Source organism: Streptomyces sp. NPDC037410 (genome assembly GCF_055602235.1).
The window spans coordinates 321718-376053 of record NZ_JBVJWR010000005.1; the positions used below are offsets into that span (position 1 = coordinate 321718).

A 54336-nucleotide genomic window follows, 5' to 3' on the forward strand; every position below is an offset into this window, starting at 1 on the left:
AGGGCGGCACCCGGACCGGGTGCCGCCCTCCGCCGCGTACGCGTACGGTCCGCGCTCAGTCCGCCGCCGGGACCGGCTCCGGCTCCGCGGTCTCGGCCCGCTGCGCCGCCGCCTTCTTGGCGCGGTTCTTGACGACGAGCATCGAGGCGATGCCGATCAGGACGGCGAGGACGAGACCCAGCCACGAGAAGCGCTTGAGCCAGGCCTCGGCGACGACGCCGACCGTGTAGATGACGGCCGTGGTGCCGCCGGCCCACAGGACGCCGCCCAGGACGTTGGCGATGAGGAACTTCCAGTACGGCATCTTCAGCACGCCGGCGAGCGGCCCCGCGAAGATGCGGAGGAGGGCGATGAAGCGGCCGAAGAAGACCGCCCACATGCCCCACTTCTGGAAGGAGTTCTCGGCGAGCCCGATGTTGGCCTCGCTGAAGTGCTTGGGGAACTTCCCGCCCAGCCAGGCGAGCAGCGGCCGTCCGCCCTTGCGGCCGATCGCGTAGCCGATCGAGTCGCCCACGATCGCGCCGGCGGTGGCACAGGCGCCGAGGACGTACGGATTGATCTCGCCGTTCTGCGAGGCGAGCAGCGCCGAGCTCACGAGCACGATCTCGCCGGGCAGCGGGATGCCCAGGCTCTCCAGCCCGATCACCGCCGCCACAAGAATGTAGACGGCGATCGCGGGGATCGTCTCCAGCCACTCCTGCACGTGCAACGCGGTACCTCCCGTGACGACCGACCGGTGTGCACCGCGTCGGGCACACCTGGGCAGCGTACCGGCTCGGGCCTGCCCGACCTCGACGCGCCGGGGTGAGGGCATTGTCACCCGCCCGGCAGGCAACCCGGAGGCGACCCGTCCGGTCGGGCGCCGGGCGCGTGCGGCGTGCGCACGGTGGCCCCCGCTCTGGCAGGGGCCACCGTGCGCACGCCGCGACCGACTACGCCTTGTCGTGGGGGCGCAGGGTCCAGAGGACGGTCATCTCGCCGGTCACGGCGCCGTCCTCGCGGGTGATGTCGATCCGCACCGGGAACTCCGGCCGCTGTCCGGCGTCGAGGTCGGCGACGACCTCGACGGCGGGCCGACCGAGGGTGGCGGTGGCCGTGACGACGCCCTTGGCCAGCTTCTTGTAGCCGATCTCGGCCTTGACGGCGAGCGGGACCGCGCGGCCCAGCTGGTCGCCGAAGGCGGCGAGCACGATGGCGCCGCTGGCGGACTCGGCCAGGGTGAACATCGCTCCGGCGTGCGGGCCGCCGAGGTGGTTGTGGTAGGCGGGCTGGTCCGGGAGGCGCACGACGGCACGCTCGGCGGTGGTCTCCAGGAACTCCAGGTTCAGGGTTCCGGCCATGGGGACCGTGGCGGCGAGCATCTCGCCGACGGACATCTGGTCTGCGCTCATGGACGCGATGTTACCCACGAGTAGCAGCCTTGGCCATCCCCTGGCCGCCCACCGGTCCGGGGGCGGGCGTGGTCGGCCGGCCCGCGCACCTCTATGGTTACTGGCCATGTGGCCAGGACAGCAGCCGCCCGGGGGCGAGCAGAACCCGCAGGACCAGAGTCAGAACCCCTACCAGCAGTCGGGGTACCAGCAGCCGAACCCGTATCAGCAGCCGCCGGCCCAGCCCGGGTACGCGCAGCAGCCGCCGGCCCAGCCCGGCTACCCGCAGCAGCCGCCGACGCAGCCCGGCTACCCGCAGCAGCCGCCCGCGCAGCCCGGCTATCCGCAGCAGGGGTACGGGCAGCAGCCGGGTTACCCCCAGCCGTACCAGCAGCCGACCGTGCCGCAGCAGTACGCGGTGCCGGGCCCCGGACAGCCCGGCGGGCCCGACGGCGGCAAGAAGAAGCAGACGACGATCGTCGCGATCGTCGCCGCCACCGCCGTGGTCGTCGCGGCCGGAGTCACCGCCTTCCTCGTGCTCGGCAAGGACGACGACAAGAAGAACACCGCCGAGGACCCCAAGCCGTCCGCCTCCGCCTCCGCTGCCCCCTCCTCGGCGCCCGCGCCGAGCCAGTCGTCCGGGATCGCCAACCCGCGCGACGGAGCGGCGCAGCAGCCGACGATCCCCGGCTGGAAGGTCGTCTACAACCCGAAGTACGGCACCCTCTTCGACGTACCGCCGGAGTGGGAGGTGCTGAAGCCGGGCTCGATCACGTACTTCGAGGACGAGAAGAAGCACGACGGCAGCCCGCTGGTCACGATGTCGGGGCCCACGCAGCTCAAGGGCAAGTGGTGCACGTACGACGTCGACAAGAACGGCACCGAGGAGACCTGGGGCCTGGCCACCTCGGGCACCAAGGGCGGCCAGGGCGCCAAGGACACCGCGTCCCTCGCCCGCAGCGAGGCCGGCACGTGGGTGTGGGGCGGCTACGCGCAGCACATGCCGCAGAGCACCATCAAGATCACCAAGTCCGTGCCGTTCACGACGGCGTCCGGCCTCACGGGCAGCCTGGCGACCGCCACGGCGCCCGGCGTGAAGAAGCGCAACAAGTGCGAGACGGACGGCAAGTCCATCGCCTTCTCCTTCAAGAACGCCGCCGGCGACTTCTCGACCTGGGTGCTCTACGGGGCCGACGGGGTCAAGGACGAGCTGCCCGACGCGACGATCCGGAAGATCCTCTCCACGGTCCGGCTCGCCCCCTCCGAGTCCTGACCGCCCGACCGCCGGGGCCGGCCACCGTGCCGGCCCCGGCGGTCGGTCCCGCGCGGTCGGTCCCGCGCGGTCGGCCTTCGCACAGTCGGCCTTCGCGTAGTCGGCCTTCGCGTAGTCGGCCTTCGCACAGTCGGGCCCGCGCACGTCGGGCCCGCGCACGTCGGGCCCGCGCGGTGACGGGTCGTCCGATATCCGGTTGGCAGTACGGGTGGCTGCCAGGGATAGTCCCGGGGTGACGTCTCCCGCCGCCTCCCCCCGCCAGGCCCCGTCCCGCTCGCGCCGCCCCGAGTGGGCCGGCCGCAACTACCTCCTGCTCACCGCCGCCACGATCGTGACCAACCTCGGCACGCACGGCGCGCTCATCGCCACGACCTGGGCGGTCTTCGACTCCGGGGGCGACGCGGGCGACGTCGGTCTGGTGGCCATGGCGCGGTTCGCGCCGCTGGTCCTGTTCCTGCTCATCGGCGGTGCGGTGGCCGACCGGCTCCCCCGGCACCGGGTGATGGTCGCGGCCAACGCCCTCAACTGCGTCTCGCAGGCCGCGTTCGCCGTCCTCGTGCTCTCCGGCGAGGCCCGCATCTGGCAGATGATGGTGCTCACCGCGCTCTGCGGCACCGGCCAGGCCTTCTTCAACCCCGCGGCCGAGGGCATGCTGATGTCCAGCGTCAGCGGGGAGCAGGCGAGCCGCGCCTTCGCCGTCTTCCGGATGGCGATGCACGGCGCCGCCATCGGCGGGGCGGCGCTCGGCGGCGCGCTCGTCGCCTTCGTCGGACCGGGCTGGGTCCTCGCGATCGACGCGGTCGCCTTCGCCGTAGCGGGCGGCCTGCGCGCCTTCCTCGACGTCGGCGGCATCCCGGACCGCGCCCCCGGCGGCGGGCTCTTCGCGGATCTGCGGGAGGGCTGGCAGGAGTTCGTCGGGCGGCCCTGGCTGTGGTCGATCGTCGCCCAGTTCTCCGTGGTGGTGGGGCTGATCGGCGCGGTCGAGTCGGTGTACGGACCGCTGGTCGCCCGGGACACGCTGGGCGGCTCGCGCCCCTGGGGCATCGCGCTCGCCGCGTACGGCGCGGGGACGGTCGCGGGCGCCGTCCTGATGACCCGGTGGAAACCGCGCCGGATGCTGTTCGTCGGGACCCTGTGCGTCTTCCCGATCGCGCTGCCCTCGGCCGCGCTCGCCGTGCCGCTGGACGCGGCGGGCCTGACGGCGGCGATGTTCGTCAGCGGGGTGGCGATCGAGGTGTTCGGCGTCTCCTGGATGACGACGATGCACCAGGAGATCCCGGAGGAGAAGCTGTCCCGGGTCTCCGCGTACGACTGGTTCGGCTCGACCGCGCTGCTTCCGCTGTCCACGGCCCTCGCGGGCCCGGCGGAGAGCGCGTTCGGCCGGAGCGAGGCGCTGTGGGGCGCGGCGGTACTGATGACCGTCGTCACCGCGCTCGTCCTCCTCGTGCCGGACGTACGGAACCTGACGCGGCGCCCGCACGGCAAGGAGGTCGCGGGTGCGACGGCCCCGGAAGCCCCCGCCGCCTCACCCGATGCCGAAGGCGCCCTCCGGGGGAACGGGTGACGGGACGGCCCCGGCGTCGAGGACCGGTTCCGCGCCTCCGGTGAAGCGGACGAGCGTGTCGCCGTGCTCCACGCGCGCGGGGAAGGCGTCGGCCGCCGCGCGCCGCGCGAGGTGGGCGATGTCGATCTCCCGGCCGGAGGCGACGAGGACCGCGTTCCCGAAGCGGCGGCCGCGCAGCACGGCCGGCTCGGCGACGAGCGCGAGCTCGGGGAAGACGGCGGCGAAGGTGGCGAGCTGGGACCGCAGGAACGGGAAGGGCGCCCCGTCGGCGAGGTTGGCGGCGTAGAGACCGCCGGGCCGCAGCACGCGCCGGACCTCGCGCGCGTACTCGACGGACGTGAGGTGCGCGGGCACGCGCGAGCCGCCGAAGACGTCGCCCACGATCAGATCGGCCGAGGCGTCCGGCGCGGCCTCCAGCCAGGCGCGGGCGTCCGCCCCGTGCACCGTCGTCCCCGAGCCCTCGGGCAGCGGCAGGTGCTCCTCGACCAGGGCGAGGAGACCGAGGTCGGCCTCGACGACGTCCTGACGCGAGCCGGGCCGGGTGACCGCGACGTACCGGGGCAGCGAGAGCGCCCCGCCGCCCAGGTGCAGGACGTCGAGGGGCGCGCCGGGCTCGGCTGCGCCGTCGACGACATGGGCGAGGCGACGCGCGTACTCGAACTCCAGGTACGCCGGATCGTCCAGGTCGACGTACGACTGGGGGGCGCCGTCGACCGTCAGGAGCCAGGCGCGCTCCCGGTCCACATCGGGCATGAGGCGCGCGGTGCCCTGGTCGACCTCGCGGATGACGGGGATGTGCTCGTTCACGCTCTCATTGTCGCCCGGCTCGTCAGGCGACTTGGCACCCGGTTCATCGCCCGGCTCGTCACCCGGCTTACCGCCCGGCTCGTCACCGGGCTCATCGCCTGGTTTCACCCGGTTCGTCACCCGCCCCACACGGCGGCGACCGCCGCGGCGTGGGAGGCGGCCTGGGCGCGGCCCGCGCGGGCCGCGGCGGCACGGTGGGCGGGGTCGAGGGCGTTGCGGCCGATGGCCTTGCGGGAGGCCTCGTCGGGGGTGATCACCTCGACGCGCGCCCCGGCGGCGGCGAGGTCGGCGCCCTGCCGGGCCGGGGAGAGCACGACCTTGCTGCCCCGGGCACTGGGGGCGATGACGACGATCCGGTCGTGTCCGGCGGCGAGGTGGGCGTTGGCCGTGGAGTGGATGCCGCCGTCGATCCAGCGGCGCCCGCCGATCGTCGCCGGGGGCCAGATGCCGGGGATGGCGCAGCTCGCGGTGACGGCGTCGGCCAGCGGGACGCCGCTGTCCTCGTCGTACGCGGTGAGCTCGCCGCTCCCGGCGTCGACCGCGGTGATGAGCAGCGGCCGGGCGGGCCAGCCGGTGCTGCGGCCGAGCCGCCGGGCGACGGTCGCGCGCCGGTCCGCCTCGGTGACGGTGGGGGCGGCGAGGGCGAGCCTGCCGAGCCTGCGGCCGTACTCCTCGGGGGTGCGGGAGCGGAGGACGGCGACGGCGTACCGGAGGATCATCGGGAGCCCGAGCCGTGCCGCGGGCTCGGTGGCCTCGCCGTCGAGCTGCTGCTCGTACAGGGCGTCGATCCCGCCACGGCCGGAGGAGAGCTGTGCCGCGACGACCGACCCCGCGGAGCTGCCGACGATCAGATCGGCGCCGGTCAGATCGGTCCCGCCGTCGAGGAGCCCCCGCAGCACCCCGATCTCCCACCCCGCTCCGACGAGCCCACCGGCCCCGAGCACCAGCGCCGTCCGCTTCCCCGTCCGCTTCTCGATCTGCGTCATGTGCCGAGTCTGGCGCAGCAGTTGACCGCGCCGACGGCCGGGGTCGAGTCAGAGGTTCTTGAGGGCCTCGCGGACGGAGAGCGGGGAGAGGCGGGAGCCGTGGGCGGCGACGAAGGCGCGGACCTCGGCCGGTGCCGTCTTGCCGTACTCGCGCAGGCTCCAGCCGATGGCCTTGCGGATGAAGAAGTCGGGGTGGGCCGAGCGGCGCAGACAGTAGGCGAAGAGCCGGTCGGCGTCGGTGGCGTCCTTGAAGCGGAGCTGGTGGAGGAGGGCGGTGCGGGCGACCCACAGGTCCTCGTCGTCGATCCACGCGTCCATGGCGGAGGCGAGGGCGGGATCGGCCGCCACCAGGCCGCCGACGACGTGGGCGGCGAGGTGGTCGACGGTGTCCCACCAGGAGACGGTGGTGACGAGCCGGCGGGCGACCGGCAGGAAGTCCGAGGAGCAGCGCTTCACGTGCCGGCGCAGGTAGTCGACGGCGAAGTAGTGGTACTCGCGCTCGGGCAGCGCGAAGCAGCGCAGGGCGATCGCGGCGCAGTCGGTCTCGTCGGGGCGCGGGGTGCCGTCGAGGACCGTGCGGGACAGTGCCCGCCGCTCGGGGGTCCGTACGCCGAGGAAGGGGGCGACGCCTTTCATGTACGCGACCATCTCCTGCGCCCGGAAGGGGTTCGCCGCAGCCGGGTAGACCGTGGTGAGCCGGTCGAGGACGGTGTCGGCGAGGGCGCTCGCGGGTGGTGCGGTGTCGGTCATGGTGCCTCTCCGTCTCCGTGTGCCGCGGGGCTCTGGCTCGATGTGCCGCGGGGCTCTGGCTCGATGTGCCGCGGGGCGCGCCCGGTCGGACATGACGCACATTACGGCGCTCCTACGGAGGGGTCCGTTACGCTCCCCGAATGCTCGCTCCCGTCCCCCGGCCGCCGGGCTCCCTCGCCGTCCGCTGCTCCCGGGCCCTGCTCTCCCCCCGCTCGCGGCTGTCGCTGCTCGCTCTGCTGCTGCTCACCGCGGGTAGCCTGGTGGTGCTGTACGAGCCGCAGCGGATGATCTCCTCGGGCTGGCCGTCGCAGACGGGCGGCGCCGGGCCGGTGCTGCTGTTCGGTCTCGCGTACGGGGTGTGCGCGGCGGCGTTCGTACCGCGTCCGGTGCTCAATCTGGCGGCGGGCGCGCTCTTCGGTTCCGCGGCCGGTCTGACGGGGGCGCTCGCGGGGACGGTGCTCGGGGCGGGGATCGCGTTCACCCTCGGCCGGGTCCTGGGGCAGGACGCGCTGCGGCCGCTGGTGCGGGGCCGCTGGCTGACGGCGGCGGACGGGCAGCTGAGCCGGCACGGGTTCCGTTCGATGCTGGCGATCCGGCTGTTCCCCGGGGTGCCGTTCGCGGCGGCCAACTACTGCGCGGCCGTCTCCCGGATGCGGTACGTGCCGTTCCTCCTGGCGACGGCGCTCGGCTCCCTGCCGAACACGGCGGCGTACGTGGTGGCGGGCGCCCAGGCCGGTTCGCCGGGCTCGCCGGCGTTCCTCTTCTCGGCGGGGTTCATCGTCCTGTCGGGCCTCGGCGCGGCGGTGGTGGCCTGGCGCAAGCGGCACGGCCTGCGGGCCGCCCTCCCGGCCCCCGAGCCGGAGCGGGAGCCGGTCCTCAAGTAGCGGCCACGGGCCTCACCATGGGCTTGTCATCTTGTACCTGTACGCTGCGCTCGACCTTCTGACCGCACACGTACAAACGGGACGGCCCTAGCCCCATGAGTTGGTTCGAATCGTTCATCCTCGGACTCGTCCAGGGGTTGACGGAGTTCCTTCCCATCTCCTCCAGCGCGCACCTGCGTCTCACCGCGGCCTTCGCCGGCTGGGAGGATCCGGGCGCGGCCTTCACCGCGATCACCCAGATAGGCACGGAGACCGCCGTCCTGATCTACTTCCGCAAGGACATCGGCCGGATCATCTCCGCCTGGTTCCGCTCCCTCGCGGACAAGTCGATGCGCTCCGACCACGACGCCCAGATGGGTTGGCTGGTGATCGTCGGCTCCATCCCGATCGGCGTCCTCGGCGTGACGCTCAAGGACCAGATCGAAGGGCCGTTCCGCGATCTGCGGCTGACGGCCACCACGCTGATCGTCATGGGCATCGTCCTCGGCATCGCCGACCGGCTCGCCGCCCGTGACGAGCTGGGCGGCCGGCACCGGGCCCCGCGCGAGCGCAAGACGCTCAAGGACCTCGGGGTGAAGGACGGCCTGATCTTCGGCGTCTGCCAGGCGATGGCCCTGATTCCGGGCGTCTCCCGCTCGGGCGCGACGATCTCCGGCGGTCTGCTCATGGGCTACACCCGCGAGGCCGCCGCCCGCTACTCCTTCCTGCTCGCCATCCCGGCCGTGATCGCCTCCGGCGGGATGGAGCTGAAGGACGCGGCCTCGGACGGCAGCGTCTCCTGGGGCCCCACGATCTTCGCCACGGTCATCGCCTTCGCCGTCGGCTACGCGGTGATCGCCTGGTTCATGAAGTTCATCACCACGAAGTCCTTCATGCCGTTCGTCTACTACCGGATCGCGCTTGGCATCCTGCTGTTCATCCTGGTCGGCGCGGACGTCCTGAGCCCGCACGCCGGCGAGTCCGCGGGCTGAGGCGCTCAGCCCCGGTAGGGCACCCTCGCGATCTCCTCGATGCCGCCCGGGGCGCCGCGTCCGCTCCTCGCACGCGGTGACCTGCGCCTCCTTCGGCCCTTCACACGTTTCGGCCCCGCACGCCCGTTCGCTCCTCGCACGCTTTGGCGCGCACGACCCTTGGCCCCTGGCGTCCGCTGGTCGACACTGAGCCGATGACGCAGCGCGTGGACCTCGCGACCGTGATGGACCGATTCGCCCTCGACGACCTGATCACCGGCTACGCGGCGGCCGTCGACGAGGGCGACTGGAGCGCGTACCGGGGACTCTTCGCCCCGGACGGCAGGGCCGACTACCGCGGCTCGGGCGGGATCGAGGGCCCGGCCGAGGAGGTCGCGGAGTGGCTCGCCGCGACGCTGCCCCTCTTTCCCGTACGCCAGCACCTCATCGTGAACCGGCGGGTGCGGTTCCTGGATCCGGGCGGCTTTCCGGATACCGGGGACCGGGCGGACATCGGCGCCGACTACGTCAATCCGATGCGGTTCGCCTCCGGCGAGGAGTTCGTCTGCGGCGGGCGCTACACCTTCGCGGCGCGCCGCACCGCCGACGGCTGGCGGCTCGCCTCGGTCGTGGTCGACGAACGCTGGCGCCGCCACAGCTGACCCCCGGACTCCGGGACGAGAGCGTTCGGCCCCGGGGGTGTCCGGGGCGTGGACACTTGAGGCATCGAGGGGAGGCACGTCATGCGTGGTCCGTTCGTGAGCCGCCACGGCGGCCGGGCCCGGGGCTCGGGCCGGACCGACGACCAGGGCGAGGTCGCGGCCCGTGGTCAGCGGGGTGACGACCGGGCCGGGGGCCTCGGCCGTGAGGGCGATCGCGAGCGGGGTGAACGTCGGAGCCCGGACCGCGCGGACGCGCCGGGAGGCCGTCAATGGCGCGGGGCAGCCCGGTCCCTGCTCGCCGTCGGCTGCGGCGCGCTGCCCGTGCTCGCGTTCCCGGCTCCCGGGGTCTGGTGGTGGGCCTACCTGGCGCTCGTGCCGTGGCTGCTGCTGATCCGTACGGCGCCGGGGGCCCGCCGGGCCGGTCTCGACGGCTGGTTCGGCGGCTTCGGATTCATGCTGGCGATGCACCACTGGCTGCTGCCGAGCCTGCATGTGTTCCTGCTCCCGCTCGCCGCGCTGCTCGGTCTGCTGTGGCTGCCCTGGGGGTGGCTCGTCAGGGCGCTGCTCGGCGGGACCCCGTCGCCCGTGCGGGCGGCCGTGGCACTGCTCGCGGTGCCCTCGGGCTGGCTGCTGATCGAGACGGCCCGGTCCTGGGAAGGGCTCGGCGGTCCGTGGGGGCTGCTCGGGGCGAGTCAGTGGCAGGTCCCGGCGGCGCTGCGGCTCGCCTCGGTCGGCGGCGTCTGGCTGGTGAGTCTCCTGGTGGTGGCGGTGAACACGGCCGTGGTCCTGCTGGTGGCGGCACCCGGGCCGCGCTTCCTCGGGGTGGCGGCACCCGGGCCGCGCTTCCTCGGGGTGGCGGGGCTCGCCGCCTGCGCCCTGGCGGTGGGGACGGCGGCCTGGGCGGTACCGGTCCCCCGCGAGAGCGGGACGGTGCGGGTCGGCCTCGTGCAGCCGGGGGTGTTCGACGGCCCCGACGGGCCCGGACTGCGCCTGGCACGGGCCGAGTCGCTGACCCGCTCCCTCGCCGGGCAGCGGCTCGACCTGGTCGTGTGGGGCGAGAGCGGGGTGGGTGCCGACCCGGCGGGTGACCCGGCGCTCGCGGCCCGGCTCGCCGCGCTGTCGCGGGCGGTGGGCGCGCCGCTCCTGGTGAACGTGGACGCGCGGGGCGCGGATCGTCCCGGCATCTACAAGAGCGCGGTCCTGGTCGGCCCGGCGGGGCTCACGGGCGACCGCTACGACAAGATGCGGCTCGTCCCCTTCGGCGAGTACGTCCCCGCGCGCCGGCTCCTGGGCTGGGTGACGTCCGTCGGCCGCGCCGCGACGGAGGACCGGCGGCGCGGCTCCGAGCCGGTCGTGATGACCCTGCCGGCCCGCGAGGCGGGCGCGCCCCCGTTGCGGGTCGGGCCGCTGATCTGCTTCGAGTCCGCCTTTCCCGACATGAGCCGCGGGCTGGCCCGTGACGGGGCCGGCCTGCTGGTCGTGCAGTCGTCGACCAGCACGTTCCAGGACACCTGGGCGCCCGCCCAGCACGCCTCGCTCGCGGCTCTGCGCGCGGCGGAGACGGGCCGTCCCGTCGTCCACGCGACGCTCACCGGGGTCACCGCCGCGTACGGTCCCGACGGGCGCCGGGTCGGGCCGGTGCTCGGCACCGACGCGCGGGCCGCCGTGGTGCGCGAGCTGCCGCTCTCGGACACCACGACGGCCTACGTGCGGTGGGGGGACTGGCCGTTGTACGGCGCGCTCGCGGTGGTGGGCGGGGTGTGCGCCGCCGGGGGCCGGCGCGCGTTCACGACGCCTGGGCGAGCGCCTCGCGGACGACCCGCTCGCACAGCTCGTGGGTGAGCAGGGCGTCCCGGGCGCTGAGCACCCGGCCCTCCCGTACCGAGTCGAGGAAGGCGTGGACGGCCTGCTCGATGCCGCGCTGCCGGGCCACGGGCACCCAGTCCCCGCGGCGGCGCACGGTCGGCTGCCCCTTGTGGTCGACGATCTCGGCGAGGTTGAGGACCTGGCGCTTGGTGTCCTGTCCCGACACCTCCAGGACCTCCTCGGTGGAGCCGTTCATCCGGTTCATCATGCCGATGGCGGTGAAGCCGTCGCCGGAGAGCTGGAGCACCACGTGGTGCATGAGCCCTTCGCGGATCCGGGCGCGCACGTCGATGTGCTCGACCTCGCCGGGCACCAGGAAGCGCAGGGTGTCGACGACGTGGATGAAGTCGTCGAGGACGAAGGTGCGGGGGTCCTCGGGCAGGCCGATGCGGTTCTTCTGGAGGAGGATCAGCTCGCGCGGGTGGTCGAGGCACTGGTTGTAGCTGGGGGCGAGGCGGCGGTTGAAGCCGACGGCGAGGCTGACCGAGCGCTTCTCGGCGAGCTCCACGATCCGCTCGGAGTCGGCGTACTCGTACGCGAGGGGCTTGTCGACGTACGTGGGGATTCCGGCTTCGAGGAGGCGGCCGGCGATCTCGGCGTGGACGGCGGTGGAGGCGTGGACGAAGGCCGCGTCGAGCCCGGCGGAGAGCAGTGAGTCGAGGTCGCGGTGGCGCCGCTCGGCGGGCAGGTGCAGGGTGTCGGCCACCCGTTCCAGGGTCGCCGGGGTGCGGGTCTGGAGGTGGAGCTCGACCCCGGGGAGGGTGCCGAGGACGGGAAGGTAGGCCTTCTGCGCGATGTCGCCGAGTCCGATGCAGCCAACCTTCACGGGGTCTCCTTTGTCTTCCAGGGGCCCGAAGGGCCCTTCGCGCCGGTCAGCTTACGCGGGACGGATCATGTGCCGAGGGTGCCGGGTCGACCGGCGGGTGCCAGTCGCAGATGCCGTCGAAGCCGCGCAGGGCGAGGCCGGGTCCGAAGCGGGAGACGGCGCCGACGGCCGCGGTGCGCAGGGCGACGGCGGGGCGGGCGGAGAGCATGGTGAGCGCTCCGGTGCGGGCGGCCCTGCGGACGATGGCGGTGGTGCGCGGCAGCCGGTCGGCGGTGTAGGCGGCGAGCGCGCGGCCCGGTACGAAGCCGGGGGTGCTGCGGGCGTGGTGGGCGAGGACGACGGCGTCCTCGACGGCCTGGTTCCCGCCCTGGCCGAGGCTCGGCATCATCGCGTGCGCGGCGTCGCCGAGGAGGGCCACCCTGCCCCGGTGGAAGGCGGGCAGCGGGTCGGGCAGGTGGTGGACGTCGTGCCGGAGGATCCGGTCGGGGTCGACGCCGGCGAGGATCTCGGGGACGGGGTGGTGCCAGTCGCCGAAGAGCCGGAGCAGTTCGGACTTCTCGTCGTCGGGCGCGTGGGCGCCGGCGGGGGCCACGGCCATGGCGTACGCGTAGACCCGGCCGTCCTTGAGGGGCTGACTGCCCCACAGCCGGCCGGCGCCCCAGGTCTCGTGCGGGGCGAAGGGGCGCGCGGGGGCGGGGACGACGACGCGCCAGCTGGTGCTGCCGGAGTAGCGGGGGCCGGGGTGCTCGGGGAAGAGCGTCCCGCGGATCGCCGAGCGGATGCCGTCGGCGGCGACGACGAGCTCGGCCTCGATGTCGGTGCGGGTGGCGGTCCCGGCCTCCGCGACGGTGAGACGGGCGGGGCGGTGGTCGTCGCCGGGGTCGGTGACGGTGGCGGTCACGCCGGTGCGGACGGCGCCCTCGGGGAGGGCCGAGGTGAGGATGTCGACGAGGGTGGCGCGGTGGAGGAGGACGAGGGGTCCGCCGAAGCGTGCGGCCGCGGCCTTGGCGTCGGTACGGGCGAGCCAGCGGCCGCCGGGGGTGCGCATGCCGCCGTCGCCCTGCCAGGCGGAGAGCTCGCGGACGCGGTCGCCGAGGCCGATGACGTCGAGGGCGCGCTGGGCGTTGGGTGCGAGGGCGATGCCGGCGCCGACGGGGGCGAGGTCGGCGGCGCGTTCGAGGAGGGTGACCTGCCAGCCGCGCCGGTTCAGGGCGACGGCGGCGGTGAGCCCGCCGATGCCGGCTCCGACGACGACGGCACGGTGCTGCTGTTCCATGGCTGCTCCTCGGTTCGGGACGGGTGCGGCACGGAAGGGTCACTACAGGTGTAGTAGCCCTTCACAGCGCGACCGTACTACAGCTGTAGTCGCTTCGGTAGTAGGTTGTGCCCATGACCCGAGCCACCGCCGGGGCCCCGGCCCCGGAGTCCCCCGTCTCCCGCGCCGAGCGGATCGGCGACGCCGCCCTCGCCCTCCTCGTCGAGCGCGGGATGCGGGGCCTGACCCACCGCGCCGTCGACGAGCGGGCCGGACTGCCGCAGGGCTCGACGTCCAACCACGCCCGCACCCGCCAGGCCCTCCTGGAGACCGCCGTGCGGCGCCAGGTCCAGCGGGAGGCCGAGGTCCTCACCCCGGACGAGCTGCCGGGCCCGGACAGCGGCGGCGAGGCGCTCGTCGACGCGCTCGCCCTCTCCCTGCACCGCTACCTCACCGACCACCGCTCGCTGCTGGTCTCCCGCTACGAGCTGGCCCTCGAGGCCACCCGCCGGCCCGAGCTCCGGAGCTTCTTCGACGCGGCCGGCTCCACCTTCCACACCCCGCTCATCGCGATGATGGCGGCGGCCGGCTCGGCGGAGCCCGAGCGGCACGCGCTGTCCCTGATCGCCTGGAGCGAGGGGCTGATGTTCTCCTGCGCGGCGGGCTCCTTCCACGCGAGCGTGCCGAGCCGCGCCGAACTGCGCACCGGTTTCGACGAGTTGCTGCGCGGCATGCTGGTCGACCTGGGCTGAAACGGTCTCAGGACACCGGCGAAACCCGTGGCGCCGCCCGCGCCCGTGCGGGACGATGCCGCCCATGACCACCGAACGCACCGAATCCACCCCGCGGGTCGACCCGGCCACCACCACGGGCGAGCGCGAAGCCCTGGAACAGTGGCTCGACTTCCACCGCGTGACCCTCGCGATGAAGTGCGAGGGGCTCGACGACGCCCAGCTGCGCACCCCCTCCGCCCCGCCGTCGGACCTCAACCTGCTCGGCCTCGTCCGTCACATGGCCGAGGTCGAGCGCGGCTGGTTCCGCCGTGTCCTGGCCGGCGAGAAGGCGGAGTGGATCTACTCGACGGTGGAGGACCACGACCGGGACATCCACGTCACCGACGAGGACACCTACGAGGAGGCCCACGCCACCTGGCAGGCCGAGATCGCCCACGCGCGCACCCTGGCCGCCGGCCGTGACCTCGACGACCTGGGCCTGGGCGAGTACCGCACCGGCGAGACCTTCAACCTCCGGTGGATCTACCTCCACATGATCGAGGAGTACGCCCGCCACAACGGCCACGCGGACCTCATCCGCGAGCGGATCGACGGCGCGACCGGAGACTGACGCACACCACGGCACCGACCGGTCAAGACCGGGCCCCACACGGCTCACCCGTGCGGGGCATTCCCCGCCGGTAGGGGCGCGAAGATCGCGTACGGACCAGCAGAGTGGCGCGGGTGCATGGAACCCGAACAACAGTGAAGATCCTGGTCGGGGCGGCGGTCGCCGCCCTGGCGGGCTGCGTCTCGGTGGACGCCCCGCCGACGGCGCCCGCCCCCGCTCCCGTCCCCGCGGCCGACACCGCCCCCGCCCAGGACGTGGCACCGCAGATCGTCGAGGGCCCGGCCCGCGAGGCCCTCGAAGCGGCGCTCCCCGCTCCCCCGCCGTCCCCCGCGCCCCGCGCGACGCCTCCGGCCGAACGGCACCGGCAGGTGGTGACACCTCCCCGCCGGGAGGCCCCGCACCACGACTCCGTACCGCAGCGGCACGAGCGTCCGCGCCCGGCGGCCCGCCCCGGTCTTCCCGTACTGCCGGAGCTCACGGGGCGGCTGCCGGGGAAGCCGCCGGCCTCCCGGGACGAGGTCTGCGAACTGGGCGAGCGGTACGGGAGCTGGGCCCCCGGCAGCGATCAGTCCAGGATCTGCCACGGCACGTACGGCCGGTGAGCCTCCCCGCAGGACGCGGCACGTACGGCCGGTGAGCCTCCCCTTGAGGGCGCGCCGCCGTCACGCGCCCCCGAGGCGGAACTCCAGGCGGTCGATCGCGGCCCGCACCCCGTTCCCGTAGCCGTCGTCGTCGAGATGGTCCGAGGCCGCGCGGGCCCGGTCGAGATGGACCCGCGCGGCGTCGGGCCGCTGGAGCTTGACGTAGTCGGCGGCCAGGTTCAGGTGGAGCGAGGGGTAGAGGGCTCGCAGGGCGGCCGCCGAGTCGTGTGCGGCGAGCCGCTCCTCGGCCAGGCCCTCGGCCGCGCTCAGCGCCCGCAGGTCCCAGGCCAGCTCGGTGTCCGGATCGTCCTGGGCGTCCGCCATGTAGTGCGCGAGGGTGCAGCGGTGCAGGGGGTCGCCGTCCGGGCCGATCTGCTGCCAGAGCAGCCCGAAGCGGTTGCGGGCCTCCTCCCGGTCGCCGCCGTGCAGCAGCATCAGGGCCTGCCCGATCCTGGTCATGACCCCGTCGTCCGACACCTGCTGCTGCTCGGTCACCGCGACCTCCACCCGCTCTCCCTCTGGGAGTGACGACGCTAGCCGCACCCGGCCCGGATCGGGCCGAGGCTCAGCCGAGGTCCGGGATGCGCCAGTCGATCGGCTCGTGTCCCTGGGCCGCGACGGCCGCGTCGATCTGGGTGAAGGGCTTCGAGCCGAAGAACTTCTTCGCCGAGAGCGGCGAGGGGTGCGCGCCCTTCACCACGACGTGCCGCTCCTCGTCGATGAGCGGCAGCTTCTTCTGCGCGTAGTTGCCCCACAGGACGAAGACGGCGGGGTCGGGGCGGGAGGCGACGGCGGTGATCACCGCGTCCGTGAACTTCTCCCAGCCCTTGTTCTTGTGCGAGTTCGCCTCGCCGGACCGGACGGTCAGGACGGCGTTGAGCAGGAGGACGCCCTGCTCGGCCCACGGCATCAGATAGCCGTTGTCCGGAACGGGGTGGCCGAGCTCCTCCTGCATCTCCTTGTAGATGTTCCGCAGGGACGGCGGGGTCTTCACGCCGGGGCGGACGGAGAAGCAGAGGCCGTGCCCCTGGCCTTCGCCGTGGTAGGGGTCCTGACCGAGGATCAGGACCTTCACCTGGTCGTACGGGGTGGCGTCGAGGGCGGCGAAGACCTCGTCCTTCGGCGGGAAGACCGGTCCCCTGGCGCGCTCCTCCTCGACGAACTCGGTGAGCTGGGCGAAGTACGGCTTCTGCAGCTCCTCGCCGAGGACACCCCGCCAGGACTCGGGCAGCATGCTGGTGTCGGTCACGGTCAACAACCTCCGGTGGACGTTCCTGTTACTCCGTCCGAAAACCTACCGGGGGCCACTGACAGTGGCCCCCGCAGACCCGCTACCAGCTGGCCCGGCGGCTCAGCTCCCACATCTGCATGACCGTCTGGGGGTCGAGGGCGCGCTCGCCGCCACCGATGTCCTCACCGGCCGCGATGTACAGCTTGCCCTGCCACAGGGGCAGCAGCCGGACGTCCTGGACCATGATCTCCTGGGCCTCCACGAACTCGTCCGTGACGGTCCCGCGGTCGCTGTCGCGGCGGGACTTCGGGAGCAGCTCGTTGGTGATCCGGGGGCTCTCGTAGGGCGTGCCGAGGACGTTCTCCTTGCCCACGAAGGGGGCGACGAAGTTGTCCGGGTCCGGGAAGTCGGGGAACCAGCCGCGGCCGAAGACCGGGTACTCGCCGTCCTGGTAGCCCGCCTGGAACTCCTTCCAGGGCTTGCCGTGCAGGGTGACCTTGAACAGGCCGGACGCCTCCAGCTGCCGCTTGAGCTCGGCGAACTCGGCGGCCGTCGAGGAACCGTACCGGTCGGTGGTGTACCAGAAGTCCAGCTCGACGGGCTCGGTGATGCCGGCGTTGCGGAGGATCTTCTTCGCCTTCTCCTCGCTGGGCGAGCCGAAGCGGTCGAAGAACTTGGTGGTGTGACCCGCGATTCCCTTGGGCACCATGGAGTACAGGGGCTCGGCGGTGCCCTGGTAGACCTTGCTGACCAGTTCGTCGCGGTCGACGAGCTGGGCGATGGCCTTGCGGACGGGGAGCTTGGCGACGGACTCGTTCTGGGTGTTGAAGACCAGGTAGCGGATGTCGGCGCCGGTCGACTCGACGATCTGGAGGCCCTTGTTCTCCGGCTTGTCCTCCTGGAGGGCGACGACCTCGGCGGCGGTGAGGCCGCGGTAGGTGGCGTCGATCTCCTTCTTCCGGAGGGCGGCGACCATGGCCTCGGAGTCGTCGAAGTACTTGATCGTGACGCCGCCGTTCTTGCGGTCGGCGAAGCCCTTGTAGGAGGGGTTCTTCGTCAGCTCCGCCGCCTTGCGCTCGGTGTACGAGTCGAGGACGTACGGGCCCGAGCCCATGACCTTGCCGTCCGTGCGGAGCTTGTCGGCCGGGTACTCGGCCGGGTCCACCAGCGACATCGCGGGGGTGGCGAGGACGAAGGGGAAGGTGGCGTCCGACTTGTTCAGCCGGAAGACGACGGTGCGGTCGCCCTCGGTCTCGATCTTGCCGAGCGAGCCGAGCATGCCGTTCGGGCCACCCTTGGCGTCGATCGTGCGGATGCGCTCGATCGAGTACTGCACGGCCTGGGCGTCCAGTTTGTGCCCGTTGGAGAAGGTGAGGCCCTCCACCAGCTTGCACTCGAAGACCCGGCTGGAGGTGTCCGTGAACTTGCAGTCGGCGGCGTCCGACTGCGGGGTGGTGCTGCCCGTCGGGAAGGCCACCAGGGTCTGGAAGACATTCCGGAAGAGCTCCCAGGAATTGTCCCAGGCAGCGGCCGGATCAAGCGTGGAGGGGGAGCTCGTCGTGCCGACGACGATTCTCTGATCCCCGGCGGATTCACTGTCCGAGAGGACACTGCATCCGGTTACCAGGGATATGGACACAAGGGCTGCAGCGGCCTGCAGACTGGTCCGGTTGAACACGTGCACGCTCCTCGTTCAGCCAGGGGTCGGCCGACGATACCGCAGCACCCCGCCAGGTCAATGTTCGACCCTGACGGGGCACTTGAGGCATTCGACGTATAACCGGGGTCAATCCGGACAGGAGATTCCGGAAAGTGTCCGGATATCGGTCACCCGACTCCGGCGTTCAGGAAAATGCCGCCGTCGACGACGAGCGTCTGGCCGGTGATCCACTCCGACTGCGACGAGGTCAGGAAGGCCGCCGCGCCGCCGATGTCCTCGGGCTCGCCGAGCCGGCCGAGCGGATAGGAGGCCGCCGCCTCCGCTTCCCGGCCCTCGTAGAGCGCCCGCGCGAATTTCGTCCGCACGACGGCCGGAGCGATCGCGTTGACCCGCACGACCGGCGCGAATTCATGCGCCAGCTGAAGGGTCAGATTGATCATCGCGGCTTTGCTCACGCCGTACGCGCCGACGAAAGGCGACGCGGAGACGCCGGCGATCGAGGCGATGTTCACGATCGCCCCGCCGTGCTCCTTCTGCCAGGCGTGCCAGGTCCGCTGCGCGAAGCCGAGCGCGGAGATCACGTTCGTCTCGAAGACCTTGCGGGCCACCCCGAGGTCCAGGTCCGCGATGGGCCCGAAGACCGGGTTCGTCCCGGCGTTGTTGATGAGGAAGTCCAGACGGCCGAAGCCGTCCATCGCCGCCTCGACGGCCGCGGCCTGGTGGGCCTCGTCGTGCGCCTTGCCGGGGACGCCGATCACCCGGTCGGCCCCGAGCCGCTCGACGGCCTCCTTGAGGGCCTCCTCGCCGCGCCCGGTGATCACGACCCGGTCGCCGCGGGCGACGAGGGCCTCTGCGACGCCGTAGCCGATGCCCCGGCTGGCGCCGGTGACGAGGGCGACCTTGCCGGACAGCTCCGGCCGTTCCTGTGCGGTCATGTCCGTCTCTTCTCTGTGCCGATGCCGTCGGGTCAGTTGAGCGGGCCGCCGGCCACGTACATGACCTGGCCGGAGATGAAGCCGGCGTCGTCGCCCGTGAAGAACGCGATCGCGTGGGCGACGTCCTCGGGGCGGCCGACCCGCTGCACCGGGATCATCGAGGCGGCGGCCGCCTGGAAGTCCTCGAAGCCCATGCCGACGCGCTCGGCGGTCTGCGCGGTCATCTCGGTGACGATGAAGCCCGGGGCGACGGCGTTGGCGGTGACGCCGAACTTGCCGAGCTCCTTGGCGAGGGTCTTCGTGAAGCCCTGGAGACCGGCCTTGACGGCGGAGTAGTTGGCCTGGCCGCGGTTGCCGAGCGCCGAGGAGGAGGAGAGCGAGACGATCCGGCCGAAGCCCGCGTCCACCATGTGCTTCTGGACGGCCTTCGCCATCAGGAAGGCGCCCTTGAGGTGGACGTTCATGACGATGTCCCAGTCGGACTCGGACATCTTGAAGAGCAGGTTGTCGCGGAGCACGCCCGCGTTGTTGACGAGGATCGTCGGCGCGCCGAGCTCGGCGGCGACGCGCGCGACGGCGGCCTCCACCTGCGCGCCGTCGGAGACGTCGCAGCCGACCGCGAGCGCGGTGCCGCCCGCGGCGGTGATCTTCTCGACGGTGTCCTTGCAGGCCGCCTCGTCGAGGTCGAGTACGGCGACGGCGCGGCCCTCGGCCGCCAGGCGGAGCGCGGTGGCCGCTCCGATGCCCCGTGCGGCACCCGTGACGATGGCTACGCGCTGCTCGGTGGTGGACATGCTTGGTTCTCCTCGCCCTTGGATCGTCCCTGGTCGGCCGAGTCCGTGAGCCGCTCCTGCGTCCCGCACATGAGCGACCGCTTAGTATCGACCGCAGAACGAGACGCTAGAAGCCCTGGCACCCGGTGTCAACGGCCCACCGGGTGCACCAGGTCACGTGCCGTGACCCTCCGGGACGAGCTACCGGACGAGCAGGTCGAGCAGGCGCTCCACCTCGGCCTCGGGGTCGGTGGTCAGGCCCGTGTGGACGGGCCCCGGCTGCACGACCGTGGAGCGCGGCGCGATCAGCCAGCGGAAGCGCCGGCCCGGCTCGTCGCGCGCGGCCTGACCGGCCGCGTCGCCGCCCAGGCAGACCCCCTCGACGGCGCGCAGCGCGGCCCGTACGCCGGTCACGTCGGCCGCCGGGTCGAGCACCGCCAGCTTGGCCTCGTCCAGATGCGTACGGGCGGCCACGAAGGACCGGGCGCGGCAGTAGACGACCACTCCCGCGTTGAAGCACTCGCCCCGCTCCACCCGGGGGACGACGCGCAGCAGCGCGTACTCGAAGACATCGCGGTCGGTCACGTCGTGCTGTCCTTCTCGGTGGAGTGCTTCCGGGGCGCGAGGCGCTCGGCGAGCCAGCCGGGCGGCTGCTGCGGCCGGCTCTCGCTGCGCGGCCCGAGCGTGATCCGCTCGTGGATGGTCGCGGCGCGCGGCAGCAGCGCCGAGACGTACGCGGCGCGGACCTCGTCCGTGCTGTCGAAGCCCGGCTCGTCGACGAGCCACTCGTCGGGGACGTCGGCGGCGACCTCCTCCAGGAGCTCGCGGGTGACGAGCGGCGCGAGCTCGGCGGCCGCGGCGGCGACGTCCGGGCCGAAGGGCGCGAGCGCGTGGTCGGAGGCGTCGTACGGCTTCGCGGCGGAGGCCTGGGCGCCCGGCCAGTTGTGGTGCCAGATCATGGTGGCGCCGTGGTCGATGAGCCACAGGTCGCCGTGCCAGACGAGCATGTTCGGATTGCGCCAGGACCGGTCGACGTTGTTGATCACCGCGTCGAACCAGACGACCCGGCCGGCCTCCCGGGGGTCGACCTCGTACGCGAGCGGGTCGAAGCCCAGCGAGCCGGGCAGGAAGTCCATGCCCAGGTTGAGCCCGCCGCTCGCCTTGAGCAGCTCCTGCACCTCCTGGTCGGGCTCGGAGAGCCCGATGACGGGGTCGAGCTGGAGGGTGACGAGCTCCGGCACCCGCAGGCCGAGCCTGCGGGCGAGCTGCCCGCAGACGACCTCGGCGACCAGGGTCTTGCGCCCCTGTCCGGCGCCGGTGAATTTCATGACGTACGTGCCGAGATCGTCGGCCTCGACGATCCCGGGGAGCGAGCCGCCCTCACGCAAAGGCGTGACATAGCGGGTCGCTGTCACTTCGGTAAGCATTCGCCCAGGCTATCCGTCCCGGCCCCCTGGCGATCAGCGGAAGGGCTCTACGCTCCACGAGCGGGCGGACCGTGCGTGGTGAGCCCGGGGAGAACAGCGCTTGGAATCCGCCCTCCAGGGCCGTACCGTCGCGCAGCCGCATCATCCCTTGCCCGGCGCGGCGGCTTGGGCCAGGGACGGTGGAATCTGCGCGGCTTCTGTCACATCGTCAGGATCGCGCGGCGTTTCCGTGGCCGGCGCGGCGGCTTGGGCGAGGGACGGTGGAATGTGCGCGGCTTCTGTCACATCGCGAGGCTCGCGCGGCGTTTCCATCCGGGACAGCAGATCCGCCAGGGAGGACATGGCGCGCACGCTGCCTCGGTGCAGGAGCTCACGATCCTGGCCGTTGAAGGTGATTCCGGCCTGTTGGAGCTGTTGAGCAACCTCTTCGACCTTGGCGTACAGGGGCGAATTGGACGGCACGTTCACGATCTTTCCACCGATGATGATCATTCCGCTGTCGCCGTCAACGCCGAAGTGATCTGCGGTGGAATCGAACGGGAAGGGGCTTGCCTTCCGCAGATACACACTGAGCCTGGCCGTCCGCCCCACGGGGTCGATGTCCACGACCTTGACCTGCAACCGGTACCCTGCTGGATCCCACGGGTCCTTGCGGAGGAACTCGTCGCCTTCCCGTAGAGCCTCATTGCCGTTGGTCGCCGTGAGGAGATACGCCCTGTTGTTGGAGAACTCGTGTACCAGCACACACGGCTCGGGAATGTCTGCGTCCCAGCGCTCTTTGACACGGAATTCGAAGAAGAATCTTCCCACTCGGGCGCAGAGGTGCCCGGCCAGGTCACGTCTGTGGAGCGGCCGCAGGTCGACGATCGTGTCGGGCTCCTCGTCGGCCGCCTGCCAGACGCGTTCGAGCCACCCTCTGCCCCACATGTTGGCGGCATTGAGGCCTGGGCCGATCCGCCAGATCCTTTGTCCGGCACCGTCCAGCTCGGTGAAGACCGGGTGGGGCGCCATGTAGCACCGCCCGTGGGCACTCCCCTTGGTGCTCATCGAGTCCCATCTGTCCCCGTATTCGTAGCCACCGCTGAGGGAGTGGTCAAGGCCATATACGTGGCCCATCTCCTGCCCCATCAGGCTGGGGGACAGCGATGACATTCCCCAGACGCCGGCGACGCCGCTTGCGTCCCTGCCGTCACCGGAGACGGCTCCTGCCCCTGCGTCGCCGAAAAGGTCCGTGGGGGGATGGGTGACCACCACGATTCGATTCGCGAAAGGTGCCAGGTTCTCGCCCGCGTTGAGCGCAGCTTGACGCCCCCAGTTGATGAGGTCCCGACGCCCCTGCGGGTTCCCTCCATTACCAGTGTAATCGGACGTCTTTTGCGCAAGCGTGTACCAGCCCAGAACCCTGGAGGCACTGATGTCGAGATTTCCGTGGGACATGTCCCGGAAGAAATCAACCATGTTGTACTTGTTCGATCCGGTGCTGGTGAACAGCGCTTCGAAGCGCGCGCGTGGCAGCGAGGGCGGCGTGTTGGCATCCTTGAACTGGCACAACAGGACAGCCCACGGCGACGAGGGATTTACCGGCGGACGCAAGAACGCGATTTCCGTCCAATCCGTCGCGAAGGCACCTGCGGGGATCACGGTGGGGTATGCGAAGGTGTTCTGGGGGGTGACGGTGCCGATGGCTCCGCTTCCATTGGAGGCTTTGTAGTACATGATGCGGTCGCCACTGAGCGCGACGATTTGTGTCCAGTCCTTCGCGAAACCGCCCGCGGGAACGGTCGTGACCTCTTTGATCACATTATTGGCTGTGATGGAACAGACGGATCCCCGCCCGGTGGAGGCGCTGTAGAAGAGGATGCGTTCGCCACTGAGTGCGGCGATTTGCGTCCAGTCCTTCAGGAAACGGCCCGCAGGGAAGACCGTGACCTGCTTGAGCACGTTGTTTTGATCGATGGAACAGATGACTCCGCGCCCGGTGGAGGCACTGTAGAAGAAAATGCGGTCGCCGCTGAGTGTGGTGATTTGCGTCCAGTCCGTCGCAAAACTCCCCGCAGAGAAGACCGTGACGTCACCGATTGCGTTGTTCTGATCAATGGAACAGATAACTCCGCGCCCGGTGGAGGCGCCGTAGAAGAGAATACGATTACCGCTGAGTACGGTGATCTGCGTCCAGTCACTCGCGAAACTGCCCTCAGGAATCACGGTGAGGTCTTTGGTGACATTGTTGGCGTCTATGGAACCGATGGCGCCACGAGCCACAGAGGCGCTGTAATACAAGATGCGGTCTGTCATGTCGCAGCCTCCTGGACCGACTGCGCGCGTCTGCTCGCGCCAGTCATGACACTGGCCGGCGACTACCGCATGAGGGCAGGCGTGTCCCATTGGGCGGCGCCATCACCCCAGGGGGACGGAGGCCCCCGTACGGGTAGTCAGCTCAAGCCCTCGTTCCAGTATGGGCACGAGCTGCCGGGCCTTGCGAGTGGGGGCGCCATAACCTCCCGACGCTCACAGGTAGTTGAAACAAAACAGAGTACGTCGAGGAGCAGCTGAACGGGCCCAGCCCCAAGAAGAGCCAGGTCGTCAGCGGGGCGAGCGGCTGCGGCCCGAGCCACGCCCGGCCGCGGCGGCGCAGGTCACGGCATTGCGGTCAGGGCGTCCCGGACCCGATCGACGGAGGTGCGGGTCGAAGCGGCCAGGGACTCCAGTTCGGGTGCGTGCGGATCCTCCGGGGGGAGGCCGTGGGTCACCATCCCGGGTTGGCCGATTGTCCCGGCGAGGCGCTCCATCAGCGTCAGCAGTTGGGACAGCCGCTCGGCCCAGGGACGGTTGGCAGCCCGGCCACGACCTCGTCGGCCAGCCGGGCTCCGGCGGCGGCCTCGCGCAGTCGGGTGAGTTCGGCGCCGGCCTCGACCGGGTCTTCGCCGCCCCACAGGAGGCCGTATCCGGTCACGTGGTGGTGCAGGGCCTCGTCCGCGAGGACGGTCGCCAAGTCCAGGGAGAGCGAGTCGGCCCGCGCGCCGAGGAGCCGCGCCTGCCCGGCCGCGGCGGCCTCGCGGCTCGCGGAGCGGAGGGAGAACGCGAAGGTGAGCAGCGGCAGTTCGGTTCTCATCAGCATGGACTGGTGGGGGTTCCAGACCGACATCTGAAGTACACCCGTAGGTTCGTCCCTTCGCGGCGGGTGTAGCGCTCGAACTGGTACGGGCCGTAGACGTCGCCCCAGGTGTCGTCGGCGTCGCCGAACGTGTGCTGCGTGTGGTCGCGTCCGGTCTGGTGGATGAAGCTGCCGTACCCGTCCCTGACGTCGCACACGACGACCGGTTCGGTCCACGGTCCTTGGGGCTGGGCTCCCGCACGCATGAGGATGCGGTGGCGGCCGGCGCCGTCGTTCCCGTTCCAGAACGCGAGCCAGTGCCGGGCGGTCGGCGACCAATCGCTGACGCCGGGAACGTGCCCGCTGCTGTCCATGACGTACGTGCCGAGGTCGGTCGGCCACGACGATCCCGGGGAGCGAGCCGCCCTCACGCAAAGGGCCTGGAGCGCGGCCAGGGCGCCGAGGAGTTCCGCGTTCGCCGCGTGCCAGGCGAGGAGGTCGAGGTCGCCGGTGACGAACAGACCGGCCAGGGCCGCCTGCACGAGGGTGTCGAGCAGGACGAGCACGGCGCTCGCCCGCAGCAGGTGGAGCGGCCAACGGGCTTGGCGGGGAAGGAGCTTCACGCCTGGACCGCCGAGCCGACCCGGACCGCCGAGCCGACCTGAACCGCCGAGCCGACCCGATCCGCCGCGTCGCCCCGGTCCGCCGAGTCGACCTGGTCCGCCGAGTCCGTCTGCGGCGCCACGGCGGCGACGGTGTGCTCGTACGCCTGGAAGCCGTCCTCGACGCCGAGGAAGATCTCGCCGAACTCCAGGTAGCCCTCGCTGATCAGCGGTGTGTCGCGCAGTGCCTCGACGAGGAAGTAGTAGGCCCGCAGGTCTTCCGTCTCCAGGACCGCGAAGTCGGTCACCCGGCCGTGGAAGGCCTCCGCGTCGAAGAAGCGGGCCGTCACCCGGGGCGCGAACGCGGCGAAGAGCGGGTCGAGATGGGTGGCGCGCAGGGCGTTCCGCTCCTGGCGGGACAGGGCCAGCCAGCGCGGAGTGACGCGATAGGTCAGCACGATGCCGTACTTCAAAGGATCCCCCGGTTCGGCGCAAGGACGGCGACAGCAATTGCTAACACCGTTTACTTTCGGGGAGAGCTAAAGTGATACGTGTTAACTTTGTCAAGCGGGGACCGCGGCAAGCCCGTTGCCGCACTCCCGCCCCGCCCCGGCCCACCGTGAAAGGCCACCGTGACCCGCTCGGACACTCCCCCGCCCACCCGGCGCCACCGGGTCCGCGAACAGGCGCTCGACGAGATCCGGCGCACCGCGCGCCGCCTGCTCGTCGAGCAGGGTCAGACCGCCGTCACCCTGCGCGCGATCGCCCGCGAGATGGGGATGACGGCGCCGGGCCTGTACCGCTACTACGCGAACCACCAGGACCTGATCCAGGCGCTGGCCTCGCATCTGTACGACGAGCTCGCCGCCGCCCTGGCGACGGCGCGCGACCGGCAGCCCGGGGACGCCCCGGGGCCGCGGATGCGTGCCGTGTGCGCGGAACTGCGCCGGTGGGCCCTTGCCCACCCCCGGGAGTTCGGCCTGCTCTTCGCCAAGCCGCTCACCGAGGCCGGCACCGACCCGGACCAGCCCGCCCACGACGCCGGCTGGCGCTTCGGCGGCGTCGTCCTGGAGCTCATGGTCCAGCTCTGGCGGCGCGGCGGCATCACACCGCCCGAGGACCTCGACCCCGCGTGGATCACCCAACTGGAGGAAGTGCGGGAGCACTTGGCGGGCGAGCCCGTACCGCTGGAGATCATCTACGTCTTCGTCGCCTGCTGGGCCCGTCTCTTCGGCACGGTGGCCGTGGAAGCCTTCGGCCACCTCGACTTCGCCCTGACCGACCCCGAGCCGCTCTTCGCGCACGTCGTCGACGAGATCATGGCCACCCTCGGCGAGGGCACCCGCTGACGACCGTGAGCGCCCCGCTCGCACGCCCCTGAGGCCGGTCTCAGTCCTCGTCGTGGTCGTCGGCGTCGTGGCCGCCGCCGTCGCGGTCGTCGCCCGGCTTGTCCGCCGTGACCTTGCCGTCGACGGCGTTGACGGTGACCTCGTGCTCGGCGCCCTTGGCGTCGATGATGTCGACCTTCCAGACCGGCTTGCCGTCCACGCCGTCCAGCTCCACGCCGGTGACCGTGCCCGCCACGGACTTCACGGCCGTACCGGCGGCCGTGTTCAGGTCGACCTTCACGGACGTGACCAGAGGGCGTCACGGTCGCCGTCGTGCTCGTCACCGTGATCGACCCGGTGCCGCGGAGGAACGCCGTAGCCCACGCCCGGGCGCCTGTCAGTCCGCAATCTTCCGGGGTCCCCCGGCGCGACGCCGTTGCTACGTTCCGGACCGTCGTCCCGCTTCGACCCGGAGGTCACGTTGAGCGCGAAGAACCCCACCCGTCGGAACATCCTCAAAGCCGCCGGAGGACTCTCGGCCGCGATCGCCGTGGGCGGTGCGGGCGTCCTGGCCTCGGCGGCGCCCGCCGCCGCCGTCGGGGACGGCTTCGGGCTGCGGATCGTGGACCGCAACGAGACCGACGCGCGCATGTGGTACTACCGCTTCCAGACGGGCGCCATCGGCTGGAACCCCGGCGTCAACGTGCTCCTGCCCGACGACTACCACTGGAGCGGGCGCACCTACCCGGTGCTCTACCTCTTCCACGGCGGCGGCACGGACCAGGACTTCATCACCTTCGACCGCGAGGGCGTCCGCGACTGGACCGCGGGCCGGCCGATCATCGTCGTCATGCCCGACGGCGGGCACGCGGGCTGGTACTCCAACCCGGTGAGCTCCAACGTCGGCCCGCGGAACTGGGAGCAGTTCCACATCTCCCAGCTGATCCCGTGGATCGACGCGAACTTCCGTACGTTCGCCGAGTACGACGGCCGTGCCGTGTCCGGCTTCTCGATGGGCGGCTTCGGCGCCCTGAAGTACGCCGCCAAGTACTACGGCCACTTCGCCTCGGTGAGCGCCCACTCCGGTCCGGCCAGCCTGCGCCGGGACAACGGCCTCGTGGGCCACTGGGCCAACGCGAGCTCCGCGGCGCTCGACCTGAACGGCGGCACGATCTACGGCGTGCCGTTCTGGGACGAGGCCCGGGTCAGCGCGGACAACCCGGTGCAGCGGATCGAGAGCTACCGCAACAAGCGGGTGTTCCTCGTCGCCGGCACCAGCCCCGACCCGATCAACTGGTTCGACACGGCCAACGAGACCCAGGTCCTCGCCGGGCAGCGGGAGTTCCGCTCGCTCCTCGGCAACGCGGGGATCCCGCACGAGTGGTACGAGCTGCCCGGCGGCCACTTCATCCGCCACGACATGATGCAGCGCGACATCGACGGCGTCATCGACCGGCTCCGCAAGGCGTGACCCGATGCGTCCCCGACCTTCCCGGCGCGCGCTGCGCCGGCTCCTCACCGCGGCGGTCGCGCTGCTGCCGGCGCTGCTCGCCACGACCCCGGCCGAGGCCGGGACCACCGGCTCCGCCTCCGCGTGCCCGGCCGCCGGCTTCGTGAGCCAGCCGTTCCACCCGGGCCACAACGGCGTCGACATCGCCAACGACGTCGGTACGCCGATCTACGCGGTGGGCGACGGCGTGGTGACCATCTCCGGCTACACCGGTGACTACGGCCAGTGGATCCGCATCCAGCACCCGGACGGGAAGACCTCCGAGTACGGGCACATGTACCAGCGGGACGTCGAGGTCGGCGACCACGTCGTCGCCGGCCAGCGGATCGCCCTCATGGGAGCCGAGGGCAACGCGGACGGCCCCCACGTCCACCTGCGGATCTGGGGGGACCTGTCGTACTCGTACGGCATCGACCCCGAGGTCTACCTCGCGGAGGGCGGCGTGGTGCTGCCGTGCATCCCGGGCAGCGGTCCGCGCCCCAAGGCGCTCGTGTACCCGGCGGAGTCGGGCCGGGTGGTGGCGGCGCGGTCGGCGGACGGGCGCCTGGAGGTGTTCGCCGCCGGAGCGGACGGCGTCCACCACGCCTGGCAGCGGGAGGCGAACCGCGACTGGTCGGAGTGGGAGCGGCTCGGCGGGCCCGCGAACGCCCAGCTGGCGATCGCTCCGAACGAGGACGGCCGCCTGGAGATGTTCGCCATCGACGGGAGCGTCTTCCGGCACCGCTACCAGCTCTCCCCGTCGGGCTCCTGGTCCGACTGGGAGGACTTCGGCGGCGGCGGTCGCGACATCGCGGCCGGCGTGAACGCCGACGGCCGCATCGAGGTCTTCGCCTCCGGCCCGGTCGGCGTGTTCCACCGGTACCAGCTGACGCCGAACGGCGGCTGGTCGGCCTGGGAACCGACGGGCGGCGGGCCCGCCGACAGCCGCATCGAGATGGAGAAGTCGCCCGACGGGCGCCTGGAGGTCTTCGCGCTCAACGGCAGCACGTTCCAGCACCAGTACCAGACGGACCCGAACGGCGGCTGGTCCGCTTGGGGCGACTTCGGCGGCGGCGGTCACGACCTCACGGTCGACCACAACGCCGACGGGCGCATCGAGGTCTTCGCCTCCGGCCCGGTCGGGGTCTTCCACAAGTACCAGACGGGTCCGAGCAGTTGGTCGGGCTGGGAAGGCACCGGCGGCCCGGCGGACTCGCAGCTCAGCAGTGAGCGCACGGCCGACGGCCGCGTCGAGGTCTTCGCCATGAACGGCGACACGGCCGTACACGCCTGGCAGACCGGGGTGAACGCGCCCTACCACCCCTGGGAGCCCTTCGGCGGGGGCGGCACCGAGGTCACCGCGGCCTCCAACGCCGACGGCCGGATCGAGGTCTTCGGCACCAACCCCACCGGCACGTTCCACATCTGGCAGACCGGCTTCTCGGCCTGGTCGCCGTGGGGCTGGGTGAACAGCACCGCGGGCCCCGGCCTCGGCTGATCCACACCCCAGCCGACCCCCGAGGTGTGCACCCTCACCAGCCGACCCCCAGGGTCTGCACCCTCACCAGCCGACCCCCAAGGCGTGATCCCCACCAGCCGACCCCCAAAGTGTGATCCCCACCAGCCGGCCCCAGGGCCTGATCCCTCACCCGCCGGCCCCGAGGTCGGCTCCCCCACCCGCCGACCCTCAAGGTCCGATCCCCCGACCGCCGCCACCCGTCCGACCCGCGGCCGGCCGAGCCCTCGCGGGGGGGGGGGGGGGTGGGTTGTCCTCCCCCCCCCCGGGGGGGGTGTTGGCTCGGGAACGGGGGGGGGTTCCCCCCCCTTTTTTTCCCCCCCACCCCCCCCCCCGCCCGTGTTTTCCCCCGTTTTTTAGGACCACCCCCTCTCCCCCCCCCCCCCCCCCCCCCCCCCCCCCCCCCCCCCCCCCCCCCCCCCCCCCCCCCCCCCCCCCCCCCGCGGTTCCCCTGGAGATCTTCATGCTTCCCCTCAGCAGACGGAACCTGCTGCGCGGCGCCGCCGGGCTCGCGGTGCCGGGCGCGGCCGCCCGCGCCGTCGCCGCGACGGGCGGGGCCGTCCCGCCCGCCCGGTGGATCGGCGCGGGACCGTTCGCCCACGTCTACGACCCGTCCACCCCCGCCGGGCCGCGCTACCTCAACGACCACACGCTGATCCGGGCCCAGGACCGCTGGCATCTGTTCAGCATCGTCGGGACCAGCGCGCCGCGCGGCGAGGCCCCGGACAGCTCGGCGGAGACCTCCTTCGCCCATGCCTCCGCGCCGACCCCGCAGGGCCCGTGGACCACGCACCCCGACGCGCTCACCGTCACACCGTCGTACTTCGGCGAGGAGCACCTGTGGGCGCCGCACGTCGTCGAGGCGGGCGGCCGGTACTGGATGTTCTACGCCGCGGGCGGCACGGACGGGGCCGCCGTCAACCTCGCGACCTCCACCGACCTGTTCACCTGGACCCGCGAGCCGTCCGGGCCGCTCTTCCGGGGGATCGCCGCCCGCGACCCGATGGTCCTGCGGGTCGGCGGCGAGTGGGTCATGTACTACACCGAGCTGTCCGGCCCCGGTGGACACCATGTCGTGGCCTACCGGCGGTCCGCCGATCTGGTGCGCTGGAGCGAGCCGGGCGTCGCGTTCACCGACGCGAGCACGGACACGACCGTCTCGGTCACCGAATCGCCGTACGTCGTCGAACGGGACGGCTGGTACTACCTGTTCATCGGGCCGCGAGGCGGCTACGCGGGCACCGACGTGCTCGCCTCCCGCGACCCCTTCCGCTTCGACCTCACCGGCCCCGCCGGGCATGTCCCCGGTCACGCGGTGGAGGTGTTCGCCGACGGGGACGCGTGGTACGCGAGCGCGGCGGGCTGGTTCGGACAGGGCCTGTACGTCGCGCCCCTGGAGTGGCGGGACACTCCCCCACCCTGGCAGAGCCCGGACAACCCGGTGGCGGGGCTCGACGTGGCCGGCCGGCTCACGGTGTTCGCGCTCGACGCCGCCGGCCGCGCGATGCTGCGGCGCGTCCAGCTCGACGCGAACAGCGACACCTGGTCGGAGTGGGAGACCTTCGGAGGTCCGGCCGGCGCTGTTCCCACCCTGGGGCGCAACAGCGACGGTCGCCTGGAGGTGTTCTCGCTGGCCCCGGGTGGTGTCAACCTGCACCACCGGGTGCAGCGGCCGGACGGCGGCTGGGACGACTGGGAGGAGTTCGGCGGCCCGGCGGGTGCGGCTCCCGCCGTCGCCCGCGACGCCGCGGGCCGCCTGGAGGTCTTCGTGTCGAGCCCCGGCGCCGCCTCCTTCGCGCGGCGACGGCAGCGCTCACCGGGGTCGGCGGCCTGGGATGCGTGGGAGCCGGGCTTCGGCGGGGCCGCGGGCGCCCCACCGGCGGTGGCGGCCAACGCCGACGGCCGGCTTGAGGTGTTCGTCCTCGCGGTCGGCGGCTCCGGGGTCCGCCACCGGTGGCAGGAGTCCCCCGGTGGCGCCTGGACCGGCGCCTGGTACCCCTTCGGCAGCGCGGCCGGCACGGCGCCGCGGGTGGCCCGGGACGGCAGCGGCCGGCTCACCGTGACCGCGATCGGACCGTCCGGCGCGGGGACGTTCTTCCGGCGGCAGACCGTGCCGAGCGGCGGCTGGGACGACTGGCAGCCGCTGTTCGGCTGGAGCGCCGCCGCCCCGGCGCTCGCCGTGAACGCCGACGGCCGTCTGGAGGCGTTCTCCCTGTCTCCCGGCGGTGCCCGGCTCGGCCACCGCTGGCAGGTGACGCCGGGCGGGAGCTGGGATCCGGGCGGGGAGTTCGGCGAGCCCGGGACCGTACTCGCGGCCACGCCCTCGGTCGCCCTCGACGCCACCGGGCGGATCCACGTCTTCGCCGTCACCGCCGAGGGCCGGATGCGGACCCGCGTCCAGGACCGGCCGAGCGGCGGGTGGCGGCCGTGGACGGCCTTCGGTGACCGTCCGGTCGCACCTCTCGTGTCGGGCAGTCCCGCACTCTGAGTGCGGACCGCGCTGCGCTCCGTACGGATTGCGCCAAGTAAGGGGTGCCGAGGAGACGTTCGATCGCCTGACGAACCTCCCGGATCGCCCCTTACTCCCCCTCCGGGCCCCCTCCGGGCATCGTGACCTACCCCACCTTGCCGAATGCGTCCACCTCGCGACTCCCTCCGATCTCAAGGTCCCCCGAGCTTCTGGGCTGTGATGTTGCGACGACCACGAAACCTCCAGGACCGACCGAGGGGGTCGGCGGCCGGCGCGGTCGGTCCCGGCCGAAGTGGCCGAAGCGCGCCGGTGAACTCTCCTGACTGGTGAGTATCGTTCCGCTCGTCCGACAACCGCTGACGGGACGAAGAGGGGGAGCGGTGAGCGGCGTAGTCGTCCATCTGCCGCGGGGAAGCGGCGGCGCCGACGGCGGCGAACCGGGCGGGGACGCGGTCACGCTGCGTCTCGGCCCCGGCCAGGTCGCCCGCTTCGGGCGGGGATCCGCGACGACCCCGGTCGAGCTCCGCCTCGCCGACGCGGCGATCTCCCGGCTCGCCGGGGAGATCCGCGCGACCGACGACCACTGGCAGCTGACGAACCACAGCACCACCCACAGCTACCTGGTGGAGAACCCCGAGGGGGCGGGCGAGTACCTGAGGGTCCCGCCGCGGCGAGTCGGGGCGCCCGTCCCGTTCGAGTTCTCCCGCGTGGTGCTGCCCACCCGCGGCGAACTCGCCGTCTCCTTCCAGGTGTTCGCGCCCGACCACGTCTACCTGGACCCGGACGCGATGGGCGCGCCCTGGGGCAGCCGTACGGTCACCGCGTACTCCCTGGACGAGTCGGCCACGTACTTCCTCGTGCTCGTCGCGCTCTGCGAGCCCCGGCTGCGCGACCAGTCCCGCGTGGCGGTCCCCACCACGCCGCAGATCGTCGAGCGGCTCAGGGGGCACGTCACCGGCGGCACGCTGACCGCGCGGGCGATCAGCTCGCACATCGACTACCTCGCCGAGGAGAAGCTGCGCATCGGAGTCCTCGACGCCCAGGAGCCGGGCAAGGGCGACCGCCGCAACGGCAAGCGGGAGGAGATCGTCGGGCTCGCGCTGCGGTTCGGTCTGGTGCGGGAGGAGCATCTCGGGCTGCTGCCGTCCCTGGCGGGGGGCGGCGGGCGGGAGCGGCAGAGGGCGCGATGACGGCGTCGCAGGGCCCGCACGACACCACGGGACTCGACCGTACGGAACTGCTGGCGCCCGGCCACCGGGTGGGCGACTGGGTGGTCACCGAGCTGATCGGGTCCGGGGGCTGGTCCACGGTGTACGCGGCACGGCCCGCCGGTCCTCGCCACGAGGGCGAACCCCGGGCACCCGAGCCCGCCGAGGTCGCCCTCAAGATCATGCCCATCGCCGGTCTCGCGCCGCGGCAGGCGCGCAGGATCGTCGAGTCCGCCCGGCGCGAGGTCGAACTCGGGCGCAGGGCCGGGCATCCCCGGCTGATCGGTCTGCGGGAGTCCTTCGTCCTCGCCGCCCCGGAGCGGCCCGCCGTGGACGGGGCGATCGTGCTGGTCATGGAGCGGGCCGCCGGGAGTCTGCGCGAGCTCCTCGACGCGGGGGTCTCCGAGGCCGATCGCGGCCGGCTGATCGCCGGGATCTGCGAGGGCCTGGCCCATCTGCACCGCTCGGGCTGGGTGCACGCCGACCTCAAGCCGGAGAACGTCCTCCTCGGCCGGGACGGTTCGGTGAAGCTCTCGGACTTCGGCCTCGCCACGGAGCTGACCGGGACGCACGGGTACGTGCCGCCCATGGGCACCCTGGACTACCTCCCGCCGGAGCGCTGGCGGGCGCCGCTCGGGGAGCTCGGCGTGCAGGTCCGGCCGAGTGCCGACATCTGGGCGCTGGGGGTCGTCGTCCACGAGGTGTTCGCCTCGGGCGCCTCACCGTTCCCCGGCGCCACACCCGTGGCGCGGGGCGCCGCCGTGCAGGAGTACGGCGAGGGGCGCGCGCCGCTGCGCATGGACCCCGTGGTGCCGCCGTTCTGGCGGGCCCTCGCCGCCGACTGCCTGGCCCCGACGCATGCGGCGCGCGCCCCGCACACGGCGGAGAGCCTGCTGGCCCGCATCGAGGCGCGGGAGGGGACGGACGGCGGCGGCGAGGAGCACGCCATGCGGCCGCGGGGCCGGGTCCGGGCGGCCGTCCTCGCCGCCGCGCTCTGCGGGACCGCCGGGGCGACCCTGTGGTCGGACGCCGTACCGGAGAGCGCGTCCGGTCATCGTCCCGGCGCGGTCAGGGTCTTCAACGCGGAGCGGGGCTGCCAGGACCGGACGGACAGGGACCCGCAGTGCAGCCTGGGCCTGGCGATCGACCCCCAGCGACCGTATGCCGCGGGCAACGTCGTACCGACCCGGGTGTGGCACGGCGACGTCCTCACCGCCGAGTGCCGGCTGCCCGACGGACAGCCCGTCATCGACGAGGAGGACCTGCAGTCCACCGTCTGGTTCCGCGTCCGGCTGCCGCACGGCTCCGCGTACCCGGCGGCCTGGCTGCCCGCCGTACGCACGAAGGACCGTCCGGCACTGCCGCGATGCCCCCGGCCCCCGTCCGAACCCCCGCAGCGCGGAGGTCCGGCCGCCGAAGGGCTCGGGTCCTAGTCGATCGCCGGCCCGGAATCGTTCAGCCAGCCCCATTCCGCCCACGTGGTGAAGCCGGTCTGCCACCGGTGGTAGACGCCGGCGTGGCTGGTGCCGAACACCTCGACGCGGCCGTCGGCGTTGTTGCCCGCGCCGATCTCGGTGCCTCCGCCGCCGAAGGTCTCCCAGCCGGAGTACGCGGCGTTCGGGCCGGTCTGCCAGGCGTGGCTCGCGGTGGCGGAGTTGATCGCGAAGACCTCGACCCGGCCGTCGACCGAACGCGAGGTGGTCAGCTCGGCGTTCGAGATCCCGCCGGTGCCGGTCCACGCCGACCAGGAGGTCGGGTTCGTCTGCCAGCGGTGGAAGACACCGCTCGCGTTGGAGGCGAACACCTCAAGGCGGCCGTCCTGGTCGTAGCTGACGGCGACGTCGTGCCCGCCGCCGCCGAAGTCCTCCCAGGCGGACCAGCCGCCGTTGACCGCGGTCTGGTACAGGTGTCCGAACGTCGCGTCCGACAGCGCGAACACCTCAAGGCGCCCGTCGGGCGCGTTCTCGACGGCCAGGCGGGCGTTCGCCGGACCGCCGCCGGTGCCCTCCCAGTTCGCCCAGCCGCCGCTGGGCGCGGTCTGCCAGCGGTGGAACACGCCGTCGGCGTTGGAGGCGAACACCTCGATACGGCCGTCGGCGTTGCTGCCGGCCGCCAGCCGGTGTCCGCCGCCGCCGAAGTTCGCCCAGGCGGACCAGCCCGCGCTCGGCCCGGTCTGCCACATGTGGTCGAAGGTGCTCGCCGAGAGCGCGAACAGCTCCAGGCGGCCGTCCGCGTTGGACGCGACCGCCAGCTGCGCGTTGCGCGGGCCGCCCTCGAACCGCCATGTGGACCAAGCGCCGTTCACCGCGGTCTGCCAGGCGTGCCAGACGCCGTCGGCGCCTGCGGCGAAGGCCTCCAGACGTCCGTCGGCGGACCGGCCGGACACCACCCGGCCCGAGCCGTACGGGTGCCGGGGTCCGGCGCTCATGCCGGACCACAGCGCGTTGGCGATGGTCACCGCGTCGCCCGCCTGGACTCCGTACAGGTAGCGCAGGTCCTCCCGAGGCCGCTGGACGTGCCAGCAGACCTCGCCGATCGCCTCGTCGTTCCACGAACCGCCCGGATACTGGCTCTCCATCGCGTCCAGGAAGGCGTTGGTCGCGTAGACCGGGTCGAGACGCTGCTCCTTGGTGCCCCACCAGTCCTGCTGCTGGAACAGCCCGACGCTGGTGTAGTCGACGGCCTGGGAGTAGTTGTTCATGCTGCTCTCCACGATGATCGTGGCGAGCGCGATGGCCGCGGCCTTCTCGTTGAGCCCGCGGTCCTTCACCGCCTGCGTCACCATCCGCGCACAGGACATCTTGTACGCGTCGAGGTAGCCGGCCATCTTCGCGTTCAGCTGCGGGTTGAGCTGGTCGGCGAGGACACCGTCGGTGGCCGACGGGCCGGCCGGGTCGCAGGGCTCCGTGGGGATGGCGAACCCCTCCGGGCCGCTGAAGTACCGGGCGACGCCGTGCCGGTCCTTCCCCGGTTCCGGCACGGGCCGGGCGGTGGCCGCCGGGGCGGTCAGACCGACGGCCAGCGCCCCGGCTCCGGCGACGACGACCAGTCGGGTGAGCGCACGGCGTAAGAAGTCTCTTGCCATCACGGGCCTTTCTGTCACGGAGTCGGTGGGGAGAGCCCGTGCGCAAGGTAGTGGCGAGAGAACCGGGGACGGCATCCGGAACGATCCGGAGTGACACCGCCGTCGAGCACCGCCGGCCGCGGTCAGGGCGTGCCGGGCGTGCCCGTGGGGGCCGCCGGGGCGGGGCAGGCGACCGTGCCGGGGCGTACGGACAGCGAGAGCTTCGGGGTCGTGAGGAGGCCCGGGATCTGGAAGTCCTGCGCGGTGCCGGTGATCCGGTCGAACTTGGCGTAGCGCGCCTGGATGCCGAAGCGGTGCTGCGGGCTGTCCAGCGGGTTGGTGACGTACGCGCCGGTGGCGTCCTTGACGGTCTTCACGTCGGCGCCGTTGACGTTGAGGTCGACGATGCCGTCCATGTCGAGGACGCCGGTGGCCGTGCGCAGGTCGAGGACGGTGTTCTTCGTCCTGATCTCCCAGCTGCCCGGGTCGTCGTCGCCGAGGGTGAGCAGCAGGGTGTACGTGGCTCCCGCGATCTGCTGCCGCCGGCTCAGGCACAGGCCGTTGATGACGCCGTCCGCGAAGCCCATGCGGAGCACGCGCTCGCTGCCGGTGGTGCCGTCGGGGCGCCCGACGGCCTGGTCGACGACGGCGGCGCCGTACTGCGTCCCGTACAGGCTGCTGGTGGTGAAGTCGACGGGCCGGTCCTGGATGCGGAGGCCGACGGCCAGCGCTCCCGTCGCCATCGCGGAGCCGAGGCCGCCGGCGGCGAGGAGCGCGGGCAGGGCGACGGCGAGGGACCGGCGCCAGTGGGTGCGGCCTTCCTCCCGGGTCCTCATGGTGTGGTCACCGTGATGGTGCCGGGGAGGTGGACGGGGTTGTCGGTGGAGTTGAGGGCCGCGTGGTCGTCGACCGTACGGATCGCGTAGATGTCGCCGGTGAAGTCCTCGGCTCCGGCGGTGAGCGGGATGAGGGAGCCGAAGAAGTCGAGCAGTCCCTGCACGCCGCAGATCTTGACGAGGACGCGGACGCAGACGTTGGTGATGTTCCCCCACATGGTCGTCGTCTCGGCCCTGCCCGCGCTGTCGTAGCCGCCGAGCGAGCCCTCGGCGGGCACGTCGATGGTGACGGTGTGCCCGGCTGCCTTCTGGACGACGTTCATGTGGGAGCGGACCTGGAGCTTGGTGAAGGTGTACTGGGTGGTGGTGCGCGTCGAGCCGTCGGAGAGCCGGATGGCGACGTTCTTGTCGACCGTCATCGAGACGGCGACCATGCTGGCGATGGTGACGTGCAGCGGGTCCGGGGAGGGCAGGAAGGGCACGCCGAGCGGATCGACCGCCGCGCTCCCGGCGGAGGCGCTGCTCGGCTGCCCGGACCACACGGCGGTGGCGACCGCCAGGACCAGGGCGGCGGTCACGGCGAGGGCCTTGCGCGGGGCGACGCGCGCCCCGGCCGTCATCCTTCCACCGCCCGCCGGCGGGGGCGTTTGACGCCCCAGCCGACCATCATGGAGCCGCCGAGGACGCCGAGGACCATCCCGAGCAGGAAGCCGCCCAGGTTGGAGACGACGAGCGAGACGACGGCGAGGACCGCGCCGATGAGCCCGAAGGTGTACCGCTGGGCGGGCAGCGCGAGCGGGATGAGCCCGCACAGGATCATCCCGCCGCCGACGAGGTAGCCGGCCACTCCCCCGAAACCGGTGCTGACGATCAACTGGAGGGAGCTGAGGGAGAACTTGAGGACGGTCCAGCCGCCGGCGACCAGCCAGACTCCGCCCCAGAACGGCCGGGTGCGGCGGAAGGCGCGGAACCAGGCGTACGCGGCCCGCGCCCGGCTCAGCATGCGCTCGCCGATCCCGCGACGACCCTGATCTTCAGGTCGGGCAGCACGAGCGCCCCGGCCATCTCGGCGTCGTACGCGGTGGCGTTCAGTCCGTGCAGCGCGATGGAGCTGCCTCCCTCGCCGCCGGCCGAGCCGAGGCCGAAGCCGCCGGGCAGGGCGCCGGTGAGGGGCTTGCCGGCGACGGTGACCTGGTCGGCGGCCTGACCGAGGACCGCGTTCTGGAGGGTGGTGGGCCCGTACGCCTGGAGTTCGGTGGCCTGGATGTAGAGGTTCGAGGCGTCGATGTCGGTGGTGAAGGCGGCGGGCGGGGTCGCCGTCACCGTCTGGCCGCCCGTCAGGAGCAGCGAGTACGGGACTCCGGCGATCGTCTGGTGGACGATGCCGCACAGTCCGGCGAGATGGGCGCTGGCGAAGCCGACGCGCGCCATCGCGGTGGTGGTGGTCGTGGTGCCGTCGGGGCGCCCGACGGCGGGGGTGTTGACGATGGCGCCGAAGCCGCTGCCCTCGACCCCGTTGGAGGTCAGGGTGAAGGGCTGCCCGGTGACGCTGAAGTTGGCGGCGAGCGCGCCCTGCGCGAGGGCGGTGCCGAGGAAGCCGATGGCGAGGGCCGAGGGCACGAGGGCGAACGCGCCGCGCCCCCAGCGGGTGCCGCGGCGGCTGCCGTCGGCGGCCTGGGCGAGCATCCGGGCGTTCCAGCCGGTGGCGGCGCCGCGGGCCCCGGAGAGGAGGTCGCTCATGCGGATCCGCTCCCGGCCGGGACGGACGGAGAGGTACGGCGCGGGAAGCGCCGTTTGGCCGGCTTCTCGGGGAGCCAGGCGAAGGCCATGGAGCCGCCGAGGACCGAGAGGAACATCCCGGCGAACAGGCCGCCGAGGTTGGACAGCGGGAAGGAGGCGACTCCCGCGATCACCGCGATGACGCCCGCGGTGTGGCGCTGTCCGGGCAGCAGCAGGATGAGCAGGGCCATCGCCATGAGGACGACCCCGCCGGCCATGCCCGCGATGCCTCCGACGCCGACCTGGAGGATCTTGCCGAGCGGCGCCATCGGCAGGAAGAAGATGACGAAGCCGCCGAGTCCGGTCCAGACGGCCGCCCAGAAGGGCCGGGTGCGGCGCCAGCGGCGGAAGGCGCGGCGGGGCCCGCCCTGGATGGGCACGTCGGTCGGCTCGGGCGGCTGATCGGTGGTCATGGAGGCCTCGCAGCGGTGGGTCGGGGTGGGAGGGTCGGGGCCCCGCGCCGTACGGAGGACGCGGAGCCCCGGGGTGGTGCGTGCGGTCAGGCGCCGCAGGTCTTGTCGCCCTGGGCGATGCCGATCGCGAGGTCCGGCAGGGTGATCGCACCGGCGATGGTGGCGCCGTTGGCGTCGGCGTTCAGGTTCTTGATGTCGGTCCGGCCGCCGGTGGCGTCGAGGCCGAACTGGCCCGGCGTGCCGTCGTTGATGCCGGTGCTCTTGATCCCGGCGCCGTCGGCGGCCGCGCCGATGACGTTCGGGGTGGTGTCGCTGGCGTTGAGCGTGGCCGTGGCCGCCTTGACCGCCTGGGCGTCCAGGACGAGCTTGTTGGCCTGGAGCCCGGCACCGGCGACGAGCTGGTCGCTGGTGAGCGGGGTGGCCGCGGCGGGCGAGGAGATGTTGAGCGACCAGGTGCCGAGGGTGCCGATCACCGGGAGGTTGACGGACTGGGTGGCGTGGACGCAGATGCCGTCCAGGCCCGCCTTGGCGATGCCGACCTCGGCGGCGCCCTTGGCCCCGCCGGCGTCGATGGTGTGCATGACCGCGCCGATGCCCTGCGGCGCGGCGACCGTCTTGGAGCTGAGGGTGAAGGGGACGCTCGTGAGCGAGAGGTTCGCGGCGAGCGCGCCCTGCACCATGGCCGTCGCCATGGCGGCGATGGCGGCCGTCGCGGGAACGGCGAGGAACGCCGATCTGCGCCAGCGGGTGACGCCTCTGGTCTCGTGCTGCATGTGATCTCCAACCGTCGTGCCGCACTGGCCGAATGACACTTCGCGGCTACCTGTTCGAGAATTGGACACTTCATCGAGAAGTGTCAACACCTCTGACAATCCTGGGGAGTTTTACTGCTGGTCTAGGCTTGGCCGATGCCACGGTTCAGGGAGACGGTCCGGACACTGCTGCGCGAGCGCCTGCTCGACGCCGCGTACGAGGCGGTCGCGGACCGCGGCTTCGACAAGCTGCGCATGGCGCACCTGGCGAGCGCCGTCGGCGTCAGCCGGCAGACGCTGTACGCGGAGTTCCCCTCCAAGGAGGCCGTCGGCGAAGCCCTGTTCCAGCGCGAGCTGGAGCGCTGCCTGGTCGGCATCCAGCAGGGCCTGGACGCGCACCGGGACGACCTGCGCGCGGCGGTCGAGGCCGCCGTCGGCTCCACGCTCACGCTGGCCGGCCGGAATCCGCTGATCAAGGCCATGCTGACCAGCACCGGCGAGGACGGACTCCTCTCGTACCTCACGACCCGGTCCACGGCGGCCTTCGACACGGCGACGGCGATGTGCGACGCGTACGCCACGGAGGCCTGGCCCACCATCGACCCGGTCGCGCGCGAACTGGCCGTGGACGCGGCGGTCCGGCTGACCGCAAGTCACATCGTCCAGGCCACCGCCTCCCCCGAGGAGTCGGCCCGCCGCATCGCGGACACCGTGGTCCGGGTGGCTCTGAGCACGGGCCGGAAACAGCTGCCCCGGTAGGACTCAGGGACCCTGCCCGCGGTACTCCTCAAGGACCGGCCGGTTGCCGATGTCCGGTGACGCCGAGACGGGGAAGGCCCGGACGCCGACCCGGCCCTCGATCCGGTCGAGCGCGCCCCAGCCGTAGGCCCGCGAGTCGTCGGACAGGTCGGGGTTGTCGCCCAGGTAGAAGAAGGCGCCCTCGGGCACGGTCCGCAGCTCGGGCCGCGCCGACCGGGTGCCGTCGGGCCCGCAGCAGGCGCTCGTACGGTGGGCCTGCGCCGCCCACGAGGGCGCCACCACCCGGCGCACCGGGCCCTGTCCCCGCTCCTGCAGGAGGACTTGGAAGGGCTCGTCCGGTGTGGAGACGATCCCCACCCGGTCGCCGGGCAGGGCGATCACCCGCTTGACGAGGAGGGCGTCCTTCCCGGTGGCCCGCAGCAGCACCACGTCGAACCGGTGCGCCTCACCGGCCGAGCCCGGGGCGACGAGGATCCGGTCGCCCTGATGGAGGGTGGGGGTCATGCTGGTGCCGTCGACGCGGACGCCGAGGGCCGTGACGGCGACCCCGGCGAGGAGGCAGATCAGGACGCCGGTCCCGAGGACGGCACCGGCCGCCCGGCGCGCGTTCATCGGCGTCGGGTGGGGTCCGGCGGCCAGGCGCCACCGGACCGGTCGATTTCGGTCATGGCGGGAAGGTAGGCCGGGCGGCGGACGGCGGCTGTGACCGTACCGCTCAGGGTTGTTGACCGCGCGTCTGATAAGACCGGGGCGTCTCGCCGGTCCAGCGCCGGAACGCCCGGTGGAAGGCGCTGGGTTCGGAGAAGCCGAGCTGCCGCGAGAGCCGCTCGATCGAGACCCGGCCGCCGGTCAGCTCGGCGATGGCGTGGTCACGCCGCACCTGGTCGCGGATCCGCTGGTACGTCGTCCCCTCGGCGGCCAGTTGCCGCCGCAGGGTCTGCGGGCTGACGGACAGCCGGTCGGCGAGCTGCTCGGGCGTCGGCACCGGCCCGGCGGGCAGCGCCCGGCCGATCAGGTGCCGCACCCGGCCGGTCGCCGTACTGCCGTAGTCGCCGCAGACCAGCACGTCGACCGGCGCGCGGCGCAGGAAGGCCTTGAGCGCGGCCGCGTCCCGCAGGACGGGTTCGTCGAGGTCGGCCCTGTCGAAGACGGCCGCCGTGCGTCCCGCCCCGAAGACGCAGGGCGCGCCGAAGAGCAGGGCGTACTCGCGCGCGTGCCGGGGTTCGGGATGGACGAACTCGACCCGCCGCAGGCCGATCCGGCGCCGCACGAGCCAGCCGGCGAATCGGTGCGCGACCAGGACGGTGGACTCGGCGCCGAAGTGGAGGGGGTCGTCGTACCCGGAGACGTCGAACTCCATCCGCGCCTCGTCGAGTCCGCCGGTGCCGGGCTCCACGAGCCGGAAGCGCGGGCCGGCCGGGAAGAGGGAGTAGAAGGTCTGCGCGCGCCGGAGCGCCTCGCGCAGGTCCCGGCTGCCGTGGACGACGACATGGGCCATCATCGCGAAGGTCCCGACCTTGCTGGGCGCGCCGCCGAAGCCGATCAGCTCGTCGTCGAGGGTGGCCCACAGCATCCTGACGAGCTGCCCGAACCGTTCTGCCGGGACCCTGGCCCGGGATTCCTCCAGGAGCGTGGAGGGCAGTCCGGCGCGGGCGAGGAGCGGCCCCGGGGCCACCCCGCGGCGCTCGGCGCCGAGCAGCACGGCCCGTACGTGATGCGTACTCACCGAGGCGTTCACGGAAGAGTTCACAGAAGCTAGACACTTTCATCGAAGGATGTCCAGGTTCCGACACTCTACTCAGAACTGTAAGGCTCTCGAAGTACGCATCCTGTGAACGGGACACAGCTCACAGCCGTACCGTCTGCTGCAGTACACCGAGGAAGAAGGGGCAGTACATGAGCGGAGTGGCACGCCGGACAGTGGTCGCGGCGGCGGGCAGCGCGGGCCTCGCGGCGGCGCTCGCCGCCTGCGGGGGCGGCGCGGACGACAAGGGCACGGCGTCGGAGGGCGCGGCTCCGAAGGGCACGGCTCTCGCCCGGACCGGGGACATCCCGGTGGGCGGCGGGAAGATCCTCGCCGACAAGGGCCTGGTGATCACCCAGCCGAAGGCCGGCGAGTTCAAGGCCTTCTCCTCGAAGTGCACGCATCAGGGTTGCGCCGTGAGCAGCGTGAAGGACGGCGTCATCGTCTGCCCGTGCCACCAGAGCCACTTCGACATCGCGGACGGCAGCGTGAAGGCCGGCCCGGCGCCCTCGCCGCTGCCGCCCGAGCCGATCCAGGTGGTGGGCGAGGAGATCAGCCCCGGGTGACGGCGCCCCCGTCACCCCTGGAGGCCTTCCAGCACTCCAGTACGTCGTCGGTCGTGGCGATCGTGGCGACGAGCGCGAGGGTGTGACAGATCATCGCGGGGGTGTAGTCGGCCGGCACCCCCGCGATGGCGTCCCCGGGCACGACGACCGTGTAGCCGAGGTTCACGGCGTCGAAGACCGCGTTGGGCACGGCCACGTTGGCGGAGACCCCCGTGACGATGAGCGTGCGGCAGCCGAGGTTCCGCAGGAGCGCGTCGACGTCGGTGCCGGCGAGCGGCGAGAGCCCGTGCAGGCGCCGTACCACCAGGTCCGCGTCGGCGACCTCGATCGGTCCGGCGATCCGGACGGCCGCGCTGCCGCTGTGCTGCTGCACGGGCAGCCGGGCGGCAGCCGTGAACAGCCGGGCGTTGGTGTTGGCGCCGCGCCCGTCGGGGCGCCGCTCGGCGACGGCGTGGATCACCTGGACGTCCGCCGCGTGCGCGGCGGAGACGAGACGGGCGACGTTCCGCAGGGCGCCCGACGTGCGGGCGGCGGCGGCCAGTTCGGGCAGGGCGCTGTCGGGACCCACGACGCCGTGCTGGCACTCGACGGTGAGCAGGGCGACTCCCCCGTCCGGGCGGATCCGCTCCGCGAGCCGCTCTCTCGGACTCCGACCCATGGCTCTCCCGCCTCCCCTTGCACGCGCGCGATGGACCCCCCATGATTTCTGACGTCTCATCAGAAATCCAGAAGGGTGCGGACGATGACCGTCGCACAGCGCCGTGGACGCCGGATCATGATGACCCCGGCCGAGCTCGACTCCTTCCTCGCGCAGCAGCGCACCTGCCGGGTCGCGACCGTCTCCGCCGACGGCCGGCCGCACGTCAGCGCGCTCTGGTTCGTCTGGGACGGCTCCTCGCTGTGGCTGTACTCGATCACCCGCAGCCGGCGCTGGGCGGAACTGCGCGCCGACCCGAGGATCGCGGTCGTGGTGGACGACGGCGAGGAGTACGGGGAACTGCGCGGCGTCGAACTGTCGGGCACCGCCGTCTTCGTCGGCGAGGCACCCCGCACCGGCGGGCCCTGCCCCGAACTGGACGTGCCCGAGCAGCTCTTCGCCGCCAAGAACTTCGGCCTGGACTCCATGCCGCACGACGGCCGGCACGCCTGGCTCCGGCTGACCCCGGACGCCATCGCCTCCTGGGACTTCCGCAAGCTCGCGAACCTCTGAGGCTCAGCTCGCCAGCGGCTCGGCCACCGCCCGCAGCGCGGCGACGACCGCGCGCACGGAGGGGCGGCGGCCCGCGTCGCCGCGCCAGGTGGCGTAGATGTGGCGCCGCACCTTCTGCCGTACGGGAACGAAGACGACCCCGTCCGGCACCGGACGCCCGAGCCGGGGCGTGACGCACACCCCGAGGCCGGCCGCGACCAGGGCCAGCTGGGTGTGGTGCTCGCCCGCGAGGTGCCCGATGCGCGGCTCGATGCCCTGCGAGCGCAGCGTGAACATCAGCCAGTCGTGGCAGAACTCGCCCTCGGGCCAGGACACCCACTCCTCGTCGGCGAAGTCCTCCAGGTCCACCGCCTCCCGCCCGGCGAGCGGGTGGCCGGCCGGCAGCGCGACATCGGCGGAGTCGTCCAGGAGGTGGGCGCGCTCCAGGCCGCCGGGGACGGGCGCCCGCTTGTTGCTCCAGTCCAGGACGATCGCCAGGTCCGCGTCACCGCGCAGGACCGCCCGCACGCCCGGCTCCGGCTCCAGCTCCGTCGTACGGACCCGGAGCTCGGGGTGCCCGGCACGCAGGGCGGCGAGAGCGGCCGGGAACAGTCCGCGCGCGGCCGTCGGGAAGCCCGCGAGCCGCACCTCGCCCACCACCCTCCCCCGCTGGGCCTCGATGTCGGCCTGGGCCATCTGCACCTGGGACAGGATCCGGGCGGCGTGCTCGGCGAGCAGCAGCCCGGCGTCGGTGAGCCGCACGCCCCGGCCGTTCTTGGCGAGCAGCTGCTGGCCGACCTCGCGCTCCAGCTTGGACAGCTGCTGGGAGACGGCGGAGGTGGTGACGTGCAGTCCGTCGGCCGCCCCGCTGACCGAGCCGTGCCGGGCGAAGGCGTCGAGGGTGCGGAGGCGCTCCAGGTTCAACATGTAAGCGATGCTAAGAGGAGGGGTGGAGGAAATCTAGCTTGTCCTAAGACGTCATTCCCCTGACCCTGAGTACATGAGCCCCACCCCCGCACCCTCCCCTTCTTCCTCCCCCCTCCTCGACTGGCGCGTCCGCTTCGGCGCCCTGGCCCTCATCTGGGGCTTCAGCTTCCTCTTCATCAAGGTCGGCACGGAGGGCTTCGCGCCGTTCCAGGTCACCTTCGGGCGGCTCCTGTTCGGTACGGCGGTGCTCGCCGTCGCGATCGTCGTGAAGCGCGACCGGCTGCCGCGCGGCGCCCGCGTCTGGGGCCACCTCACGGTCGCGGCCTTCCTCCTCAACGCGCTGCCGTTCTCCCTCTTCGCGTACGCGGAGCTGACGATCCCCTCCACCCTGGCGGGCATCTGCAACGCGACGACCCCGCTGTGGGGCATGCTGCTCTCGCTCGTGGCGCTCTCCGAGGACCGCCCGACCCGGGTCCGCGCGGCCGGCCTGGGCATCGGCTTCATCGGCGTCCTCACCGTGCTCGGCGCCTGGCAGGGCTTCTCGGGCCTCGACGTCACGGGCACGGCCCTGGCCCTGCTGGCCTCGTTCAGCTACGCGGTCGGCTGGATCTACGTCCGCAGGACCCTGAGCGCCACGGGCGCGTCGAACCTCTCCCTGGCGGGCTCCCAGGTGGGCCTGGCGACGCTGCAACTGGCGCTGGTCACGCCCCTGTTCACCTCGCTCCCCTCTTCGATCGACCTCCTGCCCCTCCTCTCCGTGATCGCCCTCGGAGCGCTCGGCACGGGGTACGCGATGCTGCTCCAGTACGGCGTCGTCGCGGAGGTCGGTCCGACGACGGCGTCGATGGTCACGTACTTCATCCCGGTGATCGCGACGGCGGCGGGGGTCGCGCTCCTCGACGAGCGCCTCACCTGGAACACCCCGGTGGGCGCACTCGTGGTCCTGGCAGGCGCGGCCCTCACGCAAACCCGCGCGAAGCGCTCACGCGTCGCGGCCCAACGTTCCGCTGGGGCGGCGCCCACCCCCGTTGTGGGCAATCGTTCCGCTGGGGCGATGGGGGTCCCCCCTGCTCGAGCGAAGCCGAGAGCTTGGGGGAGGGTGGGCACAACGGACCCGCGCCCTGCCGGCGCCAGAGGCTCCCGCGCCTGACCCGCACCACGAGTGACGGCACCCTGGTGGTGCGGGTCCAGGCTCGGAACGCGGAGGCGCCGCTAAGCGCGCCGTCCCGTGTGCCCACCCGTCCCGCCCAGCGGGACGATTGCCCACACGGGCGGGGGCACCGCCCACACACACCCTCACCCATAGCTCCGCGCCGCGACCGGCCCCACCGCCCCCGCCACCGCCCCCGCCAGCTCCTCCACGTCCGGTGTCGTGAGCCCCGAGACCGTCAGCCGGATCGCCGGCCCCGTCGCCATCCGGAAGCGGGCGCCCGGGGCGACCGCCCAGCCGGCGGCGAGGAGCCGGGTGACCGCCCCGGTCTCGTCGGGGACGGGGACCCAGACGTTCATGCCGCCGCACCCGTGCGCTTGGACGCCGCGCCGCGCGAGCGCCCGGACGAGCCCGTCGCGCCGCTTCCCGTACGCGCGGGCGACGGCGGCGGGGTCGACCGCCCCCGTGGCCCACAGGTGCGCGACGGTCCGCTGGAGGAGTTTGCTGACCCAGCCGGGCCCGAGCCGCTGCCGCCCGAGGATCCGGTCGACGGTCTCGGCGTCGCCGGTGAAGGCGGCGATCCGCAGGTCGGGCCCGTACGCCTTGGCGACCGAGCGGACGAGGACCCAGTGGTCGGTGACGCCGGCCAGCGGGTGGAGCGGCTGCGCGACGATGCCGTGCCCGTGGTCGTCCTCGACGAGGAGCACGCCGGGGTGCGCCGAGAGGACCCGCCGCAGTTCCTCCGCGCGGGACGCGGTGACGCAGGCCCCGGTCGGGTTCTGGGCCCGGTCGGTGACGATCACGGCCCGCGCCCCGTCCTGCCGGATGGCGCGCTCGACGGCCTCGGGCAGGGGGCCCTCGTCGTCGACGGCGACGGGCACGGGCCGCAGTCCGAGCGCGGGCACGAGGTCGAGGAGGCTGCCCCAGCCCGGGTCCTCGACGGCGACGGCGTCGCCGGGCCTGAGGCGGGCGGCGAGCACGCGCTCGACGGCGTCGAGGGAGCCCGAGGCGACGCCGACGGGCCCGGCGGGCACCCCGTCCGCGTCGAAGGCGGCGCGCGCGAGGCGCCCGAACTCCTCGTCGACGGGCGCCTCTCCGTACAGGACGGGCTGCTCGGCGTACCGCCGGGCGACCTCCGCGAAGGCCTCGCCGAGGGACGGCAGGAGCGCGGGGTCGGGGCTGCCGTTGCTGACGTCCCGGACCCCGGCGGGCGCCTCCACGCGGATCGAGCCGCGCGCGGTCGTGGCGGGGCGCGGCCGCACGCGGCTGCCGCGCCGGCCGTCCGTCTCGATGACCCCGCGCTCACGCAGGGTGCGGTAGGCGGCGGCGACGGTGTTGGGGTTCACGCCGAGGGTGGCGGCCAGTTCTCGCATGGGCGGGAGCAGTTGGCCGGGCTGGAGCGCACCCGTACCCACTCCCCGCTCGACGCTGGCGGCGATGTCCGATGCGCGACGGCCTTCGATCCGATACTCTCCTAGCACAAACACGAGTATGCACTAGTGCAATGGAGAACGCAATGAGCGCCGCCGCCGACACGAGCAGCTCCCCCGACACGTCCGCGCCGCGCGACACCTACACCCCGACCGACCGCACGGTGCCCACCCGCTCCCGCCAGCGCGCCTCGTACGACAAGGAACTCGTCCACTCGATACTCGACGAGGCCTACGTCTGCCACCTCGGCTTCGTCCGCGACGGCGCGCCGGTCGTCCTCCCGACGCTCTTCGGCCGGGTCGGCGAGCGCCTCTACGTGCACGGCTCCACCGGCTCGCGCCCGCTGCGCGCGGCGGGCGACGGCGTGACGGCCCCCGGTCTGCCCGTCTGCCTGACCGTGACGCACGTCGACGGCCTCGTGCTCGCCCGCTCCGCGTTCCACCACTCGCTCAACTACCGCTCGGTCGTCGTCCACGGCACCGCCCACCAGGTCACGGACCCCGAGGAGCTGCGGACCGCCCTGGACGCCCTCGTCGACCACGTCGTCCCCGGCCGCTCCGCCGACTCGCGCCCCGGGAACGCCAAGGAGCTCGCCGCGACCGCCGTGATCCGGCTCGACCTGGACGAGGTCTCGGCGAAGGTACGCACCGGCGGCCCCAACGACGACCCCGAGGACCTCGGCCTCCCCTACTGGGCCGGCGTCATCCCCGTACAGGTCGGTCACGGCACGCCGGTCCCGTCCGGCGACCTCGACCCGTCCGTCGCCCTGCCCGGCTACCTCGCCGCGCTCTGAGCCGCGCCCCGACCGAGGAAGGACGGACCGACGATGCTGATCCACCCCTGGGACGCCGCCCACGACGAGGGCGAGTGGCGCGACTGGCTCTCCCGGCACGACTTCGGCCAGCTCGCCGTCAACGGCCCGGCCGGCGAGCCGCCGTGGGTGCAGCCGATGCACTTCCGGTACGGCTCCGAGCCCGGCCCGTACGGCAGGGCGCTGGCCCACCTGGCGCGGCCCAACCCGCTCTGGCGCGCCGTGGAGGCGAACCCCACAGTGCTCCTGAGCGTGGTCGACGACTACGTCTACGTACCGGGGCACTGGACGGCCCCCGAGGGCGCGCCGCCCGAGCACGGCACCCCGACCTCGTACTACGCGGCCGTCCAGCTGCGCTGCACCGCGCGCGTGGTCGACGATCCGGAGGAGAAGGCGGCGCTCCTGAACCGCCAGGTCGACCACTTCCAGCCGGAAGGCGGCACGGCGGCCGTCGCCCCGGGCGAGGCTCCGTTCGGCCGGCTCCTGTCGGGGATCCGGATCCTGAGCCTGGAGGTGACCGACGTACGGGCGAAGTTCAAGTACGCGGGCAACAAGCCGCAGGAGATCCAGGACCGCGTCGCGGAGCGCCTCGCCGAGCGGGCCGGCCCGCTCGACCTGAACGCCCGCGCCCACCAGCTGCGCCGCCGCGCCAACGGCTGACCGCGCCGGGGCGGGGCCGCCCCAAGGGCGCCCCGCCCCCGGCAAAGGTCCCCTGCCCCTACACCGTCACCGGCTCCCGCCTGCGCGCCTCCGCCGCCGTCCGTGCCTCCGCGAACGCGAGGCCCGTCACGGCCGCGAGCAGCAGCAGCGTGCCGAGCACGATCGCGGCGGTGAGCCGCTCGCCGAGCAGCGAGACCGCGATCAGGGCCGCGCTCACCGGCTCCAGGAGCATGATCACGGAGACGGTGGCGGCGCGGACGACGGCCGCCCCGGCGAAGTACAGCGCGTAGGCGAGCGCGGTCGGCACCGCCGCCACGTACACGAGCAGCAGCACCACGCTCACCGGCGCGTCCGTGTGCGGGACGAACCCCTCCGCGAGCGCCGCGGGCAGCAGCCCGACCGCCCCGATGGCGAAGGCCCAGGTGGTCGTCGCGAGGGCGTCCGTACCGCCGCCGTCACGGCCCAGCCACCGGGTGAGCAGCGTGATCGCCGCGTATCCGGCCGCCGAGACCACCGCGAGGACGACGCCGAGGGGCCGTACCTCCGCTGCCCCGCCGCCCAGGACGAGGACGAAGAGCCCGGCGAGGGCTCCGGCGACGGCCCCGACCCCGCCGCGGCCGAGGCGCTCCCCCATGGTGAGCCGGGCGCCGATCGCGATGAGGACGGGTCCCGCCCCGAGGGTGACGACGGTGGCGACCGCGAGGCCGGTCGCCTCTACGGCGGCGAAGTACGCGCTCTGGAAGACGGTGAGTCCGATGCCCGTACCGAGGATGCGTGCCGTCCGGCGGCCGCGCGACTCACCGACCGTGCGTGCGGCGGAGCGCCGGGGCCGCAGCGCCAAGGCGCCGAGGAGCAGGACGAGGCCGCCGACGCAGCGCCAGAAGGAGAGGGCCAGCGGGCCCATGTCGCTGACGCGGAAGATCAGCGAGGCGGCGGCGCCGGCCGTGCCCCAGGCGATGCCGGCGACGATCAGATAGAGGAGGCTCCGCCCGACGGACAGGGCGGATCCCGAGGAGTTCGACACGTGGGTTCTCCGTGGAAGACAGGAGGGAAGGGTGGTCGCTGGGCTCCGCGCGCGGGCAGCGACGAACCGCTCGGTGGCGAGGAATCGCCTGTCCGAGCCCGGTCTTCGTCGAGGAGAGTCTCCGCGCGCGCTAGGCGGCGGGAGGCGGAAGCACGGTCGCATGCATGATCGGCACCTTACGGGGCGGTCCGCCCGGCCGACAACTGTGTATCGGCCCCGGTAGCGGAACCGAGGCCGTCCGCCTCGGAGCCCGAAACACCGGCCGCGTCAGGACCCACGCCGACCGCCTCGGACCCCGAACCGGAACCCGAACCGGCCACCGGCCCCGCCGCGGGCGCCTTCGGCGTCGAGGACTGGGCGATGAACGCCCCGACCAGGACCACCGCGCCGCCGATGATCTGCGGCGCGTCCAGGTGCTCGCCGAGCAGGATCCAGGCCAGTACGGTCGCGATGACCGCCTCCAGGCAGGCCACGACGCCCGCCACCTGCGGGGAGAGCCGGCGCACCGAGATGACCCCGGTGACGTACGCGAGGACGGTGGCGATCAGCACGATCCAGCCGAGCAGCAGCCACGCGGGCACGCTCGTCCCGTCCATGTCGGCCCGCCCGCCGAGGATGCCCCAGTCCATGGACCAGGGCCGGGCCACGGCCGTGAGGACGAGCGCGCCGATGAGCAGCCCGTACGCGATGACACCGAGCGGATCAGCCTGCTCGGCCTCGTCGGCGCCCTGGTCGGAGAGGACGAAGTAGCCGACCTGGCAGCAGGCGGCGGCCAGGGCCAGGAGCAGCCCGACGAGGTCGAAGGTCAGCCCGGACCAGACCTGCACGACGCAGGCGAGGCCGCCGGCGGCCAGGATGACGCCGAGGGCGGCGGCGCGGGTGACGGGCCGGCGCTGGACGAAGCGGACCCAGCCGAGGACGAGGGCGGGGGCGAGGTACTCGATGAGCAGGGCGACGCCGACGGGTATGCAGGATATCGCGGCGAAGTAGAAGGCCTGGACTCCGGCGACGGCGAGCAGGCCGAAGCCCACGAGCAGGAGGGGTTTGCGGCGCAGGAGGTCCCGGTGGCGCCAGGCCACGGGCAGCATGACGAGGGCGGCGCCGGCGACCCGGAGCCAGACCACGTGGAGCGGGTCGAGTCCCGCCTCGATGAGCGGCTTGGCCGCCACTCCTGAACCACCGAATGCGAAGGCCGAGGCCAGGGCGAGTCCCAGGCCGGCGCTTCTCCCCTGAGACGCGTGCATCGGGCCATCATGACAGGACGCGGTCAGGGGCGTAACCCCCGTCACACCTGTTGAGACGGCTCCCCGTCACGGGCGGCCGGAAGGCCGGTGACACGGGCGGTCAGCGCGGCCGGATCGACGCCCGCGCGGCGCAGCACCTCGACGGCCCGGCTCTCGGGATCGGCGGCGACGGCCACGAGCAGGTCGACGCCGCGCGCCTGCGGCTCGCCGCGCTCGGCGGCCCGCCGGAAGGCGCCCTCCAGGGCGGCGGCAGCGGCCGGGGACCACGGGGAGGTGCGGGCGCCCTGGGATTCGGCCTCGCGCACGGCGGGCAGCAGGCGCCGGTTCGCCGACCCTTCCTCCGCCCGCTGCCAGCGCAGCCCGTAGCCGATGGAGCGCTGGGCGAGGTAACCGAGGACGCGGGCGAGCTGATGGCCTCCCTCGAAGGCGGCACCGACCTCGGGGTCCGACTCGACGAGCGAGTGCAGCAGGTGGGCGGTGTCGATCTGGCGGTCACCGTCCCTGAGCGCTCTGCGGCGCGCTCCCGACACGACCGCCGCGAGCGAGGGCGTGAGGAGGGGCGCGACCGCCGCGAGCGCGGGCGTCAGAAGGGGCGCGAGCTCCGCGCGCGGGGCGATGGACGGCGGGAGCGGCTGGGGGCGCGGGACGGGATGGTGCACTCTTCCACCTCATCAGGCGGGGACGGCCGGAACATCACCGGGGAGAAGCATGTCCGCATCCCACCGGAGTTGGGCACGGGCGCGCGATTCCTCCTCCTTACGGATGAGATCGCGCGCGTGACCCCCCGAGAGGCGCGCGCCGCCTTGCTTCGCGCCCCCTTTGCAACCACAGAGCCCCCTCCGCTCGTCCTCCGATCGTGTTCTGGATGGTGGGTCTGCTCGCGCGCGACGGGCGGCAGTACGTGTACCGGGTGTACGCACCCCGGGAGGCGCTGCCGGCCGATCTGTTCTGGGCGGCCTTCCACTGCCACGAGGAGGACGGGGCGCCACGGGCCTCCGACAGCTTCGACGCGGCCGAGATCCGATGGATCGGCGACGGCACCGGACCGACGACCGCAGAACTGACGGTTCATCAGTATTGAATGTTCACGCCCCTCCCGCTACGTTCCGCGACACCGGAACCCAGTTGGCACGCGTGAAGGGGTGGTCTCATGGCCGAAGTCAGCGCGGAGGCACGGATCGAGGCGCCGGCCGGGAAGGTCTGGGCGCGGCTCACGGACTTCTCCTCGTACGGCGAGTGGAACGCCACCCACACCAGCTTCCCGAACGGCGGCCCGGCCGCCCTGGAGGCGGGCGCGACCTTCACGGAGAACATGAAGCTGATGGGCTTCCCGGCCGAGGTCCTGTGGACGGTCGAGGAGCTGGAGGCCGAGCGGGCGTTCGCCATCAGGGGCAAGGGTCCGATGGAGGTCGTCGTCGCCACGCGCTACTCGCTCGCGGCGGAGGGGGACGCCACGACGGTACGGATCGACGGCGAGTTCACCGGCGCGGCGGTCTCCCTGATGGCGGGCAAGCTGAAGGACTCGGCGACGGCGGCGCTGACCGAGTCCCTGCGCAAGCTGGCGGGCCTGGTGGTCTGAGCCTCCCGCACACAAAGGGAGCCTCCCGCACACAAGGGGAAGGGCCCCGCGACCACGGCCGCGGGGCCCTTCTCGTGCCGACCGCCGACCTCAGTGCTCGTCGGCGAGGATCAGGTACAGCTTCTTGCGGGCCTCGTTGATCACGGTGACCGCCTTCTGCCGCTGCTCGGCGCTGCCGGTCTTCCAGACCTGCCCGAACGCCTCCATCAGACCGAAGCCGGCCTGCCGGACCTCGTTCAGGGCGTCCCAGTCGACCCCGCGCCCGGCCGCCTCCCACGGCGCCTCGGGGCCCTCTTCGGCCTCGGCGCGCCCGGTGTCGGTGAGCGTGAACAGCTTCTTGCCGCCCTCGCTCGCGCTGGTGATCAGCCCCTCGTCCTCCAGCATCTGGAGGGTCGGGTAGACCGAGCCCGGACTGGGCTTCCACGCCCCGTCGCTGCGCTCGCCGATCTCCCGGATCATCTCGTAGCCGTGCATCGGGCGGTCTTTCAGGAGCGCCAGGATCGAGGCGCGCACGTCACCGCGCCGCGCCCGCCCCGGGCCGCCACCTCGGCCACGCCCGCCGAAGGGGCCACCGCCCCACGGCCCGCCGCCGAACCCGGGCCCGAACGGCCCGAAGGCGCCACGCCGCCCCTCGAACTCCCCCCGAGGCCCGGGACCGCAGCCTCCACGACCGTGGCCGTGTCCGTTTCCGTACTCGTGTCCATGTGAACGCATCGCAACGCTCCTTCCATCGAGATTCCATCGTCGAACTGTCGCGATGCCTCGACGATATATCGGAACTGTTCGGCGAGCAATACCCGACAGGTCGGTCACGGCTGTCCTGTGACAGCGAATCTCGTTCGATTGCCACTGAACTTTGACCACCGATACGTTCCTGACACCGAACTTTGACCGGTGTGGTTGGGGGCAGGGTGGGGGTACCGGCTCGTCGCTACGGCGACTCCGCGCTATCGGCCTTTGAGCTGGAGTTTTGCGGTTCCGGAGGTCGCCGTCGGCTGCCGCTGGGAGAGGCTTGGAGTGTTCGCTTCGAGGAGGCTGAGCCGGTTCGCCGGTTCCGCTGGGCGAAGGGCGGCGAGAGCTTCCCGGGCTGGTATTACGCGGCGACGACGGCTGATCACGTGGGATACGAGTCGTGGCTGGAGCGGAACTGGCTGGTCCTGCTGGATCGCGATCCGGAGGTGGTCGGGATCGCCTCGCAGCCGTTCTGGCTGCATTGGCATGACGGGCGGGAGTCGCGTCGTCACGCTCCTGACTACTTCGTACGGCTTGCCGACGGCCGGGCCCGGGTGGTCGATGTCCGGTCCGCCGACCGACTGGACGAGCGGACCGAGGAGGCCTTCGAGGCCACGCGCGAGGCCTGCGGGGCGGTGGGCTGGGAGTTCGCGTGGGCGGATGCGCCGGAGCCGGTGTTCATGGCGAATGCCCGCTGGCTGGCCCGTTACCGGCGACGCCGCTCGGGGCGGCCACCAGAGGTCGCGGCCCGGCTGCTGGATGTGT

At 72.8% G+C, this 54336-nt stretch carries 59 protein-coding genes (1 of these 59 only partly in view); 24 read left to right on the top strand and 35 right to left on the bottom strand.

Going from position 1 to position 54336, the window contains the following annotated elements; translation table 11 throughout:
* Positions 1-55: 55 nt before the first annotated feature.
* Together ACZ7HT_RS10950 and ACZ7HT_RS10955 are read right to left on the bottom strand one after the other, a co-directional pair.
* Positions 56-709, bottom strand: coding sequence for a DedA family protein (locus ACZ7HT_RS10950; RefSeq protein WP_471162861.1), 654 nt, complete (start codon positions 707-709; stop codon positions 56-58).
* A 223-nt stretch (positions 710-932) separates the two neighbouring features.
* Positions 933-1391, bottom strand: coding sequence for a DUF4442 domain-containing protein (locus ACZ7HT_RS10955; RefSeq protein ID WP_471162864.1), 459 nt, complete (start codon positions 1389-1391; stop codon positions 933-935).
* A gap of 106 nt (positions 1392-1497) precedes the next feature.
* Between ACZ7HT_RS10955 and ACZ7HT_RS10960 the strand changes: the two genes are divergently transcribed.
* Both ACZ7HT_RS10960 and ACZ7HT_RS10965 read left to right on the top strand, forming a co-directional pair.
* Complete coding sequence (locus ACZ7HT_RS10960; RefSeq protein WP_471162866.1) at positions 1498-2643, top strand: DUF8017 domain-containing protein; 1146 nt, start codon at positions 1498-1500, stop codon at positions 2641-2643.
* Between the two features lie 232 nt (positions 2644-2875).
* Positions 2876-4207: an MFS transporter gene (locus ACZ7HT_RS10965; RefSeq protein WP_471162869.1), complete on the top strand. Its 1332-nt coding sequence runs from the start codon at positions 2876-2878 to the stop codon at positions 4205-4207.
* On the opposite strand, the gene ACZ7HT_RS10970 is transcribed toward ACZ7HT_RS10965, so the two are convergent.
* From ACZ7HT_RS10970 to ACZ7HT_RS10980, 3 genes are all read right to left on the bottom strand, one after another.
* Complete coding sequence (locus ACZ7HT_RS10970; protein ID WP_471162872.1) at positions 4169-5014, bottom strand: spermidine synthase; 846 nt, start codon at positions 5012-5014, stop codon at positions 4169-4171. The two genes, ACZ7HT_RS10965 and ACZ7HT_RS10970, sit on opposite strands and share 39 nt — an antisense overlap.
* A gap of 116 nt (positions 5015-5130) precedes the next feature.
* The gene (locus tag ACZ7HT_RS10975) at positions 5131-6000 is read right to left on the bottom strand and encodes a patatin-like phospholipase family protein (RefSeq protein ID WP_471162874.1); all 870 of its coding nucleotides are present in this window, start codon (positions 5998-6000) and stop codon (positions 5131-5133) included.
* Positions 6001-6048: 48 nt separating this feature from the next.
* The gene (locus ACZ7HT_RS10980; RefSeq protein WP_471162877.1) at positions 6049-6750 is read right to left on the bottom strand and encodes a DNA alkylation repair protein; all 702 of its coding nucleotides are present in this window, start codon (positions 6748-6750) and stop codon (positions 6049-6051) included.
* Between the two features lie 140 nt (positions 6751-6890).
* On the opposite strand from ACZ7HT_RS10980, the gene ACZ7HT_RS10985 reads away from it, so the two are divergent.
* The 4 genes from ACZ7HT_RS10985 (at position 6891) to lnt (ending at position 11088) form a co-directional block, all read left to right on the top strand.
* Positions 6891-7634, top strand: coding sequence for a TVP38/TMEM64 family protein (locus tag ACZ7HT_RS10985; protein ID WP_471162879.1), 744 nt, complete (start codon positions 6891-6893; stop codon positions 7632-7634).
* 95 nt (positions 7635-7729) lie between these two features.
* On the top strand, positions 7730-8605 hold the full coding sequence (locus tag ACZ7HT_RS10990; protein WP_471162882.1) for an undecaprenyl-diphosphate phosphatase: 876 nt from the start codon (positions 7730-7732) through the stop codon (positions 8603-8605).
* 194 nt (positions 8606-8799) lie between these two features.
* Complete coding sequence (locus tag ACZ7HT_RS10995) at positions 8800-9246, top strand: nuclear transport factor 2 family protein (protein WP_471162885.1); 447 nt, start codon at positions 8800-8802, stop codon at positions 9244-9246.
* A gap of 81 nt (positions 9247-9327) precedes the next feature.
* Positions 9328-11088, top strand: a complete 1761-nt coding sequence (lnt, locus tag ACZ7HT_RS11000) for an apolipoprotein N-acyltransferase (RefSeq protein WP_471162888.1) — start codon at positions 9328-9330, stop codon at positions 11086-11088.
* Here the strand turns inward: lnt and ACZ7HT_RS11005 are convergent.
* Both ACZ7HT_RS11005 and ACZ7HT_RS11010 read right to left on the bottom strand, forming a co-directional pair.
* Complete coding sequence (locus ACZ7HT_RS11005; protein WP_471162891.1) at positions 11033-11938, bottom strand: Gfo/Idh/MocA family protein; 906 nt, start codon at positions 11936-11938, stop codon at positions 11033-11035. The genes lnt and ACZ7HT_RS11005 overlap by 56 nt on opposite strands.
* 46 nt (positions 11939-11984) lie before the next feature.
* Complete coding sequence (locus ACZ7HT_RS11010) at positions 11985-13214, bottom strand: FAD-dependent monooxygenase (RefSeq protein ID WP_471162894.1); 1230 nt, start codon at positions 13212-13214, stop codon at positions 11985-11987.
* Between the two features lie 113 nt (positions 13215-13327).
* On the opposite strand from ACZ7HT_RS11010, the gene ACZ7HT_RS11015 reads away from it, so the two are divergent.
* The 3 genes from ACZ7HT_RS11015 to ACZ7HT_RS11025 all read left to right on the top strand — a co-directional run bounded on the left by ACZ7HT_RS11015 (position 13328) and on the right by ACZ7HT_RS11025 (position 15139).
* A complete protein-coding gene (locus ACZ7HT_RS11015; protein ID WP_471162896.1) occupies positions 13328-13945 on the top strand; it encodes a TetR/AcrR family transcriptional regulator in 618 nt (205 codons plus the stop codon).
* 64 nt (positions 13946-14009) lie between these two features.
* The gene (locus ACZ7HT_RS11020) at positions 14010-14537 is read left to right on the top strand and encodes a DinB family protein (RefSeq protein WP_471162898.1); all 528 of its coding nucleotides are present in this window, start codon (positions 14010-14012) and stop codon (positions 14535-14537) included.
* 134 nt (positions 14538-14671) lie between these two features.
* Positions 14672-15139 (top strand): hypothetical protein, encoded by a 468-nt coding sequence (locus ACZ7HT_RS11025; protein ID WP_471162901.1) that lies wholly within the window; start codon positions 14672-14674, stop codon positions 15137-15139.
* Between the two features lie 60 nt (positions 15140-15199).
* On the opposite strand, the gene ACZ7HT_RS11030 is transcribed toward ACZ7HT_RS11025, so the two are convergent.
* The 11 genes from ACZ7HT_RS11030 to ACZ7HT_RS11080 all read right to left on the bottom strand — a co-directional run bounded on the left by ACZ7HT_RS11030 (position 15200) and on the right by ACZ7HT_RS11080 (position 25358).
* Entirely contained in the window at positions 15200-15673 is a 474-nt protein-coding gene (locus ACZ7HT_RS11030; RefSeq protein ID WP_471162903.1) for a hypothetical protein, read from the bottom strand.
* A 70-nt stretch (positions 15674-15743) separates the two neighbouring features.
* Positions 15744-16427 (bottom strand): uracil-DNA glycosylase, encoded by a 684-nt coding sequence (gene ung / locus ACZ7HT_RS11035; RefSeq protein ID WP_471162906.1) that lies wholly within the window; start codon positions 16425-16427, stop codon positions 15744-15746.
* A gap of 82 nt (positions 16428-16509) precedes the next feature.
* A complete protein-coding gene (locus tag ACZ7HT_RS11040) occupies positions 16510-18087 on the bottom strand; it encodes an ABC transporter substrate-binding protein (RefSeq protein WP_471162908.1) in 1578 nt (525 codons plus the stop codon).
* A gap of 149 nt (positions 18088-18236) precedes the next feature.
* Positions 18237-19004, bottom strand: coding sequence for an SDR family oxidoreductase (locus ACZ7HT_RS11045; RefSeq protein ID WP_471162911.1), 768 nt, complete (start codon positions 19002-19004; stop codon positions 18237-18239).
* A gap of 32 nt (positions 19005-19036) precedes the next feature.
* Positions 19037-19798, bottom strand: a complete 762-nt coding sequence (gene fabG, locus ACZ7HT_RS11050) for a 3-oxoacyl-ACP reductase FabG (protein WP_471162914.1) — start codon at positions 19796-19798, stop codon at positions 19037-19039.
* A gap of 180 nt (positions 19799-19978) precedes the next feature.
* Positions 19979-20362, bottom strand: coding sequence for a DUF3037 domain-containing protein (locus ACZ7HT_RS11055; protein ID WP_471162917.1), 384 nt, complete (start codon positions 20360-20362; stop codon positions 19979-19981).
* Complete coding sequence (locus ACZ7HT_RS11060) at positions 20359-21204, bottom strand: HipA family kinase (RefSeq protein WP_471162920.1); 846 nt, start codon at positions 21202-21204, stop codon at positions 20359-20361. The genes ACZ7HT_RS11055 and ACZ7HT_RS11060 overlap by 4 nt, the downstream gene beginning before the upstream one ends.
* 141 nt (positions 21205-21345) lie before the next feature.
* Positions 21346-23499 (bottom strand): metallopeptidase domain-containing protein, encoded by a 2154-nt coding sequence (locus tag ACZ7HT_RS11065; protein ID WP_471162923.1) that lies wholly within the window; start codon positions 23497-23499, stop codon positions 21346-21348.
* Between the two features lie 499 nt (positions 23500-23998).
* Positions 23999-24322, bottom strand: coding sequence for a hypothetical protein (locus tag ACZ7HT_RS11070; protein WP_471162925.1), 324 nt, complete (start codon positions 24320-24322; stop codon positions 23999-24001).
* Positions 24316-24921 carry a hypothetical protein gene (locus tag ACZ7HT_RS11075; protein WP_471162928.1) on the bottom strand — a complete coding sequence of 202 codons (606 nt, stop codon included), beginning with the start codon at positions 24919-24921 and terminating at the stop codon, positions 24316-24318. The genes ACZ7HT_RS11070 and ACZ7HT_RS11075 overlap by 7 nt, the downstream gene beginning before the upstream one ends.
* Positions 24918-25358: a darcynin family protein gene (locus ACZ7HT_RS11080; RefSeq protein ID WP_471162930.1), complete on the bottom strand. Its 441-nt coding sequence runs from the start codon at positions 25356-25358 to the stop codon at positions 24918-24920. The genes ACZ7HT_RS11075 and ACZ7HT_RS11080 overlap by 4 nt, the downstream gene beginning before the upstream one ends.
* 174 nt (positions 25359-25532) lie before the next feature.
* On the opposite strand from ACZ7HT_RS11080, the gene ACZ7HT_RS11085 reads away from it, so the two are divergent.
* A complete protein-coding gene (locus ACZ7HT_RS11085; RefSeq protein ID WP_471162933.1) occupies positions 25533-26249 on the top strand; it encodes a TetR/AcrR family transcriptional regulator in 717 nt (238 codons plus the stop codon).
* 40 nt (positions 26250-26289) lie between these two features.
* Here the strand turns inward: ACZ7HT_RS11085 and ACZ7HT_RS11090 are convergent, their stop codons facing one another.
* Positions 26290-26529, bottom strand: a complete 240-nt coding sequence (locus tag ACZ7HT_RS11090) for a PepSY domain-containing protein (protein ID WP_471162935.1) — start codon at positions 26527-26529, stop codon at positions 26290-26292.
* A gap of 180 nt (positions 26530-26709) precedes the next feature.
* Between ACZ7HT_RS11090 and ACZ7HT_RS11095 the strand changes: the two genes are divergently transcribed.
* The 5 genes from ACZ7HT_RS11095 (at position 26710) to ACZ7HT_RS11115 (ending at position 34344) form a co-directional block, all read left to right on the top strand.
* A complete protein-coding gene (locus ACZ7HT_RS11095) occupies positions 26710-27699 on the top strand; it encodes an alpha/beta hydrolase-fold protein (RefSeq protein WP_471162938.1) in 990 nt (329 codons plus the stop codon).
* Positions 27700-27703: 4 nt separating this feature from the next.
* Positions 27704-29215: a DUF8189 domain-containing protein gene (locus ACZ7HT_RS11100; RefSeq protein ID WP_471162940.1), complete on the top strand. Its 1512-nt coding sequence runs from the start codon at positions 27704-27706 to the stop codon at positions 29213-29215.
* 481 nt (positions 29216-29696) lie between these two features.
* Positions 29697-31721 carry a DUF8189 domain-containing protein gene (locus tag ACZ7HT_RS11105; protein ID WP_471162943.1) on the top strand — a complete coding sequence of 675 codons (2025 nt, stop codon included), beginning with the start codon at positions 29697-29699 and terminating at the stop codon, positions 31719-31721.
* A 362-nt stretch (positions 31722-32083) separates the two neighbouring features.
* Positions 32084-32893 carry a serine/threonine protein kinase gene (locus ACZ7HT_RS11110; protein ID WP_471162946.1) on the top strand — a complete coding sequence of 270 codons (810 nt, stop codon included), beginning with the start codon at positions 32084-32086 and terminating at the stop codon, positions 32891-32893.
* Positions 32890-34344, top strand: a complete 1455-nt coding sequence (locus ACZ7HT_RS11115) for a serine/threonine-protein kinase (RefSeq protein ID WP_471162949.1) — start codon at positions 32890-32892, stop codon at positions 34342-34344. The genes ACZ7HT_RS11110 and ACZ7HT_RS11115 overlap by 4 nt, the downstream gene beginning before the upstream one ends.
* Here ACZ7HT_RS11115 and ACZ7HT_RS11120 read toward each other — a convergent pair.
* From ACZ7HT_RS11120 to ACZ7HT_RS11150, 7 genes are all read right to left on the bottom strand, one after another.
* Complete coding sequence (locus tag ACZ7HT_RS11120) at positions 34341-35996, bottom strand: PLL family lectin (RefSeq protein WP_471162952.1); 1656 nt, start codon at positions 35994-35996, stop codon at positions 34341-34343. The two genes, ACZ7HT_RS11115 and ACZ7HT_RS11120, sit on opposite strands and share 4 nt — an antisense overlap.
* 122 nt (positions 35997-36118) lie before the next feature.
* Positions 36119-36811: a DUF6230 family protein gene (locus tag ACZ7HT_RS11125; protein ID WP_471162954.1), complete on the bottom strand. Its 693-nt coding sequence runs from the start codon at positions 36809-36811 to the stop codon at positions 36119-36121.
* Positions 36808-37431 (bottom strand): hypothetical protein, encoded by a 624-nt coding sequence (locus tag ACZ7HT_RS11130; RefSeq protein ID WP_471162957.1) that lies wholly within the window; start codon positions 37429-37431, stop codon positions 36808-36810. Before ACZ7HT_RS11130 ends, ACZ7HT_RS11125 begins: the two co-directional genes overlap by 4 nt.
* Positions 37428-37814: a DUF6114 domain-containing protein gene (locus tag ACZ7HT_RS11135; RefSeq protein ID WP_471162959.1), complete on the bottom strand. Its 387-nt coding sequence runs from the start codon at positions 37812-37814 to the stop codon at positions 37428-37430. Before ACZ7HT_RS11135 ends, ACZ7HT_RS11130 begins: the two co-directional genes overlap by 4 nt.
* Positions 37808-38551: a DUF6230 family protein gene (locus ACZ7HT_RS11140; protein ID WP_471162962.1), complete on the bottom strand. Its 744-nt coding sequence runs from the start codon at positions 38549-38551 to the stop codon at positions 37808-37810. Before ACZ7HT_RS11140 ends, ACZ7HT_RS11135 begins: the two co-directional genes overlap by 7 nt.
* A complete protein-coding gene (locus ACZ7HT_RS11145; protein WP_471162965.1) occupies positions 38548-39003 on the bottom strand; it encodes a DUF6114 domain-containing protein in 456 nt (151 codons plus the stop codon). Before ACZ7HT_RS11145 ends, ACZ7HT_RS11140 begins: the two co-directional genes overlap by 4 nt.
* 86 nt (positions 39004-39089) lie before the next feature.
* Complete coding sequence (locus ACZ7HT_RS11150; RefSeq protein WP_471162967.1) at positions 39090-39776, bottom strand: DUF6230 family protein; 687 nt, start codon at positions 39774-39776, stop codon at positions 39090-39092.
* A gap of 135 nt (positions 39777-39911) precedes the next feature.
* Here ACZ7HT_RS11150 and ACZ7HT_RS11155 point away from each other — a divergent pair, with 135 nt between their 5' ends.
* Positions 39912-40514 carry a TetR/AcrR family transcriptional regulator gene (locus ACZ7HT_RS11155; RefSeq protein WP_471162970.1) on the top strand — a complete coding sequence of 201 codons (603 nt, stop codon included), beginning with the start codon at positions 39912-39914 and terminating at the stop codon, positions 40512-40514.
* A 3-nt stretch (positions 40515-40517) separates the two neighbouring features.
* On the opposite strand, the gene lepB is transcribed toward ACZ7HT_RS11155, so the two are convergent.
* Together lepB and ACZ7HT_RS11165 are read right to left on the bottom strand one after the other, a co-directional pair.
* The gene (gene lepB / locus ACZ7HT_RS11160) at positions 40518-41126 is read right to left on the bottom strand and encodes a signal peptidase I (protein WP_471162973.1); all 609 of its coding nucleotides are present in this window, start codon (positions 41124-41126) and stop codon (positions 40518-40520) included.
* 103 nt (positions 41127-41229) lie between these two features.
* On the bottom strand, positions 41230-42240 hold the full coding sequence (locus tag ACZ7HT_RS11165) for an AraC family transcriptional regulator (RefSeq protein WP_471162975.1): 1011 nt from the start codon (positions 42238-42240) through the stop codon (positions 41230-41232).
* Between the two features lie 170 nt (positions 42241-42410).
* Here ACZ7HT_RS11165 and ACZ7HT_RS11170 point away from each other — a divergent pair, with 170 nt between their 5' ends.
* On the top strand, positions 42411-42824 hold the full coding sequence (locus ACZ7HT_RS11170) for a Rieske (2Fe-2S) protein (RefSeq protein ID WP_471162977.1): 414 nt from the start codon (positions 42411-42413) through the stop codon (positions 42822-42824).
* Here ACZ7HT_RS11170 and ACZ7HT_RS11175 read toward each other — a convergent pair.
* Complete coding sequence (locus tag ACZ7HT_RS11175; protein ID WP_471162979.1) at positions 42811-43482, bottom strand: cysteine hydrolase family protein; 672 nt, start codon at positions 43480-43482, stop codon at positions 42811-42813. The genes ACZ7HT_RS11170 and ACZ7HT_RS11175 overlap by 14 nt on opposite strands.
* Before the next feature lie 84 nt (positions 43483-43566).
* Between ACZ7HT_RS11175 and ACZ7HT_RS11180 the strand changes: the two genes are divergently transcribed.
* Positions 43567-44034 carry a pyridoxamine 5'-phosphate oxidase family protein gene (locus tag ACZ7HT_RS11180; protein WP_471162982.1) on the top strand — a complete coding sequence of 156 codons (468 nt, stop codon included), beginning with the start codon at positions 43567-43569 and terminating at the stop codon, positions 44032-44034.
* Between the two features lie 3 nt (positions 44035-44037).
* Here ACZ7HT_RS11180 and ACZ7HT_RS11185 read toward each other — a convergent pair whose 3' ends face one another.
* Positions 44038-44940 (bottom strand): LysR family transcriptional regulator, encoded by a 903-nt coding sequence (locus ACZ7HT_RS11185; protein ID WP_471162985.1) that lies wholly within the window; start codon positions 44938-44940, stop codon positions 44038-44040.
* 73 nt (positions 44941-45013) lie between these two features.
* On the opposite strand from ACZ7HT_RS11185, the gene ACZ7HT_RS11190 reads away from it, so the two are divergent.
* Positions 45014-46090 (top strand): DMT family transporter, encoded by a 1077-nt coding sequence (locus ACZ7HT_RS11190; protein ID WP_471162988.1) that lies wholly within the window; start codon positions 45014-45016, stop codon positions 46088-46090.
* 146 nt (positions 46091-46236) lie between these two features.
* Here ACZ7HT_RS11190 and ACZ7HT_RS11195 read toward each other — a convergent pair whose 3' ends face one another.
* On the bottom strand, positions 46237-47571 hold the full coding sequence (locus tag ACZ7HT_RS11195; protein WP_471162991.1) for an aminotransferase class I/II-fold pyridoxal phosphate-dependent enzyme: 1335 nt from the start codon (positions 47569-47571) through the stop codon (positions 46237-46239).
* Between the two features lie 35 nt (positions 47572-47606).
* Between ACZ7HT_RS11195 and ACZ7HT_RS11200 the strand changes: the two genes are divergently transcribed.
* The gene (locus ACZ7HT_RS11200; protein WP_471162994.1) at positions 47607-48314 is read left to right on the top strand and encodes a pyridoxamine 5'-phosphate oxidase family protein; all 708 of its coding nucleotides are present in this window, start codon (positions 47607-47609) and stop codon (positions 48312-48314) included.
* A 33-nt stretch (positions 48315-48347) separates the two neighbouring features.
* Positions 48348-48992 (top strand): FMN-binding negative transcriptional regulator, encoded by a 645-nt coding sequence (locus ACZ7HT_RS11205; RefSeq protein WP_471162997.1) that lies wholly within the window; start codon positions 48348-48350, stop codon positions 48990-48992.
* Between the two features lie 58 nt (positions 48993-49050).
* Here the strand turns inward: ACZ7HT_RS11205 and ACZ7HT_RS11210 are convergent, their stop codons facing one another.
* The 3 genes from ACZ7HT_RS11210 to ACZ7HT_RS11220 form a co-directional block, all read right to left on the bottom strand.
* Entirely contained in the window at positions 49051-50016 is a 966-nt protein-coding gene (locus ACZ7HT_RS11210) for a DMT family transporter (RefSeq protein ID WP_471163000.1), read from the bottom strand.
* Between the two features lie 176 nt (positions 50017-50192).
* The gene (locus ACZ7HT_RS11215) at positions 50193-51260 is read right to left on the bottom strand and encodes an EamA family transporter (RefSeq protein ID WP_471163003.1); all 1068 of its coding nucleotides are present in this window, start codon (positions 51258-51260) and stop codon (positions 50193-50195) included.
* Between the two features lie 41 nt (positions 51261-51301).
* Complete coding sequence (locus tag ACZ7HT_RS11220; protein ID WP_471163005.1) at positions 51302-51919, bottom strand: Clp protease N-terminal domain-containing protein; 618 nt, start codon at positions 51917-51919, stop codon at positions 51302-51304.
* Positions 51920-52116: 197 nt separating this feature from the next.
* On the opposite strand from ACZ7HT_RS11220, the gene ACZ7HT_RS11225 reads away from it, so the two are divergent.
* Positions 52117-52341 carry a hypothetical protein gene (locus ACZ7HT_RS11225; RefSeq protein ID WP_471163008.1) on the top strand — a complete coding sequence of 75 codons (225 nt, stop codon included), beginning with the start codon at positions 52117-52119 and terminating at the stop codon, positions 52339-52341.
* A 69-nt stretch (positions 52342-52410) separates the two neighbouring features.
* Positions 52411-52839, top strand: a complete 429-nt coding sequence (locus ACZ7HT_RS11230) for a type II toxin-antitoxin system Rv0910 family toxin (RefSeq protein ID WP_471163011.1) — start codon at positions 52411-52413, stop codon at positions 52837-52839.
* Positions 52840-52929: 90 nt separating this feature from the next.
* On the opposite strand, the gene ACZ7HT_RS11235 is transcribed toward ACZ7HT_RS11230, so the two are convergent.
* Complete coding sequence (locus ACZ7HT_RS11235; RefSeq protein WP_471163014.1) at positions 52930-53553, bottom strand: PadR family transcriptional regulator; 624 nt, start codon at positions 53551-53553, stop codon at positions 52930-52932.
* A gap of 197 nt (positions 53554-53750) precedes the next feature.
* On the opposite strand from ACZ7HT_RS11235, the gene ACZ7HT_RS11240 reads away from it, so the two are divergent.
* A protein-coding gene (locus ACZ7HT_RS11240) for a TnsA-like heteromeric transposase endonuclease subunit (RefSeq protein ID WP_471163016.1) crosses the window boundary here: on the top strand, positions 53751-54336 show its 5' portion. Its footprint extends 167 nt past the window's final position; only the first 586 of its 753 coding nucleotides appear in the window; it begins with the start codon at positions 53751-53753; its stop codon lies off the right edge, out of view.

Excerpts from the sequence above, each read along its gene's own strand:
- ACZ7HT_RS10955 (WP_471162864.1), bottom strand. The coding sequence starts at position 1,391 with ATGAGCGCAGACCAGATGTCCGTCGGCGAGATGCTCGCCGCCACGGTC.
- ACZ7HT_RS10960 (WP_471162866.1), top strand. The coding sequence starts at position 1,498 with ATGTGGCCAGGACAGCAGCCGCCCGGGGGCGAGCAGAACCCGCAGGAC.
- ACZ7HT_RS10975 (WP_471162874.1), bottom strand. The coding sequence starts at position 6,000 with ATGACGCAGATCGAGAAGCGGACGGGGAAGCGGACGGCGCTGGTGCTC.
- ACZ7HT_RS10980 (WP_471162877.1), bottom strand. The coding sequence starts at position 6,750 with ATGACCGACACCGCACCACCCGCGAGCGCCCTCGCCGACACCGTCCTC.
- ACZ7HT_RS10985 (WP_471162879.1), top strand. The coding sequence starts at position 6,891 with ATGCTCGCTCCCGTCCCCCGGCCGCCGGGCTCCCTCGCCGTCCGCTGC.
- ACZ7HT_RS10990 (WP_471162882.1), top strand. The coding sequence starts at position 7,730 with ATGAGTTGGTTCGAATCGTTCATCCTCGGACTCGTCCAGGGGTTGACG.
- ACZ7HT_RS10995 (WP_471162885.1), top strand. The coding sequence starts at position 8,800 with ATGACGCAGCGCGTGGACCTCGCGACCGTGATGGACCGATTCGCCCTC.
- lnt (WP_471162888.1), top strand. The coding sequence starts at position 9,328 with ATGCGTGGTCCGTTCGTGAGCCGCCACGGCGGCCGGGCCCGGGGCTCG.
- ACZ7HT_RS11010 (WP_471162894.1), bottom strand. The coding sequence starts at position 13,214 with ATGGAACAGCAGCACCGTGCCGTCGTCGTCGGAGCCGGCATCGGCGGG.
- ACZ7HT_RS11015 (WP_471162896.1), top strand. The coding sequence starts at position 13,328 with ATGACCCGAGCCACCGCCGGGGCCCCGGCCCCGGAGTCCCCCGTCTCC.
- ACZ7HT_RS11020 (WP_471162898.1), top strand. The coding sequence starts at position 14,010 with ATGACCACCGAACGCACCGAATCCACCCCGCGGGTCGACCCGGCCACC.
- ACZ7HT_RS11045 (WP_471162911.1), bottom strand. The coding sequence starts at position 19,004 with ATGACCGCACAGGAACGGCCGGAGCTGTCCGGCAAGGTCGCCCTCGTC.
- fabG (WP_471162914.1), bottom strand. The coding sequence starts at position 19,798 with ATGTCCACCACCGAGCAGCGCGTAGCCATCGTCACGGGTGCCGCACGG.
- ACZ7HT_RS11060 (WP_471162920.1), bottom strand. The coding sequence starts at position 21,204 with ATGCTTACCGAAGTGACAGCGACCCGCTATGTCACGCCTTTGCGTGAG.
- ACZ7HT_RS11065 (WP_471162923.1), bottom strand. The coding sequence starts at position 23,499 with ATGACAGACCGCATCTTGTATTACAGCGCCTCTGTGGCTCGTGGCGCC.
- ACZ7HT_RS11070 (WP_471162925.1), bottom strand. The coding sequence starts at position 24,322 with ATGCTGATGAGAACCGAACTGCCGCTGCTCACCTTCGCGTTCTCCCTC.
- ACZ7HT_RS11100 (WP_471162940.1), top strand. The coding sequence starts at position 27,704 with ATGCGTCCCCGACCTTCCCGGCGCGCGCTGCGCCGGCTCCTCACCGCG.
- ACZ7HT_RS11105 (WP_471162943.1), top strand. The coding sequence starts at position 29,697 with ATGCTTCCCCTCAGCAGACGGAACCTGCTGCGCGGCGCCGCCGGGCTC.
- ACZ7HT_RS11115 (WP_471162949.1), top strand. The coding sequence starts at position 32,890 with ATGACGGCGTCGCAGGGCCCGCACGACACCACGGGACTCGACCGTACG.
- ACZ7HT_RS11120 (WP_471162952.1), bottom strand. The coding sequence starts at position 35,996 with ATGGCAAGAGACTTCTTACGCCGTGCGCTCACCCGACTGGTCGTCGTC.
- ACZ7HT_RS11125 (WP_471162954.1), bottom strand. The coding sequence starts at position 36,811 with ATGAGGACCCGGGAGGAAGGCCGCACCCACTGGCGCCGGTCCCTCGCC.
- ACZ7HT_RS11130 (WP_471162957.1), bottom strand. The coding sequence starts at position 37,431 with ATGACGGCCGGGGCGCGCGTCGCCCCGCGCAAGGCCCTCGCCGTGACC.
- ACZ7HT_RS11135 (WP_471162959.1), bottom strand. The coding sequence starts at position 37,814 with ATGCTGAGCCGGGCGCGGGCCGCGTACGCCTGGTTCCGCGCCTTCCGC.
- ACZ7HT_RS11140 (WP_471162962.1), bottom strand. The coding sequence starts at position 38,551 with ATGAGCGACCTCCTCTCCGGGGCCCGCGGCGCCGCCACCGGCTGGAAC.
- ACZ7HT_RS11145 (WP_471162965.1), bottom strand. The coding sequence starts at position 39,003 with ATGACCACCGATCAGCCGCCCGAGCCGACCGACGTGCCCATCCAGGGC.
- ACZ7HT_RS11150 (WP_471162967.1), bottom strand. The coding sequence starts at position 39,776 with ATGCAGCACGAGACCAGAGGCGTCACCCGCTGGCGCAGATCGGCGTTC.
- ACZ7HT_RS11155 (WP_471162970.1), top strand. The coding sequence starts at position 39,912 with ATGCCACGGTTCAGGGAGACGGTCCGGACACTGCTGCGCGAGCGCCTG.
- lepB (WP_471162973.1), bottom strand. The coding sequence starts at position 41,126 with ATGAACGCGCGCCGGGCGGCCGGTGCCGTCCTCGGGACCGGCGTCCTG.
- ACZ7HT_RS11170 (WP_471162977.1), top strand. The coding sequence starts at position 42,411 with ATGAGCGGAGTGGCACGCCGGACAGTGGTCGCGGCGGCGGGCAGCGCG.
- ACZ7HT_RS11175 (WP_471162979.1), bottom strand. The coding sequence starts at position 43,482 with ATGGGTCGGAGTCCGAGAGAGCGGCTCGCGGAGCGGATCCGCCCGGAC.
- ACZ7HT_RS11180 (WP_471162982.1), top strand. The coding sequence starts at position 43,567 with ATGACCGTCGCACAGCGCCGTGGACGCCGGATCATGATGACCCCGGCC.
- ACZ7HT_RS11185 (WP_471162985.1), bottom strand. The coding sequence starts at position 44,940 with ATGTTGAACCTGGAGCGCCTCCGCACCCTCGACGCCTTCGCCCGGCAC.
- ACZ7HT_RS11190 (WP_471162988.1), top strand. The coding sequence starts at position 45,014 with ATGAGCCCCACCCCCGCACCCTCCCCTTCTTCCTCCCCCCTCCTCGAC.
- ACZ7HT_RS11200 (WP_471162994.1), top strand. The coding sequence starts at position 47,607 with ATGAGCGCCGCCGCCGACACGAGCAGCTCCCCCGACACGTCCGCGCCG.
- ACZ7HT_RS11205 (WP_471162997.1), top strand. The coding sequence starts at position 48,348 with ATGCTGATCCACCCCTGGGACGCCGCCCACGACGAGGGCGAGTGGCGC.
- ACZ7HT_RS11215 (WP_471163003.1), bottom strand. The coding sequence starts at position 51,260 with ATGCACGCGTCTCAGGGGAGAAGCGCCGGCCTGGGACTCGCCCTGGCC.
- ACZ7HT_RS11230 (WP_471163011.1), top strand. The coding sequence starts at position 52,411 with ATGGCCGAAGTCAGCGCGGAGGCACGGATCGAGGCGCCGGCCGGGAAG.
- ACZ7HT_RS11235 (WP_471163014.1), bottom strand. The coding sequence starts at position 53,553 with ATGCGTTCACATGGACACGAGTACGGAAACGGACACGGCCACGGTCGT.